The following is a 57,671-nucleotide window of genomic DNA, read 5'->3' as shown; positions in this document are numbered from 1 at the left end:
ATTTCCTCATCCGCCGGTTCGGGATCAAGTGACAGTTCCGCTTCAAGGTCCAGCGGCGCCAGGGTGAGCAGGGTCTCCTCGGCCACCGCCAGCAAACGCTCCCGCATCGGATCACCCCATTTGCGGCGGCGCACGAACTCCTCGATGAACTCGTTCAGTTCGGGCAGCGAATCTATGTGCAGCCGCGATTCGAATCGCATCCGGCGCTGGCTGGTAAGTTCCAGGAATATGACCGCCGCCATCGCGGTGAGGCCGCCGGTCGTAACCCCGCTTTTGAGCACCGTCCCCAGGACTGAACCGAGGTTGGGCAAGTTGAACAGCCCGAACTGGAAGGCGGCGCCGATCCAGAACGAAACCCCCGCTACCAGCAGCTTTTGACGGTCCCGCTCGGTCTGGATCACGGTGCGGGCGCCGTCGACGAACAGCAGCCCGGTGATCATCACCAGGTAGCCGGTCATTACCGGTCCCGGAATGGAGCTCAGGAATCCGGAGACCTTGGGCAGGAACGCGACCGCGATCAGGATCAAGCCCATCACGTATCCAACCCGCCTGGCGGCGACGCCGGTTATCTGGGTGAATCCAATAATCCCGGGGTTGACGATGTTGGGGACCGCTCCGGCCAGGCCGGCGGCGAAGTTGCTGGCGCCGGCGCCGGCCAATGCCCCCTGGACGGCGCGGAAATCCACCGCCTGCGATTTGCGCCAGGCGACCCGCTGCTGGGCGATTGCCGCCCCGTTGACCTGGATCGAGATGATCACTCCCAGAAATAGGAACGCCGGCAGCAGGGTCCAGAAGGGGACCCCGAATGAAAAGGTAAGGCCCGGCCAGGATCCGGGGATGCCGACCCACGGGGCCGCGAGCACCCTATCTGGGTCGTAGATCCCAAAGCCGGCCGCCACCAGACAGCCGATGACGATACCGATCACCGGCGCCCAGAGCCGCAGCACGGCGTTGCCGCGCATGGTCAGCGCGCCGACGAAGATCAGGGTCACGAGCGCCGTCACCGGGGCCGCCACCGGTTCTTCGGCCGAGGCCTCGTCGAGCAGACCGAAGACGACGTAGGCCAGGGTGATCGAGAGGATCATCATGATCGTGCCGCCCACCGTCGGGGTCACTATCCGGCGCAGGATGAACAGCCAGCGCGAAATCACGACCTGCAGCGCGGCCGAGACCAGCATGAGCGTGGTCAGCGTGCCCGGTCCGCCGTCGACCACCGCGGTGATGCAGAACGGGATCGAAAACGCGGCCGTGAACATCGGCAGGACCGCGCCGGCGCCCACGATCCCCAGCCGCCGCACCTGCAGCATGGTCGAGAGGCCGACGACGACCAGGGACGCGAAAACCATCCAGTCCAGGTAGGCGTCGCCGCGGCCCGAGGCCTGGGCGACGATGACCGGCGTCACCAGGAGCGTGGCGGAGGCTATGAGGCTGAATTGCAGACCCAGGCCGACGCTGGCCAGCAGCGGCGGGTTCTCATCGGCCTCGTAGCGGGGATGCCTGGATTCAGAGGTGGCCGTCGGCATCCCTCCAGCGGTCGGCCCGCCCCTGCCGGGCGCGGCAGCTAGCGTGCGATTTTGGTTCCAATCGTACCTGACTTTAGCCGCCGGTCGGCCACGAATTCGGCGGGTCAATCAGGGCGGCGGCGACCAGTCGAGGGCTTTTCTGAGATTGGTCAGGTAACTGGCGTAGGCGCGGCGGCCCGATTCGGTGGCGCTAATCCAGGTGCGCGGCTTGGAGTTCTCAAACACCTTGCACGTCTCGAGAAACCCCGCATCCTCAAGCCTGCGCAGGTGAGTCGTCAGGTTGCCGCCGGTAAGTTCCAGCGCCTGCTGAATGAACCCGTAGGCGAGCCTCCCATCCTCGGCCTGGGCGACCAGCATGGTCATGATGCGGAGTCGCGTCGGCTGGTGAATGGTCTCGTCCAGGACGATCTCCTCCGTGCTCACGGATGGCCGCTCCGGCGGATCCAGACCACCCCCAGCCCGCAGATCGTCAGCACCGCCAAGCCGGATACCAAGTCGGCCCAGTCTCCGGCGAGGTGGTGGGGGGCAATGACCGCGGCCGCAAGCGCAACCCCGACCACGGCAAGGGCAGGCCGGAAAAGGATGCCAAACAGCAGGTAACCCAGGAAGATGATGCTGAGGATTGTCGAGGGGATGTTTTCGGCCTGCACCGAATTCCACATGCCGGCGACACCGGGAATCACACCTGCCGCCATTGCGATCGCCAACCAGTACAAAAACACCCGGATGCCGGCGTTGCGGGCCGCCCTCCCACCGGCGTTGCGCTCGCTCGCACGGTGCCCGATGACCATGCTGCCGACCATCCCCACCGGACCCAACACGGCCCAAATCGGCCCATGGTACCAGGGGTAGTCGGCGACGAATTCTGGAGCCAGTTCGCCGAGGGCAAAACTCACCAGAAAGTACCCCGACGTCAGCACGCCCCAGAGCAGCAGGATCGATGCCGTGCCCGCCAGATAAAGGGAGCGGTGCGATCGCTCAAGGGTCTGGTGGATCGCATCCCAGCTTTCACCCGCCGCCAATTCGGGGGCATCTTGTTGTCCCGATCGCATTGCTAGTCGCCACTTCTCCCGCGCCCCCGGATGATCGGCCGGAAGCTGAATCTATTGGTTCACAAACTAGTTTGTATGACAAACCATAGCACATCCCGCGATTGCTGAAAGGGCCCGGGTTCGGCGAAAATTAGCGGGCAGGCGGCAGGTTTTGGCTGCCGAATCAAGGCCAGCACATTGTTCCGAGTGGCCGGGCCCGCATCCCAATTGACGGCGGTTAAGGGCGGCCGCGCGGAATCAACAAGGAGTCGTTGATGACATCAGGAAACGGCGGTGATAGCCTCGCCGTCCCGGTCGCGTTGCTCAGCGTTGTCGCGCTGGCGATCGCCATCCTCGCGTTGGTCTTCTCGTTGCTGGCATTCACCGGCGGGCAGCCAAAGTCAGCGCCGGCACCGGCCCACCCCTCGAACGTCGCCGATCCGAACGCGTTCACTCAAGAATTCGTGCAACAGGCGATCGACTATTACGACTCGCACGGCCGCGTGGACACGGTTGCGTTCTACAACACCACAGAGAGCGTAAACGGGCATTGGTACGTGTTCATCATGGACGAGAACGAAATCATGATCTCGCACCCCCTGCGCAAGGACCGCATCGGCACCGGCCGGGAGGCCCGAGTCGATTCAACCGGGTACGATTACGGGCCGGAAATGGGCGCCGCCACCGAGACCGGCGTCTGGGTCAGCTACCACTTCGAAAATCCCCAGACCGCAATGGATACGCTCAAACACACTTGGGTAGTCCGCCACGACGAACTCTATTTCGGGTCCGGATGGTGGGAATAGAAGCCCGGCCAACCACATAACCCTGGGGAGTTTCGGTCCGGCACCCAAGCTCGCCGGCGGCCTGGCGCGCTTTGTGCTGCTGCCGCTCTTTGCAATGTCGCTAGCCGGGTGTACCGAGGACGCAGCGAGCACGAGTTCCGGTCCGGCCGCCGGGCCGTCTCCAATCCCCGTCGTTTCCGCGGTCGATCCGTCCGGGCAGGACCGTGTCGAGTCCGATCAATTGACGACGTCGTCGCCCGCTCCGCTGCTCGGCTCCCGCGGTGGCGGGGCGACGCTGGTGCAGCTGATCGATCCTTTGGACGAGCCCGAGTTCTACTGCGTAGACGTCCCCGGTTTTGGCGCCAGTCTCGACCTCGCCGCGGCACTGAGCGCCCATACCTGCAAGCCCGGCGCCGACGACGAGCTTTTCCGGTCCGGAACCCCGCTGCCGGGCAACCTGCAGATGCCGGCCTACCAGCTGTGCATGTCGGCGGCGGCGGCCGAGGATGCGGCCAATCTCTTCCTAGAGGATTGCTCGGATTCGCCCTTGCAGCGGTTCGCGCTGGACGCCGAGGGATCGCTGCGGCTGGCCGACTCGATGCTGTGCCTGGCAATCGCCCCGGGCGCCGGGGAGGCGACCGGCGGGCCTAGCCACGTGCGCCGGGATTTGGGACTGCAAGACTGCGAAACGGTACCCGCGCAGCGCCGGCGCTGGCGGCTGCCCGGCCCGAGCCCTTCCTGATTGCCGGCCCGGCGGTCGCCGGGTCAGTTCAGGTCGGCCGCCAATTGCCAGAGACGGCCGCCGGTGGCGCCCATCACCAGCGGCATCACGGTATCGACGAACACCCAGACCAGGCCGTCGGGGTCATGGTTGGGCGAAAGGTCGGAGAACCAGTTCCAGAAAAACGCCAAAAGGACCAGCGCGCTGACGTAAAAGAGAGTCCTTGTGCGCAGAAACGATCGCAAATCGGCCGACTCGTCCGCGTCGACAACTCGCATGGCCCGAAAGGTGATGAGGGTATTGATGACGATGCCGACCGCCATGAACCAGTTGAGTATTTTCCAGACGGTGAAAGGTTCGTCGCCGCCGGGGTGGTAGAGCGGCGTGGCTATGAAATTGACCGCGACAACCACGGCCAGCAGTACAAGGTAGGCGGCCAAGATTCGGGCTGCAATTGCCATCTGCGCACATTCCCTTCCGTGTCGCCGGTCGGTGATGGGAAACCGATCCGACGTGCCCATTCGCCTCAGTATTTTCGTTCGCACGATCCGCCAGGGCCGTCGCCAGGGAAGTCGGGGCGCGGCAGCTAGGGTCACCGCCGCCCGTCAGAATCAGACGCAGATTCGATCCCCGGTCAATTCCGAAAAGGCGGCTCGCGATCGCAAATTACAAGACTCCCGAAGCGGCTTACTGGGCGTTCTTTGAGCGATTCAACGCTCAGGATCCCGCGGGCTGGGCCGGGGTCATGTCTTACCCGCACGTGCGGGTTTCGGCCGGCCCGCCGAGCAGCAAGCGAGGCCGGTTTTTTCATCCTCGAACCACCGCCCGGATTTACCCCGACCACGCCGACTACGCGGGCACCGCCGAATCGATGGGCTGGCAGCGCTTCATCTCCACCGGCTGGGTACGCACCCAGGGACTGGAACCAAAACGAATTCACGCGTCGGAAGACGCGGTGCTGCTGGCCGGCGGATGGACCCGCCGGCGGGCCGACGATTCGCCGATCGTCTCCAACCGGGTCCTCTACACCCTCACCCGCCTGGACGGGGGCTGGGGCATCCAGGCCCGATTCGGGGTCGACAGCTTCGAGCCCGACGGCGACCAGCAAGCTTTGGCGGAACCGGCGATCCAATCGGCTTTTCTGCGGCAGGCGGCCCGCCAGGCCGGCGATAGGGAAGGCTGGCTGAGCTGCTTTCACTATCCGCTGACCGCGGTGGTCGCGCCGGGTTGCGTGGAAGTCCTGGCGGATCCGGATCAACTGCGCGCCCAAACCCGAATTTGGGAAGGCGAAGCCCAGTCCGACCGTTTGCAGGTGATCGCGGCCGGCACCACCGGCGCGCTGCTCGCCCTGCACCCGGAGGGGCGTTCCGGCGAGGGCCGGGGGGCGGCGCTCGTGGCCCGGCGCGAAGGAACCTGGAAGACGCTGGCGATCACCTTGCTGGCCTAGCCACCCGGATCGCGGGAGCGGAGCAAAGAACCAGGATCCAACGAGCCTGGGTTCAAGATCGGGGAGTCCGGAAGCCGGATCCCCCGCCTAGCTGTCAAAATCTGTGTGCCCACCCGATCCGACCGCGGTTCGTGGTGCCAGTTTCAATCCGACCACGACTTAACCGATGCCAGATCAAACCCCCGGCCGGCCCGATCAGGGCGGGTACGACTTTGCCCGGATCGAATCCAAATGGCAGCGGCGCTGGGACGAGGACCAACCCTACCGCACCGCCACGTACTCGGATAAACCGCCCTACTACGCGCTCGAGTTCTTCCCCTACCCGTCCGGCGACGGTCTCTCGGTAGGACATTTCCGCAACTACATTCCGGTCGACGCATTCGCGCGTTACAAGCGGATGCGCGGATTCGAAGTCCTGCACCCGATGGGTTGGGACGCGTTTGGATTGCCCGCCGAACAGGACGCGATCGACAAGGGCCGGCACCCGGCCGAGTCGATCATCGAATACGCGGCCAACTACCGGCGCCAGCTGAAACTGGTCGGCTGCGGTTATGACTGGGACCGCGAGATCAATTCCTCGCACCCGGACTATTACCGCTGGACCCAGTGGATATTCCTGCAGCTATTCCGCCGCGGTCTGGCTTATCGGGCCGAGAAACGCCAGTGGTGGTGCGACACCTGCGGCGCCCTGGCCGACGAGGAAGTCCTGGCCGACGGGAAATGCTGGCGCGGCCACTCCAACGTTTACCGCAAGCCGCTGCGGCAGTGGTTCTTCCGCATCCGCGCCTACGCCGACCGCCTGCTCGAAGATCTGGATCAGGTCGACTGGCCCGAATCCACCAAACGGATGCAGGTCAACTGGATTGGGCGCTCGACCGGCGCCGACGTGATTTTCGAGACCGAGGCCGGCCACCAGCTGAGCGTCTATACGACCCGGCCCGACACCCTTTACGGGGCCACCTTCATGGTGCTGGCGCCCGAGCACCCGCTGTTGGAAGAGTTGACCGCGCCCGCGCAGTCGCAGGCCGTCGGCGAGTACGTGGATCGCGCCCTGCGGACTTCGGAAATCGAACGCGCCACCGCCGAGCGCGAAAAGACCGGGGTGTTTACCGGAAGTTTTGCGATAAACCCGGTCAACGACGAGAAGATCCCGATCTGGGTAGCCGACTACGTGCTGGCCAGCTACGGATCCGGAGCGATCATGGCGGTCCCCGCCCACGATCAGCGCGACTTTGATTTCGCCGAGCGCTTCGACCTGCCGATCCCGGTGGTGATCGAGCCGCCCGGCTGGGATGGGCAGCCCCTGGCGGAAGCCTACGTGGGCGAAGGGCGCCTGATCAACTCCGGTTCCCACTCCGGGCTCGATTCGGATTCGGCGATCGCGGCGGTGACCGCCGACCTTGAGGCCCGCGGGCGCGGCAGCGCGGCCGTCAACTACCGCCTGCGCGACTGGCTGATTTCGCGCCAGCGCTACTGGGGCTGCCCGATTCCGATCGTTCACTGCGAGGAATGCGGCCAGGTGCCGGTGCCGGAAGAGGAGCTGCCGGTGCTCCTGCCGCCGCTCGAAGACTTCCGGCCCGACCCCGAACTGGGATCGCCGCTCGAGCGCGCCCGCGACTGGGTCGCAACCAGCTGCCCGCAATGCGGCGGCCCGGCCCGCCGCGAGACCGACACCCTGGGCGGGTTCGCCTGCTCGTCCTGGTACTTCCTGCGTTTCATAACCCCCGATTTCGAGTCCGGTCCGGTCGAGCCGAACGCCGAGAAGCGCTGGATGCCGGTCGATCTCTACGTCGGCGGCGCCGAGCACTCGGTGATGCACCTGCTCTACGCGCGGTTCTGGAACAAGGTCCTCTACGACGCCGGGCACGTTTCATCCCCGGAACCGTTCAAAGCGCTGCGCCACCAGGGGATGATGCTGGCCGAGGACGGCTGGGTCAATCTCGAACAGGCCAAGCTGGCGGGCGGGCGGATCTCGGCGCGCGTGAGTGAAGGTTTCGACGTCTACTCCAACCCGAGCGGCGAGGAGCGGGACTTTCTCTATCACGCCCCGGCCAAGGCCGAATTCGAGCTGCGCGGTGACCCGGTCGGCGACTGGGCCCCGATCCGCTCCGGCAAGATGTCCAAATCGCTGGGCAACGTGGTCACGCCCGACAGCGTGGTGGAGCGCTATGGCGCCGACAGCCTGCGCGGCTACGAGATGTTCATGGCCCCCCTCGAGGGCACGCTGCCATGGAGCGAAAGCGGCCTGAACGGCATCACCCGGTTTTACCGGCGCCTCCTGCGGTTAATTTCCGGCGAACCGGAATTCCCGGAACGCGGCCCGCAGCCGCTGGATCGAGCCAGCGGCCAGGCGCGCCGTATCGCCCACCGCGCGATCGCCAAGTGCAGCGAGGACATCGAGCAGCTGCGCTTTAACACCATGCTCGCCAACGGCCTGATGGAACCGGTCAACGAGCTGCTGGCGATCTGGTCGCAGGAGCTTGCCGATTCGCCCGCCGGAGCGGAGGTCAAGGACATCCTGGTGCGGCTGCTGGCACCGGTCGCCCCGCACCTGGCTGAGGAACTTTGGGAGATGCTGGGCAACTCCGCAAGCGTGGTAGGCGCCAGCTGGCCGGAAGCCGACCCGGCGCTGCTGCGTTCGGAAAGCGTGACCGTGGTGGTGCAGGTTAACGGCCGCGTCCGCGACCGGATGGATGCCCCGGCCGGATTGGCCGAAGATGAAGCCCTGGCTGCGGCGCTGGAGCTCCCCAACGTCAAGGTCCACCTTGACGGCAAGGCGGTCCGCAAGGTCATCTACGTGCCCGAGCGGCTGCTGAACCTGGTGGTGGGCTAACATCCGTTGACACCGGATCAGACCGCAGAAATCGCAAAGGCGCACATAGACATGGCAGCCTATTCGCACGTAGCAGACACCGAGTTTCAGGCCGAGGTGCTCGATTCCGAGCAACCGGTGATAGTGGACTTCTGGGCCGAATGGTGCGGCCCCTGCAAGATGATGGCGCCGGTATTCGAAAAGCTAGCCGACGAATACTCCGGCAAAGTCAAGTTCGTAAAGGTCGACACCGACGCCAACAAGGAATACGCGACCCAATTCGGCGTGCGCGGGATCCCGACCCTGCTGTTCGTCAAAGGCGGGTCCGAAGTAGACCGAATAGTCGGCTACGTTCCCGAGTCGCGGATCAAGTCCAGCCTGGACCAGGTCGCCTAAGCGCACCCCGCCGCCGGGTTGCAATCCCGGCCGGAAACTTTTCTTCGGCGCCTAGCCTAGCTCTGTAGCTGCGCGCCGCAGCGCCCGCAGAAGCGCGCGCCCGGATTGTTGGGCTTCGCGCAGGCCGGACAGTTCACCAGCATCGGTTGCGCCGCCCCGCAGTGCGTGCAGTAATTGGCGTCGGGCTCTACCAGGTGGTGGCAGGCCCCGCAGTGCCGGTTCGACTGCAGGACGGTGTAACCGGGGAGGCCCATGACCGAAGGCGCGGCCGACATTTCGTGGGCCGAGCGCAGCGAGGATATCGAGATATTTAAAACCGCCGCCAGCCCCACCAGGTCCTCTTCCTGCAGGTTTGTGACCTTGCCGGTCTCCACGTTTGAGATCCAGGGCCGGTTGCGGCCCAGGCGGTTGGCCAGCTCGCCCTGGGTCAGCCGCCGTTGCTTGCGAGTCTGGAATACCGCCGTCCCCAGCGGCCCGCGATCGATCTCGGCGAATTTGCGTTTTCTCAAGCTGTGTCGCGCCTATCAGGGTGGTCTGCCACCCGCTGCTCGGCCGCCTCAGCGCGACCCCTGCTGGTTCAAAAAATCAGTTTAATTCCCCGCTCTGCCGCGCTCGCCAATCAACCGGCCTGCCAGCGCCTGAACAGGACAAATACGAGGCCCGCGGCCAGCGTCGTGAATGCCCCAATCGCATAGAAGGGGGCCTCGAGCCCGGCGACTTGGCTGATGATTCCGGTAGAGACCGGGCCCGCGAACATGCCGATCGCATAAATGGCCTGAAACAAGCCCATCGCGCTGGCGCGCGCATCGGGCGCGACCACCTTCAATCCCAGGCCCATCAGCGAGGGCATCATCGACCCGCGCATGGCGCCCTTCACGAATGCCAGCACCGTCAGGCCGGCCAACCCGCCCGCCAGGGGCATCAGCAGCAGCGCGACCCCGCTGATCACCAGACCCGCGATCACCACCCACCGTTCCGGGTACGAACCGAGGGTCGCCAGCAACAGTCCGGCCGAGCCGATTGCCAGGTAATTGATCGCCGTGAGTAGGCCCAGATAGGCCGAATCGGCGCCGAGCCGGTCGGCCAGCAGCAGCATGGTCGTCTGGGTGATCCCGAATTCGCCGAAAACCAGCAGCGCGGCGGTGGCCGAAACCAGCAGCAGGACGGGATCGGCCAGGACCGTCCGGAATCGGCTCCAGTCGAATTCGATCCGGCGGGCAACGTGCTGCTCGCCGGCAACCATGATCGCCGCCACCGAAATCGCGCCGAGCGCCGCCGAACCCCAGAACGTTGATGACTGGCCCCAGTGCAGGGCCATCTGTCCGCCCAAGAGGGAAACCGCCAACTGGGTCAGCGCGATTAGGGAGCTGATCCCCAGGAGCGCGCGGGTGACTTTTTCGGGCGGGAAAAAGCTGGCGAAATAGACCGATTGGACCACGAACGCGGCCGCGCCGAAGCCGTGCAGCCCGCGCCCCAGCATCAGCACCGCCGGATGGGGCGACAGGGCCATCAGCAGCGAACCCAGCGCGGTCATGCCGACACCGATGACGAGGAATGGCAGGCGCCTGCCGAAGCGGTCCGAAAAGTACCCGGTCGGAACCCGCAGGATCCCCTGTACGACGCCGTAGGCCGACCAGATCAAGCCCACCATCGCCAGCGAGGCACCCTGCTCTTCGGCAAATACCGCGAACGCGGGGACGTAAAGGTAAAGGCTGCCCCACATCCCGATGGCCGAGGCCAGGAACGCGCTCATCTGCAATTTCGAGGCGTTCATTGCCGGCGGTCACGAATCTTAGGCCCGGACTCCCGCATCGGCGGGTGCAGGACCTAGCTGGGTATCTGCAGTTCTTGGCCGATCTGCAGTGACCGCGGATCGTCGATCCCGTTCAGCTCGGCCAATTCTTCCCAGGGCACTTCATAGGCCGCGGCGATGCTGATTAGGGTGTCGCCGGAAGCCACCGTGTGATAGCGCTCCAGCGGGGGCGGGCTGGCGACCGGCGGCGGCTGGGTCGGCGCCGGGGTCAGGGTTTCGCTCAGCTGTAGGTCACGCACCGCTTTCTCGGCGGTGTCCTCGCTGGCCGCGACAAGACCGACACTCTCCTGCAGGGTCTGGTTTGGCGGTCCGGGATCGCGGTCGCGCAGCAGCAGGAACCACAGGGCGACCAGGAGGACGGCGATGATGATGAGCGCCAGCGCCAGTTCGGTGATCGTGGCCGAAACCGATTTGCCGGTGCGCATTGCCTACGCCCGCTACCCGTTCGCGGCGGCCACCGCATCCAGGGCGATTTCGATCTCTTCGGCGGTGTTGTATATGTGCGGCGAGAGCCGGACCCCATCGTCCTGCGTCGGCGACAGATAAATCTTGCTTTCGGCCAATTCCTCACAGATTTGCCGCCCGCCCCGACCATCGGGGGGCGCAAACGCCACCAGCGCCGAAGAATCTTCCCAATCGGGCGGGGAGAGCAGGCGCCAGCCGCGTTCCGCAATTGCCTGCTGGGCCACCTGTTTGAGCCCGCGCAGGCGGGCCTCGATCGCTTCCCAACCGAGATTCTCGAGGTAGGCGACGGCCTCGGCCGTACCCGTGTAGCGGGCCGGGGTCGAGGTTCCGTATTCAAAACGGTAGGCGGCATCGGGAAGGTTGACGCCGCCGGCCAGGTCCCAAGTGGTCTCGCCCCAGCGGCCGGAGGGTCCGACATGCTGTTGGCGCAGCAGCCCCAACCGGTCGGAGCGAACCTGCAGCACCCCGGTCCCGTTGGGCCCGCAGAGCCATTTGTGCAGGTTGCCGATGTAGAAATCGGATCCCAGCTGCTGCACGTCCACCGGGAACATCCCCAGCGATTGGGCCCCGTCCACCAGAGTGAGGACTCCACGCCGGGCGGCCAGCTTGCAGATCTCGGCGACCGGAAGGCGGACACCGTTGTGACGTTCGACGTGCGAGATCGCCACCATCCGGGTCCTGGGTCCGATTGCGGCCTCGACCGCCGCCAGGGTAAGGGCCGGGTCGGCGTCGACCGAAAAGTGCGTCACCCGCGCCTTGCCCTGCTGGCGCTGCCAGCTGGACGGATAGATCAGCGCCGGGTGCTCGTAGTCGGAGATCAGAATCTCATCGCCGGATTGGAACTGGAATGACGCCAAGACCCAGTTGATCGCCTCGGTGGCGTTGTTGCCGAACGCCACCTCGGAGGGTTCGGCGCCGATCAATCGGGCAACCGCCGCCCGGGCGCGGTCCCGTTCGTCGGCGAAGTGGGCGTAAGCGGCCTGGCCGGATTGCTCCGAAAAGCGCAACGCCGCCAGCATCTTCTCCACCACCGGGGCCGGGGTTATTCCGACCGCGCCGTTATTTAGGAAAGTCATCTCGGACAGCGCCGGGAAATCCCGGCGCAGGTCCTGGGGGTCAAGCATTAGCGGGCTGATCTGCGGGCTTGGCGGCGACCGCGGCCGAATCGCGGTCCGCCAGAACCGGTCGCGAGGCGCTGTCACCTTCGCGTGGCCCGATTATCCCGTTCGCAGCGAGCTTGTCGATCAGGTCGGCGGCCTTGCCGGCGCCCAGTTTGAGCTCGCGTTGCAGCAGGGCCGGCGAAGCGTAATTGAACTGCGTGACCACGTTGACCGCCTCGTGGTAGAGGCTGGCGTCGTCGACCGGCGTCCCGACCAGCGGCGCCTGTGAAATCTCTTCCTGGGAAACGTGCTCGCTGCTGCCCTGGTTGGCCCAGAAATTGATGATCTGGGTTATGTCGTCATCGGATGAGAACGCCCCCTGCACGCGCACGCTCTTGCCGTGTTCGACCGAATTGAACAGCATGTCACCGCGGCCCATCAGCTTCTCCGCGCCCGACTGGTCCAGGATGGTGCGCGAATCGACCTGACTTGAGACGGCAAACGCCACCCGCGAGGGGAAATTGGCCTTGATCAGACCGGTAATCACGTCAACCGACGGGCGCTGCGTGGCGATCACCAGGTGAATCCCGACCGCGCGCGCCAGTTGCGCCAGTCGACAGATCGAATGCTCGATTTCAGCCGGAGCGGTCATCATCAGGTCGGCCATCTCATCGACGACCACGACCAGGTAGGGGACACGCTCGGATTCGGGGCGGTCCGGATCGGAGTTGTAGGCGGCGATGTTGCGGCGCCCGGAATCGCGCAGCAGCCGATAGCGACGGGTCATTTCCTGCTGCACCCAGGCCAGCACCGGGACCGCTTCGGCCGGGGTTGAGACCACCGGCATCAGAAGGTGCGGGACGTGGTTGTACGGAACCAATTCAACCATCTTGGGGTCAATCAGGACCATGCGCAGGTCGTCCGGGGTGTACTGGGAGAGCAGCGAAACCAGCAGCGAATTGAGGAAAACCGATTTCCCCGAACCGGTCGAACCGGCGATCAGGAGGTGCGGCATGCGGGCCAATGAGCGCACCTGGGCGTGGTCGGCAACGTCCTTGCCCAGCGCGATCTTGAGCGGTTCGGGGTTGTCGCTGAATTGGGGTGATTCAAGAAGTTCGCGGATCGTGACCACGCTGGGGTCGCGGTTGGGGATCTCAAGCCCCACGAACGGACGTCCCGGGATCGGGGATTCGATCCGCACGCTGCGGGCCGAAAGCGCCAGCGCCAGGTCGTCGGCATGACGGGTTATGTGGGTCACGCGCACGCCCGCAGCGGGCGCGATGCAGTACTGGGTGACGACCGGGCCCGGGATAGCCTCGACGACCCGCACGTCGACCTTGAAGTTGGCAAGCGTCTTTTCAATGATCGATGCGTTTTCGGTGATCTCGCCGTGCGAGACCCGCTCGCGCCGCATCGGGGCCTCGAGTTGCTCCGGTCCCGGACAGACCCAGCCGGCCTGCTCATCGACCGAATCGGTGTCCGCCGCCACGACTGCCTGCTTCTCGAACGCCGGTTGCTTGATTACAAGCTCGGGCGCGTCCTCGGTCTCGGCCGGTGCCGCCGGTGGCGCAGCATCGATCGGTTCGGCCTCGCCCGGATCGAAGTCCCCGTCATCGAGCTTGACCCCGAATCTGGCGTTGAGCCAGTCGGCGAGCGATGTGCTCCGCTGTCCGGCGGAGCGCCCGGCGTCGATAGTCAGCGCACCCAGGCGGCCCAGCTGGCCGCGGGCCCAGGTGGAAGCCAGCAGTGCCCCGCCGGCCAGCGCCAACGCGGCCAAGCCGGTCAACGGCCCGGCGATCACGTCCGGCAAAAGAGCCGTCAGACGGCCGCCAAACCAGTTCCCGACCAGGCCACCGGCGCCGCTGCCGCCGGAAGAGAGGTCGGCTACCGCTTCAAAAGTGGCAAGGGCGACTATCAGGCCCAGCGCCAGCGAGACCTGCAGCGCCCCGACGAGGTGGCGCTGCAGAATCACGGCCGCGGTTCCTGCCGCGCTAAGGAGCAAAAGCAGGAGCATGGCCGGGACCGAGGCCCGACCCAGAGTCAGGACGAATACGTCAGCCGGGAATCGGGCCAGCGGGTGGTCGGGCAGGATCGGGAGTGCCAGGGCGGCGATTATCAGCACCGTCGATGCGGCGGAGGCAATCGCGAACCAAGCACCGGTGCGGTCGGGATGGCGGCGGCGGGCAGCCAGCTTGGCTCTGGCCAAAGCTTCGTTCTCCGGTTGGGCGGGTCATACGCCGTCAGCCTGCGGTCACGATCGCAACGATCCGTGGCCGCAAGCCAGTTTCGGCTTTCAGCTGCCTCCCGACGAGCATTTTAACTCTTGATTCGGCTTCTTCCAGATCGGCCAGGGGCTCGGGATCGCTCGCCAGCCGCTGGCCGAGTTCGTCAGCGATGTCCGCGAGGACGTCGTCGGCTTCGTCAAACAGGCCCACGCCGCGCACCTGCGGTTTCCCCGCCAGCCGTTCCCGGCGCAGATCCACTCGGGCGGTGACGACGACTATGCCGGCTCGGGCAAGCTGGCGGCGTTGGCTCAGAATCCGCTCGCTGATGAACGCCCGTGGGGCGCCGCGATTCACGTGAATGTACCGGGCCTGGCGCTGGCCGACCTGGGCGATGCGATCCGGGCCGATCTCCAGCGCCGCCCCGTCGCCCACCACCATGACGGCATCCTCCGGAAGACCGGCCTCGATCGCGACCTGGCCCTGCAGCGCGAGGTGGTGATGGCTGCCGTGCACCGGGACGAAGAATTGCGGACGGACCACCGACAGGAGGGTGCGGGTGTCCTCGCGGGCCGCGTGACCGCTGACGTGCACGTCGCCGAGCTGCCCAAAAATCACGTTCGCGCCGCGGCGGAACAGTTCGCCGACCATGCGCTGCACGGGCCGCTCGTTGCCGGGTACGGTCGAGGCCGAAATAATCACCGTATCGCCCTGGTCGATTTCCAGGAGCGGGTGCCGGCCTTCGGCCAGGCGGGCCAGGGCCGAACCCGGTTCGGCCTGGCTGCCGGTGCAGACGATCGCCAACTCCTCGTGCGGGACCTGATCGATAAGCCTGGTCGGCAGCAGGTCGGTGGGGTCGATATCGAGCAGTGCCAGGTCGGCCGCCAGGGGCAGGTTGCGCTCCAGTGAACGACCCAGCAGGCACACCCGCCGCCCGTATTGGTGGGCCAGGTCGGCGATCTGCTGCACACGGGCCAGATTGGATGCAAAGCTGGCCACGATCACGCGCCCGTATTCGGCCTGCGCGAAGACCTTCGCCAGACCGTCGTAGATTGACTTCTGCGAGGGCGTGTGCCCGGGCACGTCGGCGTTGGTCGAATCGGCAAACAGGGCCAGCACCCCTTCGCTGCCAAGTTCACCGAGCATCTGCAGGTCGGTCAGGTTTCCGTCCAGCGGCCGGTTGTCCAGCATGTAGTCGCCGGTGTGAATCAGCATCCCGGCCGGTGTCCGGATGGCAAATCCGAGCGCGTCCGGAATTGAATGGCAGACATGGAACGGAGTGACCTCGAAGCAGCCCTGGCGAACGGTCGCGTGGACCCGCAGCCGCCGCATGTCGGCATCTTTGGCCAGACCGGCTTCCTCAAGCCGCGCGTTGAGCAGGGCCAGGGTCAATGGAGACCCGTAGAGCGGCAGTTCGTGACGCCGCAACAGATAAGGAGCGGCCCCGATGTGGTCCTCATGACCGTGGGTGAAGAATGCCGCGCGAAGGTTGGTGGATAAATCATCGAGCAGGTCCAGATCGGGCAGGATCAGATCCACTCCGGGCGCGCGTTCGTCGGGGAAGAGCACACCGCAGTCGATCAGGATCGCGTCGTTCTGGCACTCGAGCAGCAGGCAATTCCGGCCTACGTCGCCCAGGCCGCCTAGAAAGGTGGCGCGCACGCTGTGCGAATTTGATTTCAAATGATTGATTCCTTGATGCGAATAGTTCTTGTGTTTGGGCGCGCCACGCCGGGGCCCGGTTTGACGGGCCGAGCGGTTAAATCAGAAAAGCGACCGCTGGATTGGCGTGGGCGCGGTGTCAGGTTCGGGGGGCGACTCGGCCGGTTCGGGGGGCTTCTCCAGAAACTGCCTGAGCCGTCGGAAGTCGTCCAGGCAGGCGCCGCGCAGGCCCGGATTGTGCAATGCCGCCGCCGGATGGTACATCGGCATGACGCTGATTGAGCCGAAACGCCGGATCTGGCCGTGCTCGGCCGAGATCCGGGCGCCCGGAATGAAGCGCTGCAGGGCGTGTCGGCCAAGCAGGACCAGGACGCGCGGCCCGATCGCGGCGATCTGGGCTTTCAGCCAGCCGGAGCACGCGGTCACCTCCTGCGGCAGCGGATCGCGATTGCCCGGCGGGCGGCACTTGACCACGTTGGTGATGAACACGTCGCCGCGCTGCAGGCCGATGTCGGCCAGCATCTCGGTCAGAAATTTACCGGCCGGCCCTACAAACGGGCGCCCCGATTCATCCTCGCGCTGGCCCGGCCCCTCGCCAATGAACATGATGTCGGCAGCGCGGCTCCCCTCTCCCGGCACGGCGTTGCGGCGCGTCTTGGCCAATTCGCATGAGGTGCATTCGGCAATGGCCGCGGCAAGGCCTTCTACGGTGGCCGCCGGGCCGGATTCGGCCAGGTCTAGCTCACCCGGGCGAACAGGTACTGGTCGAGCGTCTGGCCGCGCGTGATCGCGGCCAGTTCGGCCGCCAGCGATGGCTCGTGCTCGACCAGCGGCAAGCGCGGCAGCCCGACGTTGAAGCCGACCGAGTTCAGCGCCGACTTTAGCGCTATCGGGCTGCTCCACCCGGCCGGGAAGAGCGCCCTTACCAGCGGGAGTATTTCCATGTGCAGGGATGCGGCGGTCGACAGGTCGCCGTCAACAGTCGCGTTCATCATCGCCTTTATCTGGCCGGATACCAGGTGCGATGCGACCGACACGACGCCGACGCCGCCCAGCGCCATCATCGGCAGCGTGTCGCCGTCGTTGCCCGAATAAACCAGGAAGCCGGGTTCGGCGGTGCGGATGATTTCGGCAATTTGATCGAAATCGCCGCTGGCTTCCTTGACCGCAAAAATGTTCTCAATCTGCGAGCAGCGCGCGACCGTGGCAGCGTCAATGTTGGTGACGGTGCGCGAGGGCACGTTGTAGAGCATGTTCGGAAGGTCGGTGCTGGCGGCAATTGCCGCAAAGTGCTGGTACAGGCCTTCCTGAGGTGGCTTGTTGTAGTAGGGCGCCACCTGCAACAAAGCGTCCACTCCGCATTCGGCCGCCATCTGCGAAAGATGGATGCTCTCGGCAGTGTTGTAACCGCCGGTACCGGCCATGATCTTGGCCCGCCCGTTGGCGACCCGGACCGCTTCGCGATACAGGTCGGCGCGCTCGGACTCGGAGAGCACCGGCGACTCGCCTGTAGTACCGGTCACCAGCAGGGTGTCGTTGCCAGCCTCGATGAGGCCGTCGGCCAGGACTGCGAAGGTGTCGATGTCGATCGCGCCGTCATCGCCGAACGGGGTGATCATGGCGGTGATCAACCGCCCGAATTCCAACTTCACTGCCTGCCTCCCAACACGTTCGTTACTTCCGGCCGAATGGGCAGATTTTAAGTTCTGGCCAGCTCGGCGTCGGGGGCCGCGGGGGCCAGCAGATCGCGTGCCAGCAACTGCTCGGCAATCTGGACCGAGTTGGTTGCCGCGCCTTTGCGCAGGTTGTCCGAGACCACCCACAGACAGAGTCCGTTTTCGGTCGAGACGTCGCGCCGGATGCGGCCCACCCAGACGTTGTCATTGCCGTCGGCGTCCAGCGCCGTCGGGTAGCGAGGCGGCTTATCCATTGGCGCGTCGATCACCTGGATCCCGGAGGCATTGGCCAGCAATTCGCGGACCGCGTCGACATCGACCGGTTGGTCGAATTCGAGGTTTATCGATTCGGAGTGCCCGCGCGCCACCGGTACCCGCACGCAGGTGGCCGAGATCCTGAGCTCCGGCCGGGCCATGATCTTGCGCGTCTCGGCCGCCATTTTCCATTCCTCGCTGGTGTAGCCGTCCTCGGGCCGGAAGGTCTCAACCTCCGGGACCACGTTATGGGCTATCTGGCGCGGTAGCACGGATGCCTGTGGCGTGCGCCCGCCGCCTATGTCGGAGATCTGCTGGGCGAGCTCTGCCATGGCGGCCGCACCGGCGCCGGATACGGCCTGGTAGGTCGAGGCCACGACCCGGCTTATCGGAAACGCCTTGTCTATCGGCGCCAGGGCCATCACCATCTGGATCGTTGAGCAGTTCGGGCAGGCGATGATCCCGCGGTGGCGGGACAGTTCGTCGCTGTTCACCTCGGGGACCACCAGCGGTACCTCGGGCTCGTAGCGCCAGGCCGAACTCTTGTCGATCACGATCGCCCCGGCGGCCACCGCGTGCGGTGCGAACCAGCGCGCTATGCTGCCGCCGGCGGCCGAAAACACCAGGTCGATTCCAACGAACGAGTCCTCGCGAAGTTCCTCGACCTGGTAGTCGCGGCCGGTAAAGGTGATTGTTCGGCCGACCGACCGCTTGCTGGCCAAAAGCCTCAGGTTCGCGATCGGGAATCCGCGCTCGGCCAGGATCCCCAGCAATACTCCGCCCACCGCGCCGGTAGCGCCGACCACGGCCACGTTAGGTGCTCTCATAGCCCTCTCGGTCCTCGCTGGTACTGGTGCCGCCGTCCGGACGGCGGATCACGGAGCGCGCAATCGGTCATGTCCGGCCAGGCCTAGTCCAGCAGGTTGTCCAGGCCGATTACCAGCCCGTTCAGTGATTGGACCCGGCGCACGGCGAGCAGCACTCCGGGCATGAAGGATTCACGGCTGATTGAATCGTGCCGCAGGGTGAGCGTCTGGCCGGTCCCGCCGAAGATCACCTCCTGGTGGGCGACCAGTCCCGGCAACCGGACCGAATGAACCTTCACCCCGTCCACGTTGCCGCCGCGCACGCCCTCGACGGCGAATTTCTCGGTTCCCACGTCGCGCGTGCCGCCGCCGGCCGCCTCAGCGATTCGGCGCGCGGTCGCCAGCGCGGTGCCCGAGGGGGCGTCGATTTTCTGGTCGTGGTGCAGCTCGATCACCTCTACGGTGTCGAAGTGACGCGCCGCCAACTGGCACATCTGCATCTGCAGGACCGCGCCAATCGCAAAATTCGGCGCCAGAAAGCCCCCGATCCCGGCTGCGGCAACGGCTGCGCCGAGGGCGCTCACCTGTTGGTCGGAGAAACCGGTCGTGCCCACCACCGGGCAGACCCCGGCGGCGGCGGCGGCGAGCAGATGGTCGGGACCGGCGGCGGCGTTGGTGAAATCCACCACCACCGCGGCACCGGACTCAGCCAGTACCCGGTCCAGTTCGCGACCCCGGCAGTCGGCGCCGACCTCGGGGGCGGTCTCTTCCGGGATCGGCCCAAGATCACAGAGTCCCACCAGTTCCAGGTCGGGGGCCGCCGCAACCGCGGCGACCACCTCTCGACCGACTTTTCCGGCAGCCCCGGATACGGCGACTCTGGTCATCGGTTAGTCCATGAATTCCCAGTCGGGCTCGCGGCCGCGGCTGCGATCGCGGTCCCGGCCGCGTCCGCGGTCATCGTCCCAGTTGCGGCGCCGTTGCGGACGGTTGCGGTCGAAACTCCGGCCGCGTCCGCGTCCGCGTCCTCGGTCGCCTCGGTCGCTCCGGTCGCCCCGGTCGCCCCGGTCGCCGTAGTCGTCACGGAAGCCACCGCGGTCAAAGTCGCGGTCACGACGTCCGCCGCCGCGTCCCCCGCGCCGGAAGCCACCACGGTCGCCGCCGCGGTCGCCGCCGCGGTCGCGGAATCCGCCTCGCTCACGGCCGCCGTTGCGCCGGCCTCCGCCGCCGCCGCCGCGGCGCGGGCGATAACCGGTGTAGTCGTCGCCCATCAGGACTGCCTTGCGGGAGAGGTTTATCCGCCCCAGGTCGTCGATTTCGATTACTTTGGCCTCGATCACGTCACCGACCGAAACCTCGTCCTCGACTTCTTCGACTCGGTAATCGGCAAGTTCGGAGATGTGGATCATGCCCTGCTTGCCGGGCGCGAATTCAATAAATGCGCCGAACGGCAGGATGCGTTCCACCGGGCCGGACACCACCCGCCCGAGTTCGATGTCGCCGATGATGTCGCGAATCATCGCGATCGTCTTTTCGGCCTGTTCGCGGTCCGGGGCGGCGACCGTCAGGGTGCCGTCCTCGGCGATGTCGATCGAAGCGCCGGTGAGTTCTTCGAGCTTGCGGATCACCTTGCCGCCGGGCCCGATCACCTCGCCGATCTTGGCCGGATCGATCTTGTGGATCTCGATCTTGGGCGCCCAGGTGTTTACCGAGTCGCGTGGCTGGTCGATCGCCGCCTGCATCACCTCAAGAATTTCCATCCTCGCCTCGCGCCCGCGCGCCAGCACCGGCCCGATGATCGAGAGCGGAATGTGATCGAGTTTGATGTCCAGCTGGATCGCGGTTACGCCTTCGGCCGATCCGGCGACTTTAAAGTCCATGTCGCCGAAGTGATCCTCGGCGCCTTGGATGTCGGTGAGGATCTCGTGCCGGCCGTCGCCGTCGGAGATGAGCCCGATCGAGATTCCGGTCACCGGGGCCTTCAGCGGCACGCCGGCATCCATCAGCGCCAACGCCGAAGCGGTGGTGGCGGCCATCGACGTTGAGCCGTTCGATGAAAGGATCTCGGACACGGTGCGAATCACGTACGGGAATTCGGATTCGTCCGGCAGAACCGGAGTGATGGCGCGCTCGGCCAGGTAGCCATGTCCGATCTCACGCCGCCGCGGGCCGCGCAGCGGGTACGCTTCGCCGGACGCAAATGGTGGCATGTAGTAGTGGTGCATGTAGCGCTTGGACTCTTCCCAGTCGAGGTTGTCCAAGCCGATGCGCTGCACCGAGCGGGCATTGCCCAGGGTAACTATGTTCAGGCACTGGGTGAGGCCGCGCTGGAACAGTCCGGTGCCGTGCACCCGCGGCAGGATTCCGACATCGGCGGAGAGTTCCCGCAACTGGCCGGGGGCCCGTCCGTCGGGGCGCAGCTGGTCGTCCAGGATGGCAGCCCGGGTGGCAGCCTTGAGCGCGGATTCAAAACCGGCCGCTACCGCTTCGGGTTCAAGGCCCGAATCCTCGAGCGCGGCATTCGCGACTTCGCGCGCCGCGGCAACCGCCTCGCTCCGATCGGGCTCGGTGGTGACTCGCACCGCCGCCGCCAGATCAGATCCGACTGCCGCCGTGACCGCCTCTTCGGCGCCTTCGTAAACGCCGGCGATGATCGGCTCGGCCTTTTCAACCCCGCAGAGCTCGCGCAATTCTTCCTGGAGTCCGATCAGCTCCTGGTTGTGCTCGTGGCCGAATTCGATTGCGGCTTCGACATCGTCCTCCGGAAGCTGCGAGGCGCCGGCTTCGATCATCACCACTCCCTTGGCGGTGGAGGCCACCACCAGGTCCAGGCTCGGGTTCTCAGCCAGGAACGATCGCGTCGGGTTAACGACGAAGTTCTCTCCGTCGTAGCCGACCCTCACCGCCCCGATCGGCCCGTTGAACGGGATACGGGAAATGTGCAGGGCGGCGCTTGCGCCGACGATCCCCAGCACGTCGGCCTCGTTGTCCTTGTCCGAGGCCAGCAGGGTGTTAATGACCTGGACGTCGTTGCGCATGCCCTTTGGAAATAGCGGGCGCAAGGGACGGTCGGTGAGGCGGGCGGTCAGGGTCGCGCTGTCGGGCGGTCGCCCCTCGCGGCGCAGGACCGATCCCGGGATGTGCCCTACCGAGTAGGACTTTTCTTCAAAGTCGCACGAGAGCGGGAAGAAGTCGAGGCCCTCGCGCGGGCTGTCTTTCATGCAGACCGTGCAGAGCAGGCGTAGATCGCCGTAGCTGAGCAGGATCGCGCCGTCGGCTTGAAGAGCCAACTGGCCGTTCTCTAAACGGAGTTCTTCTCCGCCTAGATTGATTGCAATTTCGTGTTTCAAGGCATTCATCTCAATTGAATGGATACGTTGCTTCGTAAATGGATCGGATCCAGACCGTCCCCGTGGGGATCAGCCTCCAGGTCCGCACGCTTGCCTGCTTTCAAAATGGTCGGGCCGATTCGGTCGCTTTGGGATCCGTAGTGGTGCGGTGGGCTTCGTTTGCTAATTACTGTCCGGGTTTGCCTCTGGCTTTCGGTATGGGCCGCCTGATTTGGCGGTCAGGAGGGGTGTGGGTTCGCGGCCTGAACATGGCAAGGCGCTTCGTCCAGGCGGTTGTGACCTTCGGGTGTGGTCGGCATAAACGTGCGCCGACGCGGCTTCGGGCTTGGCGATTCCAACTTCTAATCTGGGTAAAACACTCGTCCCGGCGGGACGCTTCTATCTGCGCAACTCCAGCGTGGTCACGACTTGGCTGTAGCGATCCGGATTTTTCTCGCGCAGGTATCTGAGCAGCGATCCGCGCTTGCCGACCAGCTTGAGCAGGCCGCGCCGCGAGTGGTGATCGTGCTTGTGCTCGCGCAGATGTTCGGTCAGATGCACGATGCGGGTGGTCAGGACGCCGATCTGGACCTCGGTCGAACCGGTGTCGAACTCGTGGTTTTGCAGGGTTTCGATTGCTTCCTGCTTGCTGCCGGTGTATGGCAAGCCAGTTCCTCTGAATGCGTGCTGTGATGCTTGGCCGCTATTGGGCTCCGCCCGGAATCGTCTTGATTTTCCTAAGTTGCTTCGGGCGGTTACGGTCCTACGACCGTTCTGGGCAAATTATAGAAAGCGGTGCGGGCACCCCGGATTGTGGATCAATCCGGGCGGGTGCTGCCAGAATTGCCCCGGCCCCCAGTCGCCGGCCCATTCCGTTCTTATAAGAGGTAACCGGACCGCCCAGATGAGCTCGCGTCGTCGCCGTCGCCGCGCCGCTTCGGACGCGCCTCCCCAGGCGCCCCGGCAGGCGCCGCCCCGTCAAGCGCCCAAACCCAGCGGCGGCGGGTTCAATCCGTTCAAGCAGAAGCGGATCGTCGTTCTGGCGGTGCTAATGGTGGTCCTCATACCGTTCGAGTTCATGGCCATCAACTCCCTGCTTGAGGGCCCGCCGGGAGACCGCCCCGACACCGTTCCGGCGGTCGTGGTTCCGGCCGGGAGTCTGCACGACCCGTATCTGACCGTGCCGCCCACCTCGGGCGCCCGCGCCGAGACCGCCCCGCCGCCCGGGGTTTACACGACCGAGATTGCCAATCTTGAGCAAGTGGCGGCGCTCGCCGAGGGCACTGTCCTGGTCCAGTACAGCTGCCCGCCGACATCGGCGATATGCGCGCAGATGATCGGGCAGCTGGAAGAGATCGTCGATCAGACCTCCGACTACCCCGTCATCCTGGCACCCAACCGGGCCGCCGCCACCGCCCACATCCACCTGACCGCCTGGGGAGCCCGGCTGCGAATGAACCAGGTCGATGCCGAACTGGTGCGTGAGTTCATCACCGCCTGGGCAGGGGCCGAAGTGGATGGCAACGGCTAAAGCGGCGCGGCCGCCGGGGGTCCATGGCTGAACTCGGGACCCCGGCCTGGATCACGACTGGAGTACTGGCCGGCCTGGTGGTGCTTTTTGCGACCGAGAAATTCCGGCCCGACGTGCTGGCGGTACTTGGCCTGGTGGTGCTGGCCGGGGCGGAGGTCGTGGACGTAACCACGGCGCTGACCGGTTTCGCGCATCCGGCCGTGGTCACGGTGGTGGCGTTCTTCGTCCTTTCCTCGGCCATATCCGACGCTGGCATACCGCAGGCGATCGCGCGCGGCCTGTTCCGGGTAACCGGCTCCTCGCAGAGCGCGCTTACCGTGCTGACCATGTCCACCGTCGGAGGAATGTCGGCATTCATGAACAACATCGCCGCCAGCCTGATACTCCTGCCGGCGGTCAATCGGCTGGCCCGTACCGCCAAAATCTCGGCCTTGAAGCTGATGATGCCGCTATCGTTCGGGTCGCTCCTGGGCGGTCTGGCCACCCTGGTCGGCACGCCGCCCAACATCATCGCGGCCGACCTCTTGGCCGAATCCGGCGCCGGCCAACTGCGCATGTTCGATTTCGCCCCGACCGGTCTGGCGGCCATGGCCACCGGCATCGTCTATTTCCTGCTGGTGGGGCGCCGCCTGCTGCCCGACCGTCCGGCCCAGGGTGAAATCGCGCGCGTCGAGCAGGAGCGCGATTTCATGTTCGAGCTGCAGGTCACTGGGGAGTTCAAGGATCCAGGCGCAACTCTCATGGAGCTTGGCTGGCGGGGACGCTACAACGTATCGGTGCTTGAAATCCGACGCCGCAAGCAGCGAATGCGTACCGTCTCCGCACGCGAGCAGGTTTTCATCGGCGACCGCCTGATCATCTCGGGCGAGTACGACGACGTGATGCGCCTGGCGCGGACCGAAGGGATCGAACACGCCCGGCCGGCCGAGGATTCGCTGGGAAGCGGAGAAAACACGATCGTCACCGAAATGGTGGCGACGCCGTGGTTCGAATCAAACCCCAATTCGCTAACCGACTACGCTTTCGGCGCCCGCTACGGCGGCCAGGTGCTGGGAATCTGGCGACACGGCCGGCGCCTGACCACCAATCTGGCTCGCACCCGTATCCGCACCGGGGACGTGCTGCTGGTCCAACTTCCGCGCGATGGCCTGGGGGCGCTGGCTGCCGACGACCATTTCCTTTTGATGCGGCAACGCACCGATCATCTGGAAAAAGTCAACCCCAGCGCGCTGCGCGCGCTGGCGGTTCTGGTGGGGGTGGTCGCAGTCGCCGCCACCGGCCTTGCCCACATCGCGGTCGCGGTGCTCGGCGGAATCCTTGCCCTGCTCGCCCTGCGGGTGATCTCCTCGCAACGGCTCTATTCAGCCATCGACTGGCGCCTGCCGGTGCTAATCGGGGCCATGATCCCCATCGGCGGGGCGATGCAATCCACAGGCGTGGCATCGGTCGTGGCCGATCAACTCTCCGGCCTCGCCGCCGGATCCGGAGACTCCGTGCTGCTGGTGGTCGTGTTCCTGACCACCGCCTTGTTGACCCAGGCGGTCGCAAACCCCGCCGCGGTCGTGATCATGGCCCCGATCGCGCTCGAACTCGCCACCCCGGGGCTCGGGGTGTCGGCGACCGGTTTGATGGTAACGGTGGCGGTCTCGGCCTCGACCGCGTTCATCACCCCGTTCGGTCACCAAGCGAACCTGCTCGTTTACAACGCCGGTGGGTACCGGTATCTCGAATTCACCCGCGTCGGTCTGCCGCTTACGCTGCTGGTGATGGTGGTAACGGTCCTGATGGTGCAGTGGGTCTGGCCGGCGTGACGCTGGACCTCGGCGTGCGTGGCCAGCCGGCCGCGATGCGGCTCGTGGAAGTCATGCTCGCCAGCCGCCGTCTGCCGCACGCGCTGCTGTTTACCGGGCCCCCGCATTCCGGCAAATCGACCCTGATGCGGGGTCTGGCCGCCTACCTGAATTGCGCCGCGGCCGGGCCCAGCGGGCCGTGCTGGCACTGCCCCAGCTGTCGCAGGATTGCCGACGGCGTCGATTTCGACGTGCGCAGCATCGAAGTCCAGGAGGGGCACGGACGGATCCAGATCGAACAGGTCCGCGAATTCGAGCGGCGCGTCGCCCTCACCGCGGTCGGCGGACTTTTCAAGATCGCCATGTTCCCCAGCGCCCATCTGCTTACCGAGAATGCCGCCAACGCCCTCCTAAAGACGCTCGAGCAGCCTCCGCCGCACACCCTGATCATGCTGGCGGCACCCACCCGCGACGCCATCCTGACCACCGTCGCATCGCGCTGCTCGCACCTGCGTCTTTACCCGCTTGCGGCCGGAGAGCTGCGCGCCCTGGTCGTCGAGCGAACCGACGCGTCCGGACCGGATCTCGAACTCGCCCTCGAGCACGCGTTCGGAAGGCCCGGCTGGGCAATCGACATCCTGTCCAAGCCCGGCCAGATCAACGAATTCGCGCGCCAGGTTGAAACGATGCTGGCCGCCATCGGTCCCGACTGCTCGGATGCCGATCGCCTGCAGACCGCCGCCGACGTGGCCACCAGCGGACGCAGCGCAGCCGAGCGACGCCGCAACGCCATCGGGATGCTGGAATGGCTGGAGTTGGCGCTGGCTGCGCGGCGCCTGCCGGACCGGCTGGAACGCTGGGCGGCCGATGCGGCTACCGTCCGCAGTGGGTTGACGCGACTGCACGGCAACACCATGGTCCGGCCCGCCGTCGAGGCGGTATTCCTGGCCCTCGGCCGCGGTCAGCCGATCGCTGGGCAGTCCAGCGCAAAGACCTAAACTCAAAGCCAAGACCATAACCCTCCGGGAGCCGCGCCGCCGGCGCCGCGCGCCCGGGAGAAAATCCGACTCTCAGTTTCAGTGCAAATAACAGATAGACGGCGGCTGCTATGCCGACCGTAATCGGCGTGCGTTTTCGGACCGCCGGCCGGCTTTACTACTACGACCCGGACGGGATCGAATTCCAGGCCGACGATCTGGCCCTGGTAGACGCCGGGAACCGCCGGGAATTGGGCCGGGTAATCCTGGCCCCCACCGAAATCGACTCCAGCGAGTTGCGCGGGTCCTTAAAGAAGGTGGTCCGCCGCGCGACCGCCGAGGACCGCGCCCAGGCCGAGCAGTTGAGCGAGCGCGCCGAACGGGCCATGGCCGAGTTTTCGGACCTGATCAAGGAACGCGATCTGCCGATCAAGCCGATCAAAGCCGGCTGGAGCATGGACAACAGCACTCTGACCTTCAATATCGCGACCAGCGGCCCGGTCGCCTATTCGGATCTGGCCGCCGAACTCGCCGGTCGATTCCACGCCCGGATCGAGTTGCGCCAAGTCGGATCCCGCGAGCGCGCCGCCCTGGTCGACGGCCTCGGCCGCTGCGGGCTGTCGCTCTGCTGCTCGTCCTGGTTGACCGAGCCGGGCAACGTCACCGTGCGCATGGCCAAGAACCAGAACCTGCCGCTCAATCCGGCCAAGATCTCCGGCGTTTGCGGGCGACTGCTCTGCTGCCTTCGGTACGAGCACGAGATGTACGTAGCCGGTACGGTTCCGCAGCGCGAACCGCCCGACCGGGTAGGGATTCCGGACCTGTTCCTCGGCGGAACGCCGCTGTCCGAAATCCCGGTGGCGGAGGAACCTGAGCCGGAACCATCCGATCAGCCTGCGCCGACGCGGCGGCGCCGGCGCCCGGGTCGACGGCGGCGCTCCCGCCGGAGCCGCCGGCGCGGCCAGCGACCGCGCTAGGGCCGCTCCGGGCGGGCCAGAACGTGCGCGACCAGTCCCCGCTCCAATCGCGCGCCCTGCGGCGGACCAGGCAGCAAACCAGTCGACGCCAGACACTGGCATTTGCGATTGCGGCCGGATTCGGAATAGCCCTGCTCATATTTCTGCTTCGCCAACCACCCGACGAACCCGCCGCTAGCACCCCAATCGAGCCAGTGCAGACGCTCGCGCCGGCGCCCGTTCCAACCCGGACCCCGACTCCCGCGCCGACACCGACGCCCACGCCGGAACCCACACCGGAACCCACCGCTACCCCTGCCTCGACTCCCAGTCCCGCTCCACCCGAGCCCACTCCGACCCCGGAGCCGTTGCAGATCCCGCCCGGACATGCAGCGGTCGACGCCGATGTCGGCCTTAACGTCCGTTCCATCGCCGGCTTCGACGGGGAGGTGCTGCGAGTGTTGCCGGACCGGACCGTAGTCGCCCTCACGGGGCTTTCCCAGGACGATTCGGCCGGCACCTGGTACGAATTGGCCGAGGAGGGCGGCGGCTGGGTATTGGGCACCTATCTGCTGTTTCCTCCGGAAGCCGCTGCCGACTCCGAAACCGGGTAATCGGAATAAACTTTTGGCGCCGGTCGATCCGGGCCGCCACGACTGCACCGGCGGTTCGATCCCGGATCCCCTCCACCCCCGCCCCTGCCGTCTGACGCCATGTCTTCCCGCCCGCTCTATTACGATGACGCCTATCGGCGCGAATTTGCAGGTGCGGTCGTTGGCTCCGAGGAGCAGGCGATCTTTCTGGATCAGACCTGCTTTTATCCGCGCGGCGGCGGCCAGCCCGGAGACAGCGGCGAACTGGAAATCGACGGCGTCTGGCGCCCGGTCGCGCCGGCCCGCCGGATCAAGGGCCAGATCGCCCACATAGTTGACGGCGAGATCCCCGCGGCCGGCACCCGACTGCGCGGCCGGATCGACTGGGACCGCCGGTTCCGCCTGATGCGCCTGCACACTGCCCTGCATGTGCTTTCGCAGGTGGTCTTTTCCGAGTACGGTGCTCAGGTTACCGGGGCCAACATCGCCGACGACGGCGCCAAGGCGCGGATGGACTTCGCGCTCGAGGGTATGCGCATCGCCGAAATCCTCGGGGACCTGGAAAAGGCCACCAACGACCTGATCGGCCAGGGCGCGGCGGTAAAGACATACGAGCTGCCACGCGCCGAAGCATTCCAGATTCCAGACCTGATCCGCAGCCACATCAACCTCCTGCCTGAATCGATTACCCAGGTCCGAATCGTCGAAATCGTAGGCGTCGACCTGCAGGCCGACGGCGGCACCCACGTAGCCTCGACCGACCAGATCGGGACCGTGAAGATGATCGGCGGAGCCAACAAGGGCCGCATCAACCGGCGCGTCGAAATCGCCGTGGCCGACTGAAATGGCCACACCTTTCAAGCGCCCGCCGGCCCAGCCCGACCTTCCGGCAATTGAGGAAAGCATCCTGGGCTTCTGGGAGAAGAACGGGATCTTTGAAAAGCTGCGCGCGAAGAACCGCGGCGGCCCGCGCCACTCGTTTATCGACGGCCCGATAACGGCCAACAACCCGATGGGCGTCCATCACGCCTGGGGACGCACCTACAAGGACGTCTACACCCGCTATCGGGCGATGCGCGGGTTTGACCAGCGTTACCAGAACGGTTTCGACTGCCAGGGCCTCTGGGTCGAGGTGGAGGTCGAACGGGACCTGGGCCTCAATTCCAAGCGCGAAATCGAGGAATACGGGCTCGACAACTTCTCGCGCGCCTGCGCCGACCGGGTTCGCCGGTTCGGGCAGCGGATCACCGAGCAGTCCAAGCGGCTGGGCATGTGGATGGACTGGTCCGATTCGTATTACACGCACTCGGACAGCAACATCGAGCACATCTGGCATTTCCTAAAGACCTGCCACGAGAACGGCTGGCTGCGGCGCGGCCATCGGGTCATGCCCTGGTGCACGCGCTGCGGAACCTCCCTGTCCCAGCATGAGTTGCTTGGCACCGACACCTACCAGGAGCTGACGCACACCGCGGTAACCCTGCGCCTGCCGCTGGTGGGCAAACCCCGCGAACACCTGCTGGTGTGGACGACGACACCCTGGACGCTGGCCGGCAACGTAGCCTGCGCGGTGTCGCCGGATCTTGAATACGTCCGCGTGCGCGGCCCCGGGGACGACGTTTACATCCTCTCGCGAGGGACCCTGGACCGGGTTCTGGGCTCCCACTCGGAGGTGCTCGAGTCCTTCCCCGGCAGCCGGCTGCTGGGTCTCAAGTACGAGGGCCCCTGGGACGAACTGCCTCCGCAGCACGACGTGCCGCGCCGGATCGTGGCCTGGGAAGAGGTCGCCGAGGCCGAGGGTACCGGGATCGTGCACATTGCGCCCGGCTCCGGCGCCGAGGACTACGAACTGGGCCAGAGCGAGGGCCTGCCGGCCCTGCAAATCATCGACGGCGAGGGCATATACCGCCCCGAATACGGCGAGCTGGCCGGTCGCGCGGTTGCCGACGCCAACGATTTCATCCTCGCGAGCCTGCGCGCCAAGGGGCTATTGCTGGAGTCGGCCGAGCACACCCATCGGTATCCAGTCTGCTGGCGCTGCAAGCAGGAAATCGTTTTCAACCTGGTCGACGAGTGGTTCATCGCCTGCGACCAGATCCGGCCGCGCATGATCAGGGCCGCCGAGCAAGTCCACTGGATACCCGATTCGGCCGGCCTGCGGATGCGCGACTGGCTCGAGAACATGGGTGACTGGGCAATCTCGCGCAAGCGCTACTGGGGCCTGCCGCTGCCCTTCTACCAGTGCCCGGCCTGCCAGGAGACGACCGTGATCGGTTCGGTCGCCGAGCTGCGCGAGCGGGCGGTCGATCCCGAGAAGGTCGATAGCCTGCCGGAGCTGCACCGGCCCTGGATCGATGAGGTCGAGATCAGCTGCCATTGCGGCCAGGCGGCGGCGCGGGTTCCGGAAGTTGGCGACTGCTGGCTGGACGCCGGGATCGTCCCGTTTTCGACCCTTGACTACCTGGGCAACGACCAGGAAGATCCGGATTCGAACTGGAACCGCTGGTACCCGGCCAATTTCATCACCGAGATGCGCGAGCAGATCCGGTTGTGGTTCTACTCGATGCTTTTCATGAGCGTGGCGATCCGCGATCGCGCCCCCTACGAGACCTGCTTCGTCTACGAGAAGGTCATGGACGACAAGGGTCAGGCGATGCACCGCTCGTTCGGCAACGCGATCGGTTTCGACGAAGCGGTCGATCGGATGGGCGCCGACGTGATGCGCTGGATGTACGTCGGCACCAATCCCAATTCCAACGTCCGCTTCGGGTACGGGCCCGGGCGCGCGGTGGTGCGCCGCTTCCTGACCCTTTGGAACATATACGCGTTCTTCCTCACCTACGCCGAGCTGGACGGGTTCGATCCGGCTTCGCCGGCGCCGCCCGTCGCCGAGCGCCCGGTCCTGGACCGCTGGATCCTCTCGCGCCTGGGCTCCCTGCAGAACCAGGCCAAGCAGGCCTACGAGGGCTACTGGGTGTACCCGTTGGTTGACCAGCTTGAACATTTCTGGGACGACGTATCCAACTGGTACGTACGCCTATGCCGGCGCCGCTACTGGAAGTCGCAGGCCGACGCGGACAAGGCGGCCGCTTACGCAACCCTTTACCAGGTGCTAGGCGGCATCGCGAGGTTGATGGGGCCGCTGGCCCCTTTCCTGGCCGAGGAGCTTTACCAGAACCTGGAGGCCCATGCCCCGGAAGCCCCCGAAAGCCTGTTCCTGTGCCCCTGGCCGACCGCCGACGAAGCGGTCATAGACGCCGAACTGGAATCCGAATTCGAGATCGTTCGGGCGGTGATTTCGCTCGGTCGAGCGGCGCGCGCCCAGTCCGGTCTCAAAAACCGCCAGCCCCTCGCCGAACTGGTGGTGGGCACCGCCGATCCCGCCCGCCGCCGGGCGGTGCAGCGGCACCGCGACCTGATCCTGGCCGAGGTGAACGTGAAGTCCCTGCGGCTGACCGAAGCCAGTTCCTCCATGCTGAGCTTTTCGCTCAAACCCAATTTCCGCAGCCTCGGTCCGCGTTTCGGGCGCTCGGTCAATTCGGCGGCCCGGGCGATCGCCGAACTGGACGCCGCCGAAGTGGCGGCGCGCCTGGAGTCCGGGGAGAGCGTCGCAATCCAGTTGGACGGACGCCCGGAGGCGCTCAGTGACCAGGATCTGATCGTTCGCTACGAGGGAATCGCCGGCCTGGCCGTGGCAGTCGACTCGCTGCTCGCGGTGGGCATTTCCACCGAACTGGACTCAGCGCTTGAACTCGAAGGCCTGGCCCGCGAGCTGGTGCACGCCATTCAGGGACTGCGGCGCGACGCCGGATTCGAGATTGCGGATCGGATATCGCTGGCGATCGCGGGACCGGACCTGCCCGATCTGCTGGCCGCGCACGCCGAGGAAATCGCCGGCGAGGTGCTGGCCGAGAACGTGCGCGTCGGCAGCCTGGAGGGCGCCGAGGCCCGCGGTGAAATCCGGATCGGCGACAGCGCGTACGCCATCGAGTTGGAGCGACAGTCCCCCGCCTAGTACTTAAGGCTCGGGAGGAACTGCCGCCCAGACCGGCGCATCCGGTACGCGACATCTAGCACCGCCGGTCGGCGCCCGCCATACCGGTCGGGCCGCTGCTGGGCTAGACGTTTGCGCTCGCGCGGGTCTCGTCAAGGACCAGGTCAACCACCCTGAGCAGTGCGGTCTCGTGCGAGTCGCCCTCCAGCCGCCGCAGCCGGTACAGGTCCACCTGCCGATCGGCGCCGGTCCCTTCGCGGATGATTTCCAACGCGTGGCGCACCTCGGCCTCGCAGCCCAGTTCGCGGGCATCGTCGGCGAGCATGTCCACCAGCTCCTGGACGCATTCCAATATGTCCTTGCGCCCTCCGCCGCCCTCATCGCCGAAAAACGCCAGCACCCCATAACGCTGGGCGAGCCAGCGGTTCTCGGCGATGATCTCGGTCGGCGGTTCCGGGGGCAGCGCGCCGGCCTGGTCTTGGCGCAGCAGCCAGCGGATCAGGGAAGCGTACATCGCCACCATGCACATGGCATCCTCGAGGCGCGTGCAGGTGTCGCAGATCCGCATTTCGATGGTCGGGAACGCGTGCGAAGGGCGAATGTCCCACCACAGCTCGCTGCCGTCGGATATGAAGTCCATGCGCCGGTAGTCGGCCACGAGCCGGTCGTACTCGGCGCGGGACCGCAACGGGCCGGGCAGGCTGGTGCGCGGCAAATTGCCCAGGAGGTTCAGGCGGTACGACTTGAACCCGGTCTCGTGGCCTTCGATAAAGGGCGAAGTGGCCGATAGCGCGTGCAGGATCGGCAGGTAGCGCCGCATCGCGGTCATGATCCGGATACGCGAGTCGGAATCCCCGAATCCGGCATGGATGTGCATCCCGCCGATCAGGAACCGCCGGACGCTTTCCTGGTAAGTGATCGTGAACCGTTCGTAGCGCTCGCGCGGCGTGGGGGCCTGTTCGCGCCAGTCGGCGAAGGGGTGGGTGGAGGCGGCCATGACGGCGGCGCCGTGGGCTTCGGCCGCTTCAATCACGATCCGGCGGGTCTCCAGCAGCGCGGTTCGGGTGTCCTCGACGGTCGTGCAAACACGCGAATTGGTCTCGATCTGGGCACGCAGGAATTCGCGCACGATCTTGTGCGGTCCGCGGTTGGCGTCGCAAGCCTCGAATATGCGGACGTCGGGATCGGCCAGCAGGTCGCGGGATTCGGGATCGACGAGGAAAAACTCTTCTTCGACACCCAGGGAAATCTTCAATTCGTCCAAAGCGCACCCGCTCGCTGCACGGAGGATTACAAATCACGCCGTCCGCGCGAACCACGCGTCAGGCCATCGAGCTTAGCCCCGATTGTTAGAACGATGCTATATCCGTATAAGTGGCGTACGGGGTCAATAGAAGAACCCCGCCGATCCTCGTCCGGACCGACGGGGTCCTGAACCCTCGATGCCCGCGCCTACCGGCCCGGGTTGACCGGGCTATCGCAACCTAAGCGTCGTAGTACTTGAAGAACTCCCACGGGGTCGGCCGCAGGCGGTGCTCGTCGACTTCCTCGCTGCGCTTGTACTCGAGCCACGTCTCGATCACATCGGGCGTGAACACGTCGCCGACCAGGAGGTAGTCGTGATCTGCCTCAAGGGCGTTGAGCGATTCCTCCAACGATCCCGGAACCGAGGCAATCTTGGCCAGCTCATCAGCCGACATTTCGTAGATGTCCTCGTCCACCGGGTCGGGCGGCTCGATCTTGTTGATCACCCCATCGAGTCCGGCCATCAGCATGGCCGAGAACGCTAGGTACGGATTGGCGGTGGGGTCGGGCGAGCGGAACTCAACCCGGCGCGCCGCCGGCGAGGGCGAATAGGTCGGAATCCGCACGCAGGCGGACCGATTGCGCTGCGAGTAGACCAGGTTCACCGGCGCCTCGAATCCGGGCACCAAGCGCTTGTAGGAGTTGGTCGTGGGGGCGCAGAAAGCCAGCAGCGAGGCGGCGTGCTTGAGCAGTCCGCCGACGTACCAGCGGGCGGTGTCAGAGAGCATGCCGTACTTTTCGGGCCCGCCGTAGAAGAGCGGTTCGCCGTCTTTCCAAAGGCTCTGGTGGCAGTGCATCCCGGAGCCGTTGTCGCCCAGCACCGGCTTGGGCATGAAGGTGACCGTGTGGCCATTGCGGCGGGCGACGTTCTTGATGATGTATTTGTAAATCATCATGTTGTCGGCCTGCTCGATCAGCGGCGCGTACTTGAGGTCGATCTCGGCCTGGCCGGCGGTGGCGACCTCGTGGTGATGGACCTCGACGTCGATGCCGATGTCCAGCAGCGCGGTCACCATCTCGGAGCGCAGGTCCTGCTGCGAGTCGTTGGGCGGGACCGGAAAATAGCCCTCTTTGTGGCGCGGCCGGTGGCCTAGGTTCTCGTCCGGACGGCCCGAATTCCAGATGCCTTCGTCCGAATCGACGGTGAAGAAGGATCCGTTGGCGGACTCATCGTAGCTGACGTGGTCGAAGATGAAGAATTCGGCTTCCGGACCCCAGAAACTGGAGTCGGCGATGCCGGAGCCGGCAAGGTGTTGGACCGCCTTGGCGGCGATGTTGCGCGGGTCGCGCGAGTAGCGCTCGCGAGTCAACGGGTCTTCGATGTCGCAGGTCATCACCAGCGTCGGGACCTCAAGGATCGGGTCCACGAACGCGGTCGAGGGATCCGGGATGACCAGCATGTCGGACTCGTTGATCGCCTGGAAGCCGCGCACGCTGGAGCCGTCGAAGCCGGCGCCGTCGGCGAAGAGATCCTCGTCCAGATAGCTGATCGGCATCGAAAAGTGCTGCCAGGTCCCCGGCAGGTCGGTGAAGCGCAGGTCGACAAACCGACAGTCGGCATCGCGCGCCATGCGCAATACCCTTTGGATCTGCTCGGAACGATCGCTCATGAATTGCATGCCTTTCTTATCGCCTTTGCCGGCGCCAAAAGAAAAAACCTCGCGACCGTCCATGTCGCGAGGCTCGAAACGGTTGAGCCCGACCGGCATTCGTCACTGAAGGCGCGGCTGGTTTGGTTCTTTCCGGCTAAAGTCTACGCCATATCCGGCCCCCGGGGCCTGTTGTTACTGCAGGTTGGAGAGCACCATGGCGATCACGACGAACACGAAGATCGCCACCGCCCAGAAAGTCCAGTGCAGGCCCAGAACCGTGCCCTGGGACAACTGCGGCACGCCGCGCGGAGAAGGGCGCCGACCGCCGCTCCGGGAGGGGCGCGTCGGGCGCTGGGCGCGTTCACGCAGTCGCCGCAGGTTTTCCGATATCGCCGGCTCGAAGCGGCTCGGTTCGTCGGCGGCGGGCTCTTCGCCTTCCTCGGACGCTGGCGCGGCCTGGCCCTCGCGCGGAAGCTTGGCACCGCAATTGATGCAGAGCCAGGCGCCGCTCGTGTTTTCGTGTTCGCAGTCAGGACATCGCATGTCGATTACCGGTCTTTGCACGGCGTAGGGACGACGTCGGCCGTCCGGTAAACAACTTTAATGCCTACCGGGCCGGGCGGCCGGGCTGCTAACATTTGGCCACTTAGCACAAACGGCAGCGACAGGGCGCGCCGGACGAAGCAGTCCCGCCCTCTTCCGTTGACGAATCGGAACGCCGCCGTCTACACGCCCAGCCGGTGTAGATCGGGTCAAGACGACCCGAAGCCCCAATCCCTTCCGGGGAGAACCGTCGCAAGCGGTTCACAGGCCAAGTTCGGCCATTTTTCAACCGATGCCCGGCAGCTCGCCACAGCGCGACGGCACCCCGCCAACTGCCCGGCACAATCGCGACCGCCGGCTCCGACTCATCTCTGACCGGCGACCGCATCCGCCGCGGCAACCATTGCCGCGGAGTCTTCGAAGTTTGAGAGGAGACGAATGAAAAAAATTGAGGCCATCATCCGCCACGAAGTGCTCGAGCCGCTTCGTGACGCGCTCGACAAGGCCGGATTCCACGGCATGAGCGTGAGCGAAGTGCGCGGCGCCGGATCCCAACGCGGATACACCGAGACATACCGCGGCGTGCGGGCGTCGATCGTGTTCCGACCCAAGATCAAGGTCGAGATGATCATCCACGAGGAAAGCGTCGACCAGCTGGTGGCGCTGATCTGCGAACACGCCTACACCGGCGAGGTGGGCGACGGCAAGATCTTCATCTATCCGATCGAAGATGTCGTCCGCATTCGCACCCAGCAACGGGGAAGGGACGCCCTATGACCGCCGTAGCCGCGGCGCGCGCGGTTGCAATGCGCCCGCCGCTCAGCTTCCTTTTCTCGTCACGCTACCTGTTCGCCCTGGCCGGGGCGATCCTGGCCGCTTTGCTGCTGCCGGCCCTGGCCCTGGCTTCGGAAGAAGAAGCGATAGTCACCCTGACCGCCACCGTCGACCAGCTCTGGATAGTCATGGCCGGTGCGCTGGTCTTCTTCATGCACGGCGGATTCACGCTGGTGGAGACCGGGTTTACGCGCACCAAGAACGCGGCCAACATCTGTGCCAAGAACCTGATGAACATGTCGGTCGGCCTGATCTCGTACTGGGCCATCGGCTGGGCGTTCATGTACGGCGACACCGCCGGCGGGGTCATCGGCACTTCCAATTTCCTGATCGCGGTCGGCGACTCGCAGTTCTCGACCGACTGGTTCTTCCAGGTCGTGTTCGCGGCAACCGCCGCCACCATCGTCTCCGGGGCGATGGCCGAGCGCACCCACTTCCGCGCCTATCTGATTTACGCGGTCGTCCTAACCGGGTTCATCTACCCGGTGGTCGGCCACTGGGTCTGGGGCGGAGGCTGGCTGGCCGAACTCGGATTCTGGGACTTTGCCGGATCAACCGTCGTCCACACCACCGGCGGCGTCGCCGCCCTGGTCGGAGCGGCGATCCTGGGCCCGCGCCTGGGCAAGTACTCCGAGGACGGTTCGGTGAACGTGATCCCGGGACACTCCATCCCGCTCGCGATCGCCGGTGTGATCATCCTTTGGTTCGGCTGGTTCGGATTCAACGGCGGATCGACGCTGACCGCGGTCGGTCAGGACTTCGCCAGCGTCATTGTGGTGACCAACCTCGCCGCCGCCGCCGGTGCGATCGCCGCCATGGCGGTCTCATGGCTCTATAACGGCAAGCCCGACGTCGGCATGATCGGTAACGGTGCTCTGGCCGGCCTAGTCGCCATAACCGCCCCGTGCGGCTGGGTCGACGCCTGGGCCGCGGTCATCATCGGCCTGGTCGGCGGCGGCCTGGTGGTGGTCGGCGTGACCGTCATCGACAAGGTCCTCAAGGTCGACGACCCGGTCGGCGCCATCGCCGTGCACGGCGTGGTCGGCATCTGGGGAACTCTGGCCGTGGGCCTGTTCGCCGATCCCAAGTTCGGCGGGCCGGAAGGCAGCCTGTTCATCAACGGCGACATCGAACAGTTCGCCATCCAGGCGCTGGGCTCGGCGGCCTCGATAGTCTGGGTCGGCGCCACCTGCCTGGTCCTCTTCCTGGGGATCAAGTACACCGTCGGCCTGCGCGCCGAGCCGGTCGAAGAGCTTGACGGCCTCGACATCCACGAGCACGGCGTGTTCGGATACGGGGAGTCAAACTTCTAGGAAACCAATCATGGCGCCAGCACCGCTGGCCAAACCATTCGGTATCCCGCAAAGGGCCCTCCGGTGGAGGGCCCTTTGCCACATCTGCGGCCAGGTTCCGCACGCCGCCCGGGTCGATTCGACAGTGCGGCGCGGGCGCGGGAACCTGGGTTTATTCGGGCATCGACCGCCAATCAATGACGCCGCGGTCGCGGTCGCGCGGCGGCGGGATCGGTCCGCGGGACGGGTAGCCCAGGTAGATGAATCCGGCGATGCGGTCGTCCGGACCGGTGCCGAGGTATTCACGCGCGGCCGGGTCCTGGGCCGCATCGCCGGTGCGCCATTTGGAGACGATTCCCATCTCCCAAGCCGCCAACAGCATGTTCTGGATCGCGGCGCAACAGGCCCCGTAGTCCTCCAGGTCCTGCACCCGGTCCGTGGACCGCGCCACCGAGACTGCGATCACCAGCGGAGCCCGCAGGAACAGGCCGGCGGTTTTTTTCAGGGCGGCCCGGTCGGCGTCGGTCCGCGGCGGACAGCGCCGCCGCTTGGCGTCCGCCAGGTGCTGGCCGAAACGCTGACGGTCCTCGCCGGCGATTACGTGGAATCGCCACGGCTCGGTGAAACGATGGTTTGGCGCCCAGATGGCCGCCTCGATCATTTTTTCGACTTCTGTCCGGCCGGGAATCTGGTCGGTGAGCCGGTTGACGCTGCGCCGGGCGGCAATGGCTTCAGTTACCTGCATTTAGTGCTCCCCTCGGGAGGTTGCGGAATCAGTTTGAAGGTGCAAAGTCAGTCTGCCAATTCCGGGGCCAAGGCGGTCCAGATCGCCATCTGCCCGGACTCGCGGTTGTCCCAGAGGGCAAAGGGTACGGCAAGCAGTTCGCGCGGCCGCAACGCGGCGGACGGGGGGCCACCGCGTTGGTATAGCTGCGGCAGGGCCTGGGCCTGGGCGCCGGCGATCCGAATAGCCCGGCAGCCCAGCGGCCCGAGCTCTAACCGGGCGGTCCGGGCGGCATCGGGCCGCAGCTGGAGTTCGCGCAGGTCGACGTCGGCTTGATCGGAGCTTTCCAGGCAGTAGACCAGCGGGCCGCGCACTACCGCAGCCTGACCGCGCGCTTCAAGCAGTTGCGGTCCGGCCCGGGCCAGCTCCACCGGCATGTCCAGGCAGAGATCGAACCGGTCGCCCGCCGCCAGCGGCCCGGGAACAACCAGGAATCCCTCTCCAACCGCCGGGGACAGGGTGGCCCCGTTGCGGGTCAAGCCGGCCCCGCGACACCAACCCGGCAGGCGCAAACGCAATCCGCACTCCGGCGGGGCCGTCTCGATCATTATCCGGACGCTTTCCTCATACGGATAGCCGGTTTCGACGCGAGCGCGCAACCCTGGGCCGCCGGTCGGCAGGTCGATCCGGGAAGGGGCATACAGGTTGAACCAGAGGTCGCGGCCGTCGAATCCGTAGATGTAACCGGGCAGCTGGGCCAGGAATCGGGCCAGGTTGGGCGGGCAGCAGGCCACCCGTTCGAAGAACCAGTCGCTGCGCCTCCGTCCGCTGCCGACGCGCTCGCCGGCCGGCTCCTGCCAGGGCGGATCGGTCTCGGGTTCGAAGCGGGCCTGCGGACAGTCGTAGAAGTAGGAACCGCCGTCGAGGCTGACTCCCGCCAGGACGGCGTTGTAGAGGCAGGTTTCCAGCTGGTCAGCGTACTCGGCGCGCCCGGTGGCCGCCAGCATTCGCTGCGCCCACATGACCATCCCGATCGCCGCACAGGACTCGGCGTAGGCCCCCTCGTGGGGGAGTTCGTAGGGCCGTCCAAAGGACTCGGTCGAGGGACGTCCCCCAACCGCGCCGGTTAGGTAGGAGTTGCGGGCCAGCACGTCCGTCCACCAGCCCCGCGACCACTCCAGGTAGGACTCGCGCCCGGTCTCCAGGTAGGCATCGGCCAGGGCCGCGGCGAAGTAGGTCAGACAGACGGCATGCCCGCGGACCGGCCATTCAGCGGTGCCCGCATGCAGCGAGATCAGGTACTCGGCGGTTTCAAGATGGCGGCGACCTCCGGTCCGCCGCCAGAGCTCGATCAAGGCCATCTCGCAGCACGGATGATCGCGGTAATCGCCTAACTCACCGGCCCGGGCTTTCTCACCCACCAGGTCGGCCATCGCCTCGGCGGCCCGCAGCAGCCGGTCGTCCTGCAGCGCCGACTCCATGGTCAGCCCGGCCTGGATCAGGTGCCCGGCCGCAAATAGTTCGTGACCGCGCGGCCTCTCGCGCCAGCGTAAACCGGCCAGGTCGGCCGGGTAGGTCAGGCCAAGATAGCCGTCGTCGGCGGCGATCGCCAGGATCCCCGCGACCGCTTCCTCGATGCGCCGCGCGGTCCGACGGTCCGGATTCTCGGCTTGCTTCAGGCAGGCGGCCTCCAACCACTTGTAGAGGCGCGCCTCACCGGCAAATATCCGGCCCCGCTCGTCCGGCGCGCGGCCCTCGCCGGCCAGCCGCAGCCGATCGAGCATCCCTTCGCGCTGCAGCTGCCGCCACTGGTGATCGATACCCTCTGCGAGCATCGGCGCCCGCCAGTCGTCAAGGAACCCGCCCTCGAGTTCGACTTCTCCGAGGGCGAGCGGGCGTTGCACCGCGCGCTTGGTTCGGGTCAGTTCGAGCAGCGGTCCGGGCCGACCGGCGGTCAAGTCGCGCCGCCGCTTGCCAAGCGCTCCGCTCGAGGCAGTTCCATCCGCGTTCCTTTCCTGGCATCCGGGTCCAAAATGTTTTTGGTCTGAGAAAGCCGCCACCCAACACCGGAGGGCCTTGCCCCGTGCGCCCAAACATTCTGCTGGTGCATTGCCACGATATCGGCGCCTACATGGGCCCGTACCCGGACAATGCCGCGGTCACCCCCAATGTCGACGCGATGGCTTCTGGCGGCGTTGTCTTGGAAAACCATTTTGCCGCCGCGCCGACCTGCTCACCCTCGCGGGCCAGCATGGTGACCGGCCTGGTTCCGCACCGTCACGGTCTCATGGGTCTCCAGAACCACGGGCTCTGGAACATGGATGCGGCGATCCCGACCATCGCTTCGCTCCTGCGCGATGGCGGATACCAGACTGCCTGTTTCGGGACCTGGCACGTAAACGACCGGCCCTATGCCTCCGGATTCGACATATTCGACCCCGAATCCGAGTGCGAGCGGGTGGCCGCCAACGTGGGGGAATTCTTAAGGACTCGAGACGCCACCGAACCCTTCTTTGCAATGGCCGGGTTCTTTGAGCCGCACCGCGTGTTCACCGACCGCTGGCCCGACCGGCCCGACCCGGAGAACCTGCCGGTGCCGTACTTCCTGCCGGACATCCCGGAGACCAGGGAAGAAATGTCGAACTTCTATGGCGACGTGGCCCGCGCCGACTGGGCGCTGGGCCAGATTCTCGCGGCCCTGGACCACGCCGGGCAATCCGCCAATACCCTGGCGGTGTTCACGGCCGACCACGGCATCGCCATGCCGCTGGCCAAAGGCACGCTATCCGACCGCGGCTGCCATATCGGGGCCGTCCTTTCCTGGCCCGGCCAGCTGCCGCCCGGCGCGCGCTACGGCGGCCTGACTTCAAACGTGGACCTGTTGCCGACCTTCCTCCAAGCGGCCGGCAGCACTCACCGGATACCGGCCGGAATCGACGGGGTCAGTTTCCTGGATTCGATCCGCGGCGGCGCGGCGGCCCGCGAACACGTCTTCGCCGAATCGACCTGGCACGATTTCTACGAACCGATGCGCTCGGTCCGCACCCTGACCCACAAGCTGATCCGCAATTTCGAGGTGCGCCCGGGCCTGCAACTGGCCGGCGACATCCGCCAGTCGCCGATCGTTCCCCACATGCGCTGGCAGCTGCGCTCGCTGCCACGGCCCGAGTACGAGCTCTACGACCTGGTCAACGATCCACGCGAGCAGGTCAACCTGGCCGTCGATGGAGATCAACCCGACCCGATGGCGGAACTCGCCGCGCTGCTCGGGCGGCACCTCGCCGAAACCGATGACCCGATCCTGGCCGGGCCGGTGGAACCGCCGGCCAGCTACTGGCCGTTCCTGGCCCGGAGCCCCGCCGGCCTGCCTTAGGTCGTCCGGCCGGCGCCGGCCGGAGTCGAAAATCAGGGCAGTCACCGTCGATTCGGCGCACCCAATCACGTTCCTACGTTCATCACCAGGATCAGACCGCCAATGTCCGTATTTGAAAACGCAGCCCTTATCGGCGCCGGCCTCGTCGGCCCTCAGATCGGCGTCGTGCTGGCCCAGGGTTGCGGACGCGTCAGGGTTTTCGACCAGAACCCGGCCAACGTGGAGCGCGCGCTGCGCGACATGCGCACCTACGTCGACGAGCTGGCCGCCGAGGGGCTGCTGATCGGCGATCCCGACGCGGTCTACCCCCGCATCGAGGCGGCCACGTCCCTTGAAGAAGCGGTCGACGGAGTTGAATTCGTGCTGGAAGCGATCTTCGAGAACCGCGAGGCCAAGGAGGCGCTCTACGGAAAGTTGGGCCAGATAACCGATCCGGCGACGATCATCGCCTCCAACACCTCCGGGATTCCGATACGGCACATGGCGGACGCCTGCACGCACCCCTCGCGGGTGGTCGGCTCGCACTTCGTCCTGCCGGCCCACATACTGCCGCTGGTCGAGGTGATCAAACACCCCAAGGTCGACGAGGAAGCGATCAGGGTGACGCGGGCGGCCTGGGAGAAGATGGGCAAGTCGGCGATCACCGTGAACGTGGACATTCCCGGGTTCGTCCACAACCGGCTCCAGCACGGCCTGACCCGCCAGGCGATCGAACTGTTCGCGACCGGCATCGCCTCGGCCGAGGACATCGACAACGCGGTCCGCTACGGATTTGGGGCGCGCTTTATTTCGGTCGGTCCGCTGGGCGGGCGCGACCTGGGCGGGATCATCAACCACGCCAAGGTCGCCGCCTATCTCTACGCCCAGCTCGACGACCCCGAAAACCTGGCCGCCAATCATTTGGCCGAAATGTCCAAGCAGGGCAAAGACGGGGTGCGTGCCGGACAGGGCTTCCACACCTGGACCGGAACGCCGGAGACGCTGCGCGACTTTCATTACGAAAAGATGATCTGGCTGGTCAAGCAGATGCGCGAAATTGGCAGCGTCATAACCGACGAAGCCGAGATCCCCGGGGGCTGACCCCCAGGCGGCGATGTGGGGGAATTGATGCGGCGGCGGCGCTTCGGTCGAACCGGACTGGCGGTGACGCCCTTGGCCCAGGGGGCGGCCCGCATTTCCTCTTCACCGGTCGTTGAAAGCATCGACGACGCGATCGCGGTGATAAGGGAGATACTGCTCAGCGGGATCAACTACATCGACACCTCGCCGATGTACGGCGACTCCGAGGAGCGCCTTGGCATCGCGCTAAAGGAGCTCTCGGCGATTGTTCCCGACGACCTGGTGCTGGTCACCAAGATCGGCTACCGGCCCTGGGAATTCGACTACTCGTACGAACAGGCCCGGGCATGCTTGCCGGTCAGCCTGGAACTCCTCGGCGTGGACCATCTGCCGGTGGTGCTAATTCACGATGTCGAGCGGGCCCAGTTCGACGACGTTATGGGCGGGGCGTTCAAGGCGTTGGCCCAGTTCCGCGATGAAGGAGTAGTCGGCAGCGTCGGCGTGTCGGGCGGGCCGGTGAACCTTATCCGACGCTACATCGAGACCGGCGAATGCGACTGCTTCTTGAACCACAACCGTTACACCCTGCTCGACCGCGCCGCCACCGATCTTTACCGGCGCGCCCGCGAACTGGATCTGGGAATCGTCAACGGCGCCCCCTTCGGCGGCGGCCTGCTGGCCGCCCCGCAGGACCCGGACGCTACTCTCGCCTACCGGCCGCCGCCCGACCGGTTGCGCACCCGGGCGCAGGCCCTGGGCCAGGTCTGCAGCGAATTCGACATCCCGGTCGCCCAGGCCGCGATCGCCTATTCGACCGATTCCGGCCTGGTCGATACGACCTGCTTCGGCGCCCGTACGGTGGGCGAGGTCAGATCCGCCGTGGCCGCCTTGGAACGGGGCCTGCCGCAGGGGTTCCTGGCCAGGCTCGAAGAAGTGGTCCCGCCGAATTTCGCAGACGACGTCGAGGCCTGGCGCGATGACCTGCCCATCCAGAAGTAGGGCCGGTGCCATCGGCTGAGGGGGGACCGGTTCCGGCGATGGCTGACGACGCACCGATCCGATTCATCCACGCAGCCGACCTGCACCTGCAGTCCCCCTTCGTCGGGCTGCGCTCGCAGCTGCCCAACGCGATCGCCCGCGAGATGGTCGAGGCCCCCTTCGGGGCCTGGGACGACATTGTCGATCTGGCGATCCGGGAATCGGTCGAGGCGGTCCTTATGGCCGGCGACGCCTACGACGACGCCGAGCGGAGCCTGCGCGCCCAGCACCGCTTCGTCGCCGGGCTGGAGCGCCTGGACGAGGCCGGAATTGCAACCCACGTAATCTGCGGAAACCACGACCCGCTGGACGGCTGGGACGCCGGACTCGAGTTTCCCGGCGGCTGCAAGCGCTACGGGCCCGACCTGGAGTCCGCCCCGCTGGTCCCCGGCCGCCCGGACCGGGCAACCGTATACGGCGTCTCGTTCCTGCACGAGCACTGTCGGCGCAACCTGGCCCGCGAATTTCCCCGCATCGAACGCGGCCAACTGGCCATCGGGCTGTTGCACTGCGCGGTCGGCGACGATCCCGGCGAGGACGGCTACGCTCCCTGCTCGTTGACCGACCTGCAGGGAAACGGAATCGCCTACTGGGCGCTCGGCCACGTGCACCGCAGCCGGGTATTGCTGGACGGGAACCCGGTGGCGATATATGCCGGTTGTCCGCAGGGTCTGCGCTGGAGCCAGACCGGTCCCAAGGGGGTCTACCTGGTCGAGATCGATCGGGCCGGCGAGGTGCGCTTCGATTTCGCGGCCACCGACCGGGTGCGCATGGAAGTCCTCAGCCACGATGTCGGCACGGCCGAGACTCCGGCCCAACTGCTCGCCGAACTGCAGGCCGCGGCCAAGGCGGCCGCAGCGAAAACCGGCGGCCGTTCCCTGCTCTATCGGATAGTCCTCGAAGGGCGCGGGCCGCTGCACCGGCACCTGCAGTCGGCCGGGGCGGCCGCTGAACTGGCCGACGAACTGAATTCGCGGCCCGGCGACGGCCCGTTCAGCTGGTGCGACCGCGTGGAGGTGGCCACCGCCGCCCCGCGCGACCGGGCCCGCCGGCGGGCGGGCGGAGACCTGATCGCCGATTTGCTGGCCGTATGCGACCAGCTGGCCGCCACCGAATCCGGGCTTCCCCGGATGGAGGCAGCCCTGGACGAGCTCTACGGCAATGCCGAATACCGGCCCTACCTGGCCGGCCCGGGATCCTGGGCGGAGGACCCGGCCGGCCTCATCGAGTCCGCCGAAAACCGCGCGCTCGACCTGCTCGAAGAATGAGCCGGCTTTCCATTCGACGCCTGCGGATCAACGGTTTCGGCCATTTCCGGGACTTGGATATCGGCCCGCTCGACGAGCGCGTGACGATCTTCGAAGGACCGAACGAAGCCGGCAAGAGCACGCTGCTCGAGTTCATTCGGACAATCCTCTTCGGGTTCCCGCGAAGGCGCGGCGACCGCTGGTTCCCGCCGCTTGCCGGAGGGCGTCACGGGGGCCTCATAGAGCTTTCGAACGGCGCCGGCGAAGTCACTTCGGTGACTCGGTACGAGGGCAAGGGGCGCGGGCCGGTCGAGATCTTCACCGCCGACGGCCAAGTCCGGGACGAAGAATACCTGGCCGAACTGCTGGCGGTGCAGGGCGAAGACCTGTTCTCCAATCTCTACGCTTTCACCCTGGAAGAACTGCAGAGCGACGCCTTGCTGCGCGACGAAAACGTAAACCGTCAGATTTACAGCGCCGGCGTGGGCGAGCGCAATCTCCCGCGGGCGCTCGCCGATCTGGACGACCGGCGCAAGGCAATCTACTCGCCGCGCGGCCGCAAGCACCGGCTGGCCGAGTTGCGCCGACAGATAAGGGCCATCGACCTGCAGCTCGAACAGAGCCGCGGCCTGGCCAGCCGCTACGGCCGGATAAAGGAAGAGTTGGCCCGTTCCGAGCAGAGTGCCGGCGAGCTGCGCGCGGACTCCGCCGAGTGCGCCGGCGGCCTTGAGGGCATTCGGCGCCTCCAGGCCGCTTGGGCAGATTTCGCCGAACTGCGTTCGCGCGAGCGGGAGCTGGCCTCGGCCCCCGATCCGGGAACCCTGCCGGGGGACGCAGTCGCGCGCCTCAACGCCATCGACGAGCGGATCCGGATCGGCCTCGCCGAGCACGACCGCGCCGTGCGGGAGCTGGCGGAAGCGCGCGCCGCGATTCCACGCGGGATCGATCCCCAGGCCCCGGCCGGGAACCTGGAGAGGCTCGAGTCGCTGGTTCGCGGCCGATCCGCATTCACCTCATCGGTCCGGGACCTGCCGCAACGCCGGGACGAACTCGCCCGGCACGAGCGCGAACTGGCGGCAGCGCTGGCCGCGCTCGGACCGGACTGGACCGTCGAGCGGGCCGCCGCGTTCCAGTTTTCAGAGAGCGACCGGGAAGAGCTGGCGACGCTCTCCGGCGCACTCGGCCGCAGTGCCGGAGAGGAACCCGACGGCCGCGGCATGGGCTTGGGCGGCGGGAACCGGGCCCGGTCAACCGCCGGAGCCCTGGCAACCCTGATCGGAATCGGCGGCGCCGGCGGCCTGCTCTGGGCCCAGCCGGCCTATGTCGAACCCTCCACCGCCGCCAACCTTGCCCTGGTGACGATGGTCGCCATCGCCGCCGCCGGTCTCGGGGCCCTGCTGTTGGGCAGCCCCGGACGGCGCCGGGCCTCGCGCGAACGGGAACGCGCGCTTGGCGATTGGCGCGCCTGGCTCGCCCGCAAGCAACTCGATCCGAGCCTTGCCCCCGACCGGGCGGCCGGCCTGCAAGCGGGACTCGAGCGCGCCCGCGCGGCGCTCGAGAACACCCACGCCTGGAGGGGGCGCATAGAGGCGATTGAGCGCGACATCTCCCGTTACACGGCCCTGGTTGGGGTCCTCGCCGAATCATTCGCCGTCGGCGCCGGCACGGACGACCCGGAGGGAACTGCCGACGCCCTTATCCAATTGCACCGGCAAATCCCGCTCCGCCAGCGTGCGCTAGACGCGGCCCAAGCCGAACTGGCGCGGCGTTGCGACTACGTCGAATCCGGGCGCCGGTCGCGGGCCGAACTGCTCGCCGAGCTGGGCGTCCGGGACTCCGATCAACTGCGCCGGCACCGGTCCGAATCGGAACGGCGCGAGCGGCTGCGGAGCGCGGCGGCGGCGGCCCGCGACCGGCTGCGGAACCGGGTCGCCGACGGCCAGACCGTCGAGCAACTCCAGGAACAGCTGAACGCATCCGGCCCCGAAGAACTGCAAAACCGGGCCGCCGATGCCCGCGCCCGGCTGGAGGAGCTGGATTCCCGGCTGGAAGAAAACGCGCTCGGCCAGGGTGCGCTCAGGAACCAGTTGCAGGAATTGGCTGCCGAGTCGGATTCGGATCGGCTGGCCCAGGAGCGCGCGGTGCTGCAGTCTCGCATCGAGGACGCCGAGCGCGAATGGGTAGTGCTGACACTGGCCGGACAGCTCCTGGCCGAGGCGCGGCGGCGCTACGAGACCGATCGGCAGCCCGGCATCATCCGGACCGCGCAGTCGGTCTTCGCCAAGTTAAGCGCTGGCCGCTACCCTTCGATACTGGCGCCGCTGGGATCCGACGAGATTGCCGTGCTGGATCGGGAGGGTTCCAGGAAAGAACCGCGCCAGCTGAGCCGCGGCACCCGCGAACAGCTCTACCTGGCGCTGCGCTTCGGGCTGATCGCCGAGCTTGGTCGCAAATTGCCGGCGCTGCCGGTAGCGGTGGACGAAATCCTGGTCAATTTCGATCCCGACCGGGCGTTGCGGTCGGCCGCCGCGCTGCTTGATCTTTCGCGGACGAACCAGCTGCTGGTATTTACCTGCCACCCGCAGACCCTCGAGCTATTCGATCGAGCCGCGCGCGACCTGGCGGTGCCGGCCCCGGCGGTGATCGAACTCCCGGCCGGGACAAGACGGCGCTAGCCGCAAATGTCCCGTGCGACCGGCCCCGAAAGCAGGGAGTGACTCGGTGTCGACGCCGGCCCTGATCATGGTTCTGCTCTCCGGAGTGGCCCACGTCGGGTGGAACTACCTGATGACGCGAGCCGGCGATCAGGAGGCATTCGTCTGGTGGATGCAGGTGGCCATGGCGGTGCTGTTCGCGCCGCTGGCGCTGCTGATTTTTCTGTCTGAGCCGATCTCCCCGCTGGGATGGCTGTTCGTCTTCGGAACCACGCTGATACACACGTTCTATTTCTTGTTCCTGGCGCGCGGCTACGCCAGCGGGGATCTTTCTCAGGTCTATCCGATCGCCCGCGGCACCGGCCCGGCGCTCGTTCCGATCCTGGGCGTCCTGCTGCTGGGCGAGAAAGTGTCGCTGCCCGCCGTGGCGGGCATCGCCGCGATAGTCGCCGGGGTGTTGTTCGTTTACTGGACCGGCCGCATGGCCAGCATCCTGACCGACCCCCTGCAGTTCTTAAGCGAGCCCGGCGTCCGCTACGCGATCGCCACCGGGATCTGCATATCCGGTTATTCGATCTGGGACAAGCTCGGGGTGGAGCACGTTGCCCCCTTTCTCTACATGCACCTGATGTCTTTGGGGGTCGCAATCATGCTCGCCCCCTACATCGTGCGCAGGCGCGGCATTCCCGCCCTTTGGTCGGCCTGGCGGGCCAACCCGCGCGCGATCGCCGCTGCTGCGGTGCTGACCTTCCTGGCCTATGGGCTGGTCCTCTCGGCCCTGCAACTGGCGCAGGTAAGCTACGTCTGGCCGGCCCGGGAGATCGGAATCGTAATCGCGGTGGTTTTGGGGAGCCTGGTGCTGAAGGAACCTTCTGGCCGCGGGCGCCTGCTGGGATCCTGCCTTATCGTCCTGGGGATCGGCACGATCGCGGTTTTCCCTTGAGAGCCTATCCGTCGGCGCTCCTCGATTCAATCTCCGCGGGCCGCAGCCACAACTCCCTGACGACCGCCTCGTCGATAGCCTCCGGCCGCCAGGCAATCGGAACGCCATCACCCTGCAACCACAGTCGCAGCTGATCGTCATAGTGCGGCGAGGCCGGATTCCCGGACTGGCCGCCCGGAAGGCAGAAGCGCGAGTTCTCCCACTCGCCGGTGTCCACGACCACCCGCAGCGACGGACTAACTAAGGGTTCGGCGAGCGGATCATCCGGGGGCGAGAGCGCCTGCAAAATCGTATTTCCATCACCCCCGACCCGGTGCGGACCGCGGTTGAAGATCGCGCCCAGTAACGGTACCGACCCGATCGGATGGTGCAGCGTCAACGGCCGGATCCGGCCCCAGCTCCAGGATTTCGGGTTCCGCCCGCCGCGCCTCCGGAGCGTCCTCAACGAGTCGGTCAGCGCGACGCCGATCACCGCCTCCCAACCCTCGTCAAACCAACCACCGGGCTGTTCTTTCAGCAGTCGCGCGGTGTGCCCGTCGCGCCGGGCAATGAGCAGCGTGAAGGGGGCGATCCCGGCGTTGGACCGGCCCAGCGCCCAGTCCCAGGCCTTGGGAGCCCGCGCTTTGACGATCGCGGTCCCCATTGCTCCACAGAAAAGCGCAAACACGCTCGCCGCCGGCGATTGGGCGTCCATCCGGCCGTCCCAGGACGCGAGCAGGGCCTGCGCGGCGGCGGCGTCGCGATCTTGCGGCGAAACCGCCAGCACCGCGCTCCGCATTTCCTTCCAGGACTCGGATTCAACATCCAACTGCAGGCGCATCGTATCTTTCACACCCCAGCCGTCGCGTTCACCCAAGGCATCGAGAATGCGCCGCGCCCGGTAGCCGTCGACGAAATCTGCGCCCAGCCATGGGCCTCCCTCCCGGGCGGGACTGTTGTTGGCGGTGGCGATTACCCCGGACTCAGGATCGCGGGCGGAGGGAAGTTCGGAATGCGGGACCGGTTCCCCGTCCCATCCGCCGCCCGCCGGCCAGCCCGGCAACGGGACTGTCCCGAATCCGCGGCGGCGGATCGGAACGCTTCCCATCATCTGCCAGCCGATCCGGCCGTCCCGGCCGGCAAAGACCATGCTCAGAGTGGAGAGCGGCCAGTCGGCGCAGGCATGGCGAAACTGATCGAACGTCCGCGCCCGGTGGATGTCGAGCATGCCCCGGACCGGCAGCGGATCGAGCCAGATGGCTCGCAGCGAGAGCGCCTCGCCGCCGGGGCCGTGGGCCACGATCGGCCCGCGCGGCGTCTCAAGCACGCGCTCGACAACGTCGGCCGCCCGCTTGACCCGAATGGTCTCGCGCCGCTCTGAACAGGCGACGAACCCTTCTCCTTCACGCACGCTCCGGCCATCCGGTGAGAGCTGCTCGATGAACAGGTCAGTGGTATCGGCCAGGGTGGCGGTAACGCCCCAGGCACAGTGGCCGTTGTGTCCGGCCGGAAACGCCGGCCCGCCGACGTAGGTGGCGCCGGCGGCCGACCAGTCCGGGGTGCCCACTCGGGCCAGATACCAGTGCGGCGGGAGCATCGGCCGCAGGTGTGGATCGTTTGCCAGGATCGGGCTCCCGGCGGCGGTCTTGGTTGCCGCCAGCACCCAAGCGTTGGAGCCGCCGAAACCGCCGACGATCTCCCGCAGCGCCCCAAGGTCCTGGGACAGGCGGTCCACGATTTGGCCCTGTGGCGCCCCGGGCGGGACCGCCACCGGATGCTCCGGGCGGTAGGTCGGGTCCAGATCGGCCAGCGCCGCCGGTCCGTCCGCGCATAGGACCTGGAAGCGCGCCAGCTCGATATCCCAGTTAGAAGCCAGCGCCAGAGCATGCAACTTGGCGGCCCCGATCACGTCGACGAGCGTGTAGGGCGTCGGCCGCGAGCGCAGCAGCAGGAATTCGTGCGGGCGACGGCGCAGCCCCCGTTGCACGCCGGCGTTGACCCCCCTGGCAAAAGCCTCCAAGTTGGCTTTTATCTCAGGGTCGATTTGTTCGGCCTGACGGCGTGCGGAATCCGCCAGCCCGAGTCGCCGCGCGACCCGGTCCAGGGGCAGGCCGGCCGAACCGATTAGTTCGGAGAGGGTCCCACGGAATACCCGCTGCATCAGCTCCAACTGGAACGCCCGGTCCTGTCCCTGGCAGAAACCGACTCCAAACCAGGCGTCGGGATCGCTCCGGGCCTGGATGTAGGGGATGCCATAGCGGTCGCGGCCGATCGAAACCGGTTCGCCGACTCCGGAAACTGTGAGTTCGCCGGAGGCAATCGGCAGTCGTCGCCCCAGTGCAAACCCGAACATCCGGGCAAGTAGCTTCAACCGTCCCGTCCCTGCGCGCGCTATCCGGCAACAGCCTCTATGTTCGCCGCCGTGCCCTGTGCCGAGCCAAGCCGGCCTCAGGCGGCGGTTAACAGCAGGATCACTCCGCCCACGGCCACGATCACCCCGAGGGCCTGGCGGCGGCTGGGCTTCTCGTCCAGAAACAGTGTCGCTAACAGCAGCCCAAACACCGGTGAAAGCGCCGCCAGCACCCCCACCCGGGCGGCCCCGATTTCCTGGATTGCGAAAAAGATCAGCAATGCCGAAAAGGTTATTCCCACTGCTCCGCCCAGGAGCCCACGCAGGGTTTGAGCCCGGGTCGGCATTCGCCGAGGCGTTCCGGGCGGCTCGCGCGCCAGCAGGGCAATACCGGCCACCACCAGCGATGCTGGCATGCGCACCGCGTTGGCGGCCACCGGGTGACCGTCCCCGATCCCGATTCGGATAAGCACTAGGTCCAGACCCCAGACCGCCGCCACCCCGCTCGCCAGCGCCACCCCCAGCCAGAACCGACGCGTTCCGAATTCGGACTCGCCCTGTCCGGCGCCACCCCGGGACGTGACCAAGGCAACACCGCCGACCGTGATCAACGCCGCCCAGACTAGAGCCAGACTGACCGCCTCGTCGAGGATCAACCAGGCCCACAGCACCGCGAATAGAGTGGCAAAGTTCCCCAGGGTATAGGCGCGGGCCAGGCCGATCAGACGCATGCTGTGGATCATCCCGGCGTCGGCCAGTCCGATCCCGGCAAAGGCCGAAGCGATCAGGGCCGCGTAGTTGTGCCAGCCGAATTCGCCCAGGGTTGATCCCAGGCCCAGCGTCATGAGCAGGATTGGAAAGATCAGGGCCGATGGCAGCAGGCGGAGCAGGTTGGTCCTGAACACGCTCAGATGCGCCAGTAGCGGGCGCGAGATTACGAATCCGGCGCTCCAGGAGAACGCGGCCACAATGACCGCGGCCTCGTGCATGAGTGCGGTGGCGGTTTAGGTCCGGTCGATCGCCGGGACCGGGAACCTGCCCGCTAGCTCACGGACCTCCAGCGCGATCTCGGCAAGCTCTTCCGGCTCGTCGGCGGCGGCAGCGACCCGCGCAATCCAGGCTGCGATCTGCCGCATCTCGTCCGGCCCCATTCCTCGGGTGGTCAGCGCCGGAGTCCCCAGCCGAATCCCTGAGGCGATGTAGGGCTTGCGGGTCTCGCGCGGGACGGTGTTCTTGTTAGTGGTGATATCGGCCGCTTCCAAGACCCGCTGCATCTTCTTGCCGGAGGGGCCGTCGGCTCCGAAATCAAGCAGCACGATGTGGTTGTCGGTGCCGCCGGAAACAACCCTGAGCCCGGCTTCGGAAAGCGAGTCGGCCAGCACCGCCGCGTTCCTAACGACCGCTTCCGCGTAATTGGCAAATTCCGGACGCAGGGCCTCGCCGAAGGCGACCGCCTTGGCCGCGATCACGTTCATGAACGGGCCGCCCTGGATGCCGGGGAACACGAGTCGATCGACTTGCTTGGCATGCTCCTGCCGGCAGATTAAGAGGCCGCCGCGCGGTCCGCGCAGCGACTTGTGGGTCGAACTGGTTACGAAATCGCAGTGCTCGACCGGATTGGGGTGCACCCCGCCGGCCACCAAGCCCGCGATGTGGGCCATGTCGCACATGTGCAGGGCGCCGACCCGGTCGGCGATCTCGGCAAAGCGCGCGAAATCGATGGTGCGTGGATAGGCGGTCGCGCCGGAGACGATCAATTTGGGACAATGCTCGAGCGCAACCGCCTCGACCTGGTCGTAGTCGATCAGCTCGGTCGCCGGATCGACGCCGTAGGAAACCACGTCGTAGAGGCCGCCCGAAAAGTTCATCGGGTGCCCGTGAGTGAGGTGGCCGCCGTGGGCCAGCGAGAGTCCCATCAGGGTGTCGCCGGGTTCAAGGACCGCCATGTAGACGGCCATGTTTGGGGCCGAACCCGAATGCGGTTGAACGTTCACGTGATCGCCGCCGAAGAGCTCCAGGGCGCGCTCGCGGGCCAGGCGCTCGACGGCGTCCACGTTCTCGCAGCCGCCGTAGTAGCGCCGGCCCGGATACCCTTCGGCGTACTTGTTGGTAAACACCGTGCCCAGGGTCTCGATCACCGCCCGCGAAGCATAGTTTTCGGAGGCGATCAACTCCAGCCCGTTGACCTGACGATGCTCCTCCGACCGCAGAGCGGCGTTGACCTCGGGATCGACTGTTGCAAGCCCCGGGTCGGCAAGGGTCGCGGTGGGGGTTTTCAAGGTGTCATCCGGCCGTTCTGGCAAATCCGACCAATGTTATTGCCCCTACCGTCGTCGCGGCGCGACCGGTAGCCATAGGCGCGGCTCACTGTGGGCTGCTTCGCCGCGTCTCCTGACCTGCCGTCCGCATCTCCTTTTCGAACGCATGCGCGAGCTGGAGGACCCCGAAATCGTCGCGCGGCCGGCCGACTATCTGTAGTCCCACCGGGAGTCCTTCAGGGGTCGTGCCGGCCGGTACGGAGGCGGCCGGAGTTCCGAGCAGCGAAATCCAGGCGCATGATCCCATCCACTCGGTGTAGTTGCCCATGGCAACACCCGCGATTTCGGTGGGGTACTCCACCTCGACGTCGAATGGCGGCACCTGGCTGACCGGCAGGGCCAGGAACTCGTAGCGCTTAAAGAACGCGTTCATTCGATCAAGCACTCCTGTCCAGCAACGGGTCGCCTCGGCGAGCCCCTGCGCATCTAGGACCCTGCCCTGCTCGATATTCCAGATGACGGTGTTCTTCATGTCCGCCCGGTGCCGGTCGAGCAGGGGGCCCCAGTTGAACTCGAAGAACCAGCCCCGCCAGCGATCGAACGCCATCGCGGCGCCATCCATGTCCGGACCCGCATCATCAACGTGGCAGCCGAGCCGTTCCAGCACGCGGCGCGCCGGGGCGAGCGACGCCGGAACCACCGGGTCAAAGGGGAGGCCGCCGAAGTCCATGCTCCAGGCCACCCTCGCGCCGCCAAAGTCCCGGTCCAGCGGCCGCCGGAACGCTTCTCCGGGTTCCGCCAGCGAGAGCGGCGCCCGCGAATCCGGTCCGGCGATCGCGCTCAGCATCAGCGCGACGTCGGCCGCGCTTCTGGCCATCGGCCCCTGCACCGGAACCGGAAACCACGGCGCGGCGTCGGGCCAGGCCGGGACCCTGCCGGGCGTTGGCCGCAGGCCCACGACCCCGCAGAAACTTGCCGGGTTCCTCAGCGAGCCCCCGTAGTCGCTGCCATCTGCTATCGGGACCATTCCTGAGGCGAGCGCCGCCGCGGCACCGCCGCTGCTGCCGCCGCAGGTCTTGGATTCGTCCAAGGGGTTGCGGGTCGGTCCGAAGACCTGGTTGAAGGTCTGCGAGCCGGCCCCGAATTCAGGCGTGTTGGTCTTGCCAACGGTGATCGCCCCCGCCGCCCGCAATCGCTCCACGATCAATGCGTTCTCTTCCGGGACAAAGTCAGCGAAGATCGGCGACCCGAAGGTCGTCCGGATGCCGCGCGTGAGCGTCAGATCCTTGTGGGCAACGGGCAGGCCGTGGAGCGGGCCGAGCTGGTCGCCCGCAGCCACCGCCTGATCGGCCTTCTCCGCTTCCCGGAGCAGTGTTTTTTCGGGAAGAAGGGTGACGATGGCGTTCAGGCGCGGATTCGCAGCCGTGATCCGGGCCAAATGCGAATGCATGATCTCGACGGCCGAAACCTCGCGCCGGGCGACCAATCGCGCCAGCTCTCGAGCCCCAGTTCCGCACAATTCCGACATCATCAGAGCGGCGGTCGGCGGGGTTCGTCCCACCCCGGACTAAGGGCGAAGCGGGATGCCACGCTGACCATTAGGCGAACCCGGGAAGGGAGCGGGATGTCTCCTCCCGCTGCGCGCTCATGCGCGCAGGGCGCTACCCGGCTGCCGGCGGGATGTTGCCCCATACGAGTGAAATGGGCCCCGCACCCCTTGTCCGGACTGGCCCCAAATCCGAGTCCGAACCATGGCCGGATTTGGTTCTGGCCAATCCCGCAATCGAACTCGGCAAATTCATGTTTGAGGCCGATCGGGCCGCATGGTCTCATTGCAACTTTCTTCGTCGGGCTTTGGCGCTGACCATGAACACCTGGGTCAGGGTGGACCGGCAAACGGCGCCAATGTAGGTGAATTTGTGGGGCAATCGGCATTATCTCCACCCGCCGCCATCGCCCCTCCGAGCCGCATAATCATGGCGGCCAACCGCAAGGTCCCAGCCCCGCCCGCCATCTCGACCACTACCGCGCCCGACAAGCCGGAACCCGCAGTCCGGCTGAGTCCGCTCTTTACCCCCGCATTCATGTACGTGATGTTTGCGATGGTGGTGCTGCGGCGCATTTACGGACCGCTGCCGCAGTTCATCGCCGCGGACTTGGGGACCTCGGTGGCCCTGGTGGCCCAGTCGCTGACGGTGGAAACAATCTTCTCGGTCGCCGCCGCGCTGTTGATCTCGCCGCTGGCCGATTCGCTCGGCCGCCGCCCGGTAATCCTGGTCGCAATCGCCGTGCGCACGCTGGGGGCGGGTCTGATCTGGCTCTTCCCCGGCATTCCGACCCTTTTCATCGGCGCGGCGCTGCTCGGTTTCGGCAACGGGATCGTGTTTCCGCAGATCTTCTCCACCGTCGGCGACCTCTTCAAAAGTCAGCCGCGCGATCGGCTCATCGCCTGGCTGCTGGTAATCTCCCGGTTTGCGTTTCTGGCCGGCCCGCTGGCTTCGGGTTTCCTGGCCGAGGCGTTCCACTGGTCGGCCGCGTTCGCGGCCGGTTCGCTCGTCTCGGTCGCCGCCCTGGTGCTGGCTTGGTCCGTCACTCCGCGGGGGACGACCCGGCCCGGCTCGTTGCCGGCTGTCATCACCACCATGGCCGGTGCCTACCGGCACCTGATCGGCGACCGGGTGACTACCTTGACCCTGATCGCCAACATCGTGTTCGTAGTAGGCGGCTACGGCATCGACGTGTATTTCGGGGCGTTCGTGGCCTTTTCCTACGGACTCTCGCCCGATCAGGTCGGACTGCTGCTCACCGTCGGGCCGGCGGTCGCGATGATCTCGACCTGGATTTCCGGCCGCATCCCGGCCCGGCGCCGCGGTTGGGCATTGGTGGGGGCCAGCGTCATCTTTTCGCCCCCGCTGGCGATCCTGCTCAACTTCCCGGTCGGTCCGGGGTTTGCGATCGCCATGTCGGCGGTGTGGTCGTTCGGGGTAGGTCTGCGCTCGGCGTCGCTCAACGCCACCGTCCTGGATCTGGCCCCGGAACACCGCGGCGCGATCACCGGCCTGATGCAGGTGAGCTATTCGGCCGGGATCATGCTCGGGTCGGCACTAGGCGGAGTGGCGCTGGCGCTGGGCGGCTACTCGGCAATGGGGATCTTTTTCAGCTGCTGTACCCTCGTTAGCGCGCTTTTATTTGCGATCGCCTGGCGCGGCATCGCCGGACGGGTCCAGGAGTTGGGTCAATAAGCAAGCGACTGACGCCGTCAATCCGGTCGGAATCATGGCGCCGCTTGGCATTGGCGGCAGCGGGCCTATGGCTTAGCGGCTTGTTTCTGGGCGCCTGCAACGGGCCGACGCCCGAGCAATCCCCGCGACCGGCCGCGCCGGTTGCGGAAAAGCCAAATCAACGGTCGGAAGCCCCGCCGCCGCAGACCGCGCCAGCCTCGGCCCCGGCACCCCCCGGCGAACCGATTGCCGACCCTCCCCCGGCCGGGCCGTTGCCGGCGGCGGAGGCCGCCGAGATCCGCCCGGCCGCGCTCGGCAGCGTGGACCTGGTGCCCGTTTTTCCGGCCCTTGCTTTCGAGCGCATGGTCGGCATGCAGTATCCGGCCGGCGATCCGAGCCGCCTCTACGTTGTTCTGCAGGAAGGCCGCATCGTCTCGGTCGCCAACCACGCGAACGCCGATTCGCATCGCGTGTTCCTGGACATAACCGACCGGGTCAGCCGGGCCGGCAACGAGGAGGGGCTGCTCGGCCTGGCGTTCGACCCTCAATTCCTCGACAGCGGCCACTTTTACGTGTATTACTCCGCCGCCGGGCCGCGACGCTCGATCCTTTCCCGGTTTACCGCAGTGGGCGGGCAGGTCGACCACGCGAGCGAACTGGTGGTGCTGGAAGTCGGTCAGCCTTATTCGAATCACAACGGCGGTGAAATTGCGTTCGGGCCGGACGGTTACCTCTACGTCGCCCTCGGTGACGGAGGTCGGGCCGGCGATCCGATGGGGCACGGCCAGAACAAGGCGACCCTGCTGGGATCGATCCTGCGCATAGACGTTGCCCCCCTCGACGAGCAAGGCCTGTACTCGGTCCCGCCGGACAACCCCTTCGCCGGCGATCCGCAAGCCCGGGGCGAGATCTGGGCCTGGGGATTGCGCAACCCCTGGCGGTTCTCGTTCGACCGCCTCACCGGCGATCTCTGGACGGCCGACGTCGGCCAGAACCTCTACGAGGAGATCGATCTGATCCTGCCTGGCGCCAACTACGGCTGGAACCTGATAGAAGGATTCGACTGCTACGGGGCAAGCGAATGCAGCCGCGACGGTCTGACGCTGCCGGTGATCGAGTACGGCCGCGAGGACGGCTGTTCGGTTACCGGTGGGTACGTATACCGGGGATCGCGCCTGCAGTCGCTGTACGGTGCCTACGTTTACGGCGATTTCTGTTCGGGCAAGATCTGGGCCCTTCGCTACGAAGCCGGGTCAGTCACCGCGCACGCCCTGATCGCCGACACCGACCTGCAGATCGCCTCCTTCGCCGAAGGCCCCGACGGCGAGCTCTACGTCCTGTCGTTCACCGGGCGCGTGTACGGGTTCTCGGAAGC

46 protein-coding genes and 1 pseudogene (2 of these 47 running past the window's edge) are annotated in these 57,671 nt (G+C 66.4%); 22 read left to right on the top strand and 25 right to left on the bottom strand.

Going from position 1 to position 57,671, the window contains the following annotated elements; all coding sequences use genetic code 11:
* The 3 genes from F4X41_07745 to F4X41_07735 all read right to left on the bottom strand — a co-directional run.
* Positions 1–1,523: the 5' portion of a hypothetical protein gene (locus F4X41_07745; protein ID MYB16908.1), read on the bottom strand. It extends 241 nt beyond the left edge of the window; 1,523 of the gene's 1,764 nt are visible here — the first part of the coding sequence; it begins with the start codon at positions 1,521–1,523; the stop codon falls past the left edge of the window.
* A 108-nt stretch (positions 1,524–1,631) separates the two neighbouring features.
* On the bottom strand, positions 1,632–1,946 hold the full coding sequence (locus F4X41_07740; protein ID MYB16907.1) for a helix-turn-helix domain-containing protein: 315 nt from the start codon (positions 1,944–1,946) through the stop codon (positions 1,632–1,634).
* Entirely contained in the window at positions 1,943–2,575 is a 633-nt protein-coding gene (locus F4X41_07735) for a hypothetical protein (protein ID MYB16906.1), read from the bottom strand. The genes F4X41_07740 and F4X41_07735 overlap by 4 nt, the downstream gene beginning before the upstream one ends.
* A gap of 254 nt (positions 2,576–2,829) precedes the next feature.
* Between F4X41_07735 and F4X41_07730 the strand changes: the two genes are divergently transcribed.
* Together F4X41_07730 and F4X41_07725 are read left to right on the top strand one after the other, a co-directional pair.
* Positions 2,830–3,360, top strand: a complete 531-nt coding sequence (locus F4X41_07730; GenBank protein MYB16905.1) for a hypothetical protein — start codon at positions 2,830–2,832, stop codon at positions 3,358–3,360.
* Between the two features lie 220 nt (positions 3,361–3,580).
* Positions 3,581–4,081: a ricin-type beta-trefoil lectin domain protein gene (locus F4X41_07725; GenBank protein ID MYB16904.1), complete on the top strand. Its 501-nt coding sequence runs from the start codon at positions 3,581–3,583 to the stop codon at positions 4,079–4,081.
* A 23-nt stretch (positions 4,082–4,104) separates the two neighbouring features.
* Here the strand turns inward: F4X41_07725 and F4X41_07720 are convergent, their stop codons facing one another.
* Positions 4,105–4,521, bottom strand: coding sequence for a hypothetical protein (locus F4X41_07720; GenBank protein ID MYB16903.1), 417 nt, complete (start codon positions 4,519–4,521; stop codon positions 4,105–4,107).
* A 284-nt stretch (positions 4,522–4,805) separates the two neighbouring features.
* Between F4X41_07720 and F4X41_07715 the strand changes: the two genes are divergently transcribed.
* From F4X41_07715 to trxA, 3 genes are all read left to right on the top strand, one after another.
* Positions 4,806–5,507 carry a hypothetical protein gene (locus tag F4X41_07715; protein MYB16902.1) on the top strand — a complete coding sequence of 234 codons (702 nt, stop codon included), beginning with the start codon at positions 4,806–4,808 and terminating at the stop codon, positions 5,505–5,507.
* Positions 5,508–5,673: 166 nt separating this feature from the next.
* The gene (locus F4X41_07710) at positions 5,674–8,340 is read left to right on the top strand and encodes a leucine--tRNA ligase (GenBank protein MYB16901.1); all 2,667 of its coding nucleotides are present in this window, start codon (positions 5,674–5,676) and stop codon (positions 8,338–8,340) included.
* A gap of 51 nt (positions 8,341–8,391) precedes the next feature.
* The gene (trxA, locus tag F4X41_07705; protein MYB16900.1) at positions 8,392–8,715 is read left to right on the top strand and encodes a thioredoxin; all 324 of its coding nucleotides are present in this window, start codon (positions 8,392–8,394) and stop codon (positions 8,713–8,715) included.
* 56 nt (positions 8,716–8,771) lie between these two features.
* Here trxA and F4X41_07700 read toward each other — a convergent pair whose 3' ends face one another.
* From F4X41_07700 to rpsO, 12 genes are all read right to left on the bottom strand, one after another.
* Positions 8,772–9,224: a helix-turn-helix domain-containing protein gene (locus F4X41_07700; GenBank protein MYB16899.1), complete on the bottom strand. Its 453-nt coding sequence runs from the start codon at positions 9,222–9,224 to the stop codon at positions 8,772–8,774.
* A gap of 110 nt (positions 9,225–9,334) precedes the next feature.
* On the bottom strand, positions 9,335–10,489 hold the full coding sequence (locus F4X41_07695) for an MFS transporter (protein MYB16898.1): 1,155 nt from the start codon (positions 10,487–10,489) through the stop codon (positions 9,335–9,337).
* 53 nt (positions 10,490–10,542) lie between these two features.
* Positions 10,543–10,953, bottom strand: coding sequence for a LysM peptidoglycan-binding domain-containing protein (locus tag F4X41_07690; GenBank protein ID MYB16897.1), 411 nt, complete (start codon positions 10,951–10,953; stop codon positions 10,543–10,545).
* A 12-nt stretch (positions 10,954–10,965) separates the two neighbouring features.
* Complete coding sequence (locus tag F4X41_07685; GenBank protein ID MYB16896.1) at positions 10,966–12,117, bottom strand: aminotransferase class V-fold PLP-dependent enzyme; 1,152 nt, start codon at positions 12,115–12,117, stop codon at positions 10,966–10,968.
* Positions 12,110–14,299 carry a DNA translocase FtsK gene (locus F4X41_07680; protein ID MYB16895.1) on the bottom strand — a complete coding sequence of 730 codons (2,190 nt, stop codon included), beginning with the start codon at positions 14,297–14,299 and terminating at the stop codon, positions 12,110–12,112. The genes F4X41_07685 and F4X41_07680 overlap by 8 nt, the downstream gene beginning before the upstream one ends.
* A gap of 34 nt (positions 14,300–14,333) precedes the next feature.
* On the bottom strand, positions 14,334–16,007 hold the full coding sequence (locus F4X41_07675) for a ribonuclease J (GenBank protein MYB16894.1): 1,674 nt from the start codon (positions 16,005–16,007) through the stop codon (positions 14,334–14,336).
* A gap of 72 nt (positions 16,008–16,079) precedes the next feature.
* Positions 16,080–16,712 carry a uracil-DNA glycosylase gene (locus tag F4X41_07670; GenBank protein MYB16893.1) on the bottom strand — a complete coding sequence of 211 codons (633 nt, stop codon included), beginning with the start codon at positions 16,710–16,712 and terminating at the stop codon, positions 16,080–16,082.
* A gap of 2 nt (positions 16,713–16,714) precedes the next feature.
* Positions 16,715–17,629 carry a 4-hydroxy-tetrahydrodipicolinate synthase gene (gene dapA / locus F4X41_07665; GenBank protein ID MYB16892.1) on the bottom strand — a complete coding sequence of 305 codons (915 nt, stop codon included), beginning with the start codon at positions 17,627–17,629 and terminating at the stop codon, positions 16,715–16,717.
* 47 nt (positions 17,630–17,676) lie between these two features.
* Positions 17,677–18,735: an aspartate-semialdehyde dehydrogenase gene (locus F4X41_07660; GenBank protein ID MYB16891.1), complete on the bottom strand. Its 1,059-nt coding sequence runs from the start codon at positions 18,733–18,735 to the stop codon at positions 17,677–17,679.
* Between the two features lie 83 nt (positions 18,736–18,818).
* Positions 18,819–19,601, bottom strand: a complete 783-nt coding sequence (locus tag F4X41_07655; protein MYB16890.1) for a 4-hydroxy-tetrahydrodipicolinate reductase — start codon at positions 19,599–19,601, stop codon at positions 18,819–18,821.
* 3 nt (positions 19,602–19,604) lie between these two features.
* Positions 19,605–22,073, bottom strand: coding sequence for a polyribonucleotide nucleotidyltransferase (locus F4X41_07650; GenBank protein ID MYB16889.1), 2,469 nt, complete (start codon positions 22,071–22,073; stop codon positions 19,605–19,607).
* Between the two features lie 369 nt (positions 22,074–22,442).
* The gene (rpsO, locus tag F4X41_07645; protein MYB16888.1) at positions 22,443–22,709 is read right to left on the bottom strand and encodes a 30S ribosomal protein S15; all 267 of its coding nucleotides are present in this window, start codon (positions 22,707–22,709) and stop codon (positions 22,443–22,445) included.
* Here rpsO and F4X41_07640 point away from each other — a divergent pair.
* From F4X41_07640 to F4X41_07610, 7 genes and pseudogenes are all read left to right on the top strand, one after another.
* Complete coding sequence (locus tag F4X41_07640) at positions 22,606–23,574, top strand: DUF3105 domain-containing protein (protein MYB16887.1); 969 nt, start codon at positions 22,606–22,608, stop codon at positions 23,572–23,574. The genes rpsO and F4X41_07640 overlap by 104 nt on opposite strands.
* A gap of 23 nt (positions 23,575–23,597) precedes the next feature.
* Positions 23,598–25,385 carry a hypothetical protein gene (locus F4X41_07635; protein MYB16886.1) on the top strand — a complete coding sequence of 596 codons (1,788 nt, stop codon included), beginning with the start codon at positions 23,598–23,600 and terminating at the stop codon, positions 25,383–25,385.
* Positions 25,367–26,362, top strand: a complete 996-nt coding sequence (locus F4X41_07630; GenBank protein MYB16885.1) for a hypothetical protein — start codon at positions 25,367–25,369, stop codon at positions 26,360–26,362. Before F4X41_07635 ends, F4X41_07630 begins: the two co-directional genes overlap by 19 nt.
* A gap of 110 nt (positions 26,363–26,472) precedes the next feature.
* A complete protein-coding gene (locus tag F4X41_07625) occupies positions 26,473–27,318 on the top strand; it encodes a stage 0 sporulation family protein (GenBank protein ID MYB16884.1) in 846 nt (281 codons plus the stop codon).
* 209 nt (positions 27,319–27,527) lie between these two features.
* Positions 27,528–27,665, top strand: a pseudogene (locus tag F4X41_07620) (adhesin).
* A 345-nt stretch (positions 27,666–28,010) separates the two neighbouring features.
* Complete coding sequence (locus F4X41_07615) at positions 28,011–28,733, top strand: alanyl-tRNA editing protein (protein MYB16883.1); 723 nt, start codon at positions 28,011–28,013, stop codon at positions 28,731–28,733.
* A 1-nt stretch (position 28,734) separates the two neighbouring features.
* Positions 28,735–31,905, top strand: a complete 3,171-nt coding sequence (locus F4X41_07610; protein MYB16882.1) for an isoleucine--tRNA ligase — start codon at positions 28,735–28,737, stop codon at positions 31,903–31,905.
* A 103-nt stretch (positions 31,906–32,008) separates the two neighbouring features.
* Here the strand turns inward: F4X41_07610 and F4X41_07605 are convergent, their stop codons facing one another.
* From F4X41_07605 to F4X41_07595, 3 genes are all read right to left on the bottom strand, one after another.
* Positions 32,009–33,175, bottom strand: coding sequence for a carboxylate-amine ligase (locus F4X41_07605; protein ID MYB16881.1), 1,167 nt, complete (start codon positions 33,173–33,175; stop codon positions 32,009–32,011).
* Between the two features lie 193 nt (positions 33,176–33,368).
* Positions 33,369–34,799, bottom strand: a complete 1,431-nt coding sequence (glnA, locus tag F4X41_07600; GenBank protein ID MYB16880.1) for a type I glutamate--ammonia ligase — start codon at positions 34,797–34,799, stop codon at positions 33,369–33,371.
* Between the two features lie 174 nt (positions 34,800–34,973).
* The gene (locus F4X41_07595) at positions 34,974–35,324 is read right to left on the bottom strand and encodes a zinc ribbon domain-containing protein (protein ID MYB16879.1); all 351 of its coding nucleotides are present in this window, start codon (positions 35,322–35,324) and stop codon (positions 34,974–34,976) included.
* A gap of 438 nt (positions 35,325–35,762) precedes the next feature.
* Here F4X41_07595 and F4X41_07590 point away from each other — a divergent pair, with 438 nt between their 5' ends.
* Positions 35,763–36,101, top strand: a complete 339-nt coding sequence (locus F4X41_07590; GenBank protein ID MYB16878.1) for a P-II family nitrogen regulator — start codon at positions 35,763–35,765, stop codon at positions 36,099–36,101.
* Between the two features lie 29 nt (positions 36,102–36,130).
* Positions 36,131–37,471: an ammonium transporter gene (locus F4X41_07585; protein ID MYB16877.1), complete on the top strand. Its 1,341-nt coding sequence runs from the start codon at positions 36,131–36,133 to the stop codon at positions 37,469–37,471.
* Positions 37,472–37,622: 151 nt separating this feature from the next.
* On the opposite strand, the gene F4X41_07580 is transcribed toward F4X41_07585, so the two are convergent.
* Both F4X41_07580 and F4X41_07575 read right to left on the bottom strand, forming a co-directional pair.
* Positions 37,623–38,195 (bottom strand): nitroreductase, encoded by a 573-nt coding sequence (locus tag F4X41_07580; GenBank protein ID MYB16876.1) that lies wholly within the window; start codon positions 38,193–38,195, stop codon positions 37,623–37,625.
* Between the two features lie 47 nt (positions 38,196–38,242).
* The gene (locus F4X41_07575; protein MYB16875.1) at positions 38,243–40,132 is read right to left on the bottom strand and encodes a glycoside hydrolase family 127 protein; all 1,890 of its coding nucleotides are present in this window, start codon (positions 40,130–40,132) and stop codon (positions 38,243–38,245) included.
* 125 nt (positions 40,133–40,257) lie between these two features.
* On the opposite strand from F4X41_07575, the gene F4X41_07570 reads away from it, so the two are divergent.
* The 6 genes from F4X41_07570 to F4X41_07545 all read left to right on the top strand — a co-directional run bounded on the left by F4X41_07570 (position 40,258) and on the right by F4X41_07545 (position 48,488).
* Positions 40,258–41,547 carry a sulfatase gene (locus F4X41_07570; GenBank protein MYB16874.1) on the top strand — a complete coding sequence of 430 codons (1,290 nt, stop codon included), beginning with the start codon at positions 40,258–40,260 and terminating at the stop codon, positions 41,545–41,547.
* A gap of 102 nt (positions 41,548–41,649) precedes the next feature.
* Positions 41,650–42,627, top strand: a complete 978-nt coding sequence (locus F4X41_07565; GenBank protein ID MYB16873.1) for a hypothetical protein — start codon at positions 41,650–41,652, stop codon at positions 42,625–42,627.
* Between the two features lie 27 nt (positions 42,628–42,654).
* Complete coding sequence (locus F4X41_07560; protein MYB16872.1) at positions 42,655–43,605, top strand: aldo/keto reductase; 951 nt, start codon at positions 42,655–42,657, stop codon at positions 43,603–43,605.
* A gap of 38 nt (positions 43,606–43,643) precedes the next feature.
* Positions 43,644–44,912 carry a DNA repair exonuclease gene (locus tag F4X41_07555; GenBank protein MYB16871.1) on the top strand — a complete coding sequence of 423 codons (1,269 nt, stop codon included), beginning with the start codon at positions 43,644–43,646 and terminating at the stop codon, positions 44,910–44,912.
* Positions 44,909–47,566 carry an AAA family ATPase gene (locus F4X41_07550; protein MYB16870.1) on the top strand — a complete coding sequence of 886 codons (2,658 nt, stop codon included), beginning with the start codon at positions 44,909–44,911 and terminating at the stop codon, positions 47,564–47,566. The genes F4X41_07555 and F4X41_07550 overlap by 4 nt, the downstream gene beginning before the upstream one ends.
* A gap of 46 nt (positions 47,567–47,612) precedes the next feature.
* Positions 47,613–48,488 (top strand): EamA family transporter, encoded by an 876-nt coding sequence (locus F4X41_07545; protein MYB16869.1) that lies wholly within the window; start codon positions 47,613–47,615, stop codon positions 48,486–48,488.
* Between the two features lie 4 nt (positions 48,489–48,492).
* On the opposite strand, the gene F4X41_07540 is transcribed toward F4X41_07545, so the two are convergent.
* From F4X41_07540 to F4X41_07525, 4 genes are all read right to left on the bottom strand, one after another.
* Positions 48,493–50,838, bottom strand: coding sequence for a penicillin acylase family protein (locus tag F4X41_07540; protein ID MYB16868.1), 2,346 nt, complete (start codon positions 50,836–50,838; stop codon positions 48,493–48,495).
* Between the two features lie 77 nt (positions 50,839–50,915).
* On the bottom strand, positions 50,916–51,806 hold the full coding sequence (locus tag F4X41_07535) for a DMT family transporter (protein MYB16867.1): 891 nt from the start codon (positions 51,804–51,806) through the stop codon (positions 50,916–50,918).
* A 15-nt stretch (positions 51,807–51,821) separates the two neighbouring features.
* A complete protein-coding gene (locus tag F4X41_07530; protein ID MYB16866.1) occupies positions 51,822–53,096 on the bottom strand; it encodes a serine hydroxymethyltransferase in 1,275 nt (424 codons plus the stop codon).
* Positions 53,097–53,181: 85 nt separating this feature from the next.
* Positions 53,182–54,606, bottom strand: a complete 1,425-nt coding sequence (locus F4X41_07525; GenBank protein MYB16865.1) for an amidase — start codon at positions 54,604–54,606, stop codon at positions 53,182–53,184.
* Positions 54,607–54,898: 292 nt separating this feature from the next.
* Between F4X41_07525 and F4X41_07520 the strand changes: the two genes are divergently transcribed.
* Entirely contained in the window at positions 54,899–56,317 is a 1,419-nt protein-coding gene (locus F4X41_07520; GenBank protein MYB16864.1) for an MFS transporter, read from the top strand.
* A 251-nt stretch (positions 56,318–56,568) separates the two neighbouring features.
* On the top strand, positions 56,569–57,671 hold the 5' portion of the coding sequence (locus F4X41_07515) for a PQQ-dependent sugar dehydrogenase (GenBank protein MYB16863.1). The gene runs 16 nt beyond the window's last position; only the first 1,103 of its 1,119 coding nucleotides appear in the window; its start codon is at positions 56,569–56,571; its stop codon lies beyond the right edge, outside the window.

The organism is Chloroflexota bacterium (genome assembly GCA_009840625.1).
Taxonomy (GTDB): Bacteria; Chloroflexota; UBA11872; order UBA11872; family VXNJ01; genus VXNJ01.
This window is presented reverse-complemented; position numbering and strand designations above follow the sequence as displayed.

What these genes read in the sequence shown, in the direction of transcription:
- F4X41_07735 (MYB16906.1), bottom strand. Translation starts at nt 2,575, where the DNA reads ATGCGATCGGGACAACAAGATGCCCCCGAATTGGCGGCGGGTGAAAGC.
- F4X41_07730 (MYB16905.1), top strand. Translation starts at nt 2,830, where the DNA reads ATGACATCAGGAAACGGCGGTGATAGCCTCGCCGTCCCGGTCGCGTTG.
- F4X41_07720 (MYB16903.1), bottom strand. Translation starts at nt 4,521, where the DNA reads ATGGCAATTGCAGCCCGAATCTTGGCCGCCTACCTTGTACTGCTGGCC.
- F4X41_07715 (MYB16902.1), top strand. Translation starts at nt 4,806, where the DNA reads ATGTCTTACCCGCACGTGCGGGTTTCGGCCGGCCCGCCGAGCAGCAAG.
- F4X41_07710 (MYB16901.1), top strand. Translation starts at nt 5,674, where the DNA reads ATGCCAGATCAAACCCCCGGCCGGCCCGATCAGGGCGGGTACGACTTT.
- trxA (MYB16900.1), top strand. Translation starts at nt 8,392, where the DNA reads ATGGCAGCCTATTCGCACGTAGCAGACACCGAGTTTCAGGCCGAGGTG.
- F4X41_07695 (MYB16898.1), bottom strand. Translation starts at nt 10,489, where the DNA reads ATGAACGCCTCGAAATTGCAGATGAGCGCGTTCCTGGCCTCGGCCATC.
- F4X41_07690 (MYB16897.1), bottom strand. Translation starts at nt 10,953, where the DNA reads ATGCGCACCGGCAAATCGGTTTCGGCCACGATCACCGAACTGGCGCTG.
- F4X41_07685 (MYB16896.1), bottom strand. Translation starts at nt 12,117, where the DNA reads ATGCTTGACCCCCAGGACCTGCGCCGGGATTTCCCGGCGCTGTCCGAG.
- F4X41_07660 (MYB16891.1), bottom strand. Translation starts at nt 18,735, where the DNA reads ATGAGAGCACCTAACGTGGCCGTGGTCGGCGCTACCGGCGCGGTGGGC.
- F4X41_07655 (MYB16890.1), bottom strand. Translation starts at nt 19,601, where the DNA reads ATGACCAGAGTCGCCGTATCCGGGGCTGCCGGAAAAGTCGGTCGAGAG.
- F4X41_07650 (MYB16889.1), bottom strand. Translation starts at nt 22,073, where the DNA reads ATGAATGCCTTGAAACACGAAATTGCAATCAATCTAGGCGGAGAAGAA.
- F4X41_07640 (MYB16887.1), top strand. Translation starts at nt 22,606, where the DNA reads ATGCGGGTGGTCAGGACGCCGATCTGGACCTCGGTCGAACCGGTGTCG.
- F4X41_07635 (MYB16886.1), top strand. Translation starts at nt 23,598, where the DNA reads ATGGCTGAACTCGGGACCCCGGCCTGGATCACGACTGGAGTACTGGCC.
- F4X41_07625 (MYB16884.1), top strand. Translation starts at nt 26,473, where the DNA reads ATGCCGACCGTAATCGGCGTGCGTTTTCGGACCGCCGGCCGGCTTTAC.
- F4X41_07615 (MYB16883.1), top strand. Translation starts at nt 28,011, where the DNA reads ATGTCTTCCCGCCCGCTCTATTACGATGACGCCTATCGGCGCGAATTT.
- F4X41_07610 (MYB16882.1), top strand. Translation starts at nt 28,735, where the DNA reads ATGGCCACACCTTTCAAGCGCCCGCCGGCCCAGCCCGACCTTCCGGCA.
- glnA (MYB16880.1), bottom strand. Translation starts at nt 34,799, where the DNA reads ATGAGCGATCGTTCCGAGCAGATCCAAAGGGTATTGCGCATGGCGCGC.
- F4X41_07595 (MYB16879.1), bottom strand. Translation starts at nt 35,324, where the DNA reads ATGCGATGTCCTGACTGCGAACACGAAAACACGAGCGGCGCCTGGCTC.
- F4X41_07590 (MYB16878.1), top strand. Translation starts at nt 35,763, where the DNA reads ATGAAAAAAATTGAGGCCATCATCCGCCACGAAGTGCTCGAGCCGCTT.
- F4X41_07585 (MYB16877.1), top strand. Translation starts at nt 36,131, where the DNA reads ATGCGCCCGCCGCTCAGCTTCCTTTTCTCGTCACGCTACCTGTTCGCC.
- F4X41_07580 (MYB16876.1), bottom strand. Translation starts at nt 38,195, where the DNA reads ATGCAGGTAACTGAAGCCATTGCCGCCCGGCGCAGCGTCAACCGGCTC.
- F4X41_07565 (MYB16873.1), top strand. Translation starts at nt 41,650, where the DNA reads ATGTCCGTATTTGAAAACGCAGCCCTTATCGGCGCCGGCCTCGTCGGC.
- F4X41_07560 (MYB16872.1), top strand. Translation starts at nt 42,655, where the DNA reads ATGCGGCGGCGGCGCTTCGGTCGAACCGGACTGGCGGTGACGCCCTTG.
- F4X41_07555 (MYB16871.1), top strand. Translation starts at nt 43,644, where the DNA reads ATGGCTGACGACGCACCGATCCGATTCATCCACGCAGCCGACCTGCAC.
- F4X41_07550 (MYB16870.1), top strand. Translation starts at nt 44,909, where the DNA reads ATGAGCCGGCTTTCCATTCGACGCCTGCGGATCAACGGTTTCGGCCAT.
- F4X41_07535 (MYB16867.1), bottom strand. Translation starts at nt 51,806, where the DNA reads ATGCACGAGGCCGCGGTCATTGTGGCCGCGTTCTCCTGGAGCGCCGGA.
- F4X41_07525 (MYB16865.1), bottom strand. Translation starts at nt 54,606, where the DNA reads ATGATGTCGGAATTGTGCGGAACTGGGGCTCGAGAGCTGGCGCGATTG.
- F4X41_07520 (MYB16864.1), top strand. Translation starts at nt 54,899, where the DNA reads ATGGTCTCATTGCAACTTTCTTCGTCGGGCTTTGGCGCTGACCATGAA.